This window comes from Paenibacillus sp. VTT E-133291 (assembly GCF_002264395.1).
GTDB lineage: Bacteria > Bacillota > Bacilli > Paenibacillales > Paenibacillaceae > Paenibacillus_AQ > Paenibacillus_AQ nitricinens.
This window is the reverse complement of the sequence record NZ_NFVA01000046.1, coordinates 1-54935: the sequence shown is the minus strand read 5'-3', so window position 1 is coordinate 54935 and position 54935 is coordinate 1. Positions and strand designations below refer to the sequence as shown.

General features: G+C 46.4%; 32 protein-coding genes. 28 read left to right on the top strand and 4 right to left on the bottom strand.

Translation table 11 applies throughout. The features are described 5' to 3' along the window. The first annotated feature begins 777 nt into the window (after positions 1-777). The 12 genes from CA598_RS18335 (at position 778) to CA598_RS18280 (ending at position 17488) form a co-directional block, all read left to right on the top strand. Positions 778-1722: an ArsR/SmtB family transcription factor gene (locus CA598_RS18335; protein WP_306440475.1), complete on the top strand. Its 945-nt coding sequence runs from the start codon at positions 778-780 to the stop codon at positions 1720-1722. Between the two features lie 177 nt (positions 1723-1899). Then, complete coding sequence (locus CA598_RS18330) at positions 1900-3669, top strand: glycoside hydrolase family 2 protein (protein ID WP_094869516.1); 1770 nt, start codon at positions 1900-1902, stop codon at positions 3667-3669. Positions 3670-4140: 471 nt separating this feature from the next. After that, positions 4141-5451 (top strand): 3-keto-alpha-glucoside-1,2-lyase-like domain-containing protein, encoded by a 1311-nt coding sequence (locus CA598_RS18325; protein ID WP_256990543.1) that lies wholly within the window; start codon positions 4141-4143, stop codon positions 5449-5451. A 264-nt stretch (positions 5452-5715) separates the two neighbouring features. Continuing rightward, entirely contained in the window at positions 5716-7029 is a 1314-nt protein-coding gene (locus tag CA598_RS18320) for an ABC transporter substrate-binding protein (RefSeq protein WP_094869514.1), read from the top strand. 91 nt (positions 7030-7120) lie between these two features. Further along, positions 7121-8044, top strand: coding sequence for a carbohydrate ABC transporter permease (locus CA598_RS18315; protein WP_094869513.1), 924 nt, complete (start codon positions 7121-7123; stop codon positions 8042-8044). A 13-nt stretch (positions 8045-8057) separates the two neighbouring features. Next, a complete protein-coding gene (locus tag CA598_RS18310) occupies positions 8058-8870 on the top strand; it encodes a carbohydrate ABC transporter permease (RefSeq protein WP_094877402.1) in 813 nt (270 codons plus the stop codon). Between the two features lie 116 nt (positions 8871-8986). Further along, the gene (locus tag CA598_RS18305; protein WP_179281558.1) at positions 8987-10786 is read left to right on the top strand and encodes a sensor histidine kinase; all 1800 of its coding nucleotides are present in this window, start codon (positions 8987-8989) and stop codon (positions 10784-10786) included. A 1-nt stretch (position 10787) separates the two neighbouring features. Beyond that, a complete protein-coding gene (locus CA598_RS18300; protein WP_094877401.1) occupies positions 10788-12389 on the top strand; it encodes a response regulator in 1602 nt (533 codons plus the stop codon). Positions 12390-12461: 72 nt separating this feature from the next. Continuing rightward, positions 12462-13733: an extracellular solute-binding protein gene (locus CA598_RS18295; protein WP_094877400.1), complete on the top strand. Its 1272-nt coding sequence runs from the start codon at positions 12462-12464 to the stop codon at positions 13731-13733. A 131-nt stretch (positions 13734-13864) separates the two neighbouring features. After that, the gene (locus CA598_RS18290; RefSeq protein WP_094877399.1) at positions 13865-14389 is read left to right on the top strand and encodes a hypothetical protein; all 525 of its coding nucleotides are present in this window, start codon (positions 13865-13867) and stop codon (positions 14387-14389) included. A gap of 296 nt (positions 14390-14685) precedes the next feature. Next, entirely contained in the window at positions 14686-16278 is a 1593-nt protein-coding gene (locus CA598_RS18285) for a sensor domain-containing diguanylate cyclase (RefSeq protein ID WP_094869507.1), read from the top strand. 196 nt (positions 16279-16474) lie between these two features. After that, on the top strand, positions 16475-17488 hold the full coding sequence (locus CA598_RS18280) for a LacI family DNA-binding transcriptional regulator (protein WP_256989775.1): 1014 nt from the start codon (positions 16475-16477) through the stop codon (positions 17486-17488). A gap of 213 nt (positions 17489-17701) precedes the next feature. Here CA598_RS18280 and CA598_RS18275 read toward each other — a convergent pair whose 3' ends face one another. Together CA598_RS18275 and CA598_RS18270 are read right to left on the bottom strand one after the other, a co-directional pair. Next, positions 17702-19003, bottom strand: a complete 1302-nt coding sequence (locus tag CA598_RS18275) for a Gfo/Idh/MocA family protein (RefSeq protein WP_094877398.1) — start codon at positions 19001-19003, stop codon at positions 17702-17704. A gap of 25 nt (positions 19004-19028) precedes the next feature. Next, complete coding sequence (locus tag CA598_RS18270) at positions 19029-20567, bottom strand: glycoside hydrolase family 31 protein (RefSeq protein WP_094877397.1); 1539 nt, start codon at positions 20565-20567, stop codon at positions 19029-19031. Between the two features lie 239 nt (positions 20568-20806). Between CA598_RS18270 and CA598_RS18265 the strand changes: the two genes are divergently transcribed. The 7 genes from CA598_RS18265 (at position 20807) to CA598_RS18235 (ending at position 35532) form a co-directional block, all read left to right on the top strand. Beyond that, positions 20807-22138 carry an ABC transporter substrate-binding protein gene (locus CA598_RS18265; protein ID WP_094869503.1) on the top strand — a complete coding sequence of 444 codons (1332 nt, stop codon included), beginning with the start codon at positions 20807-20809 and terminating at the stop codon, positions 22136-22138. A gap of 80 nt (positions 22139-22218) precedes the next feature. Continuing rightward, the gene (locus CA598_RS18260; RefSeq protein ID WP_094869502.1) at positions 22219-23088 is read left to right on the top strand and encodes a carbohydrate ABC transporter permease; all 870 of its coding nucleotides are present in this window, start codon (positions 22219-22221) and stop codon (positions 23086-23088) included. Between the two features lie 18 nt (positions 23089-23106). Then, the gene (locus CA598_RS18255) at positions 23107-23937 is read left to right on the top strand and encodes a carbohydrate ABC transporter permease (protein ID WP_373455836.1); all 831 of its coding nucleotides are present in this window, start codon (positions 23107-23109) and stop codon (positions 23935-23937) included. A gap of 70 nt (positions 23938-24007) precedes the next feature. Beyond that, positions 24008-30496 carry an S-layer homology domain-containing protein gene (locus tag CA598_RS18250; protein WP_094877396.1) on the top strand — a complete coding sequence of 2163 codons (6489 nt, stop codon included), beginning with the start codon at positions 24008-24010 and terminating at the stop codon, positions 30494-30496. Between the two features lie 142 nt (positions 30497-30638). Continuing rightward, on the top strand, positions 30639-32198 hold the full coding sequence (locus CA598_RS18245) for an ABC transporter substrate-binding protein (protein WP_094877395.1): 1560 nt from the start codon (positions 30639-30641) through the stop codon (positions 32196-32198). Next, entirely contained in the window at positions 32191-33903 is a 1713-nt protein-coding gene (locus tag CA598_RS18240; RefSeq protein ID WP_179281557.1) for a sensor histidine kinase, read from the top strand. The genes CA598_RS18245 and CA598_RS18240 overlap by 8 nt, the downstream gene beginning before the upstream one ends. An 18-nt stretch (positions 33904-33921) precedes the next feature. Further along, a complete protein-coding gene (locus CA598_RS18235) occupies positions 33922-35532 on the top strand; it encodes a response regulator transcription factor (protein WP_094877393.1) in 1611 nt (536 codons plus the stop codon). Between the two features lie 236 nt (positions 35533-35768). Here CA598_RS18235 and CA598_RS18230 read toward each other — a convergent pair whose 3' ends face one another. Continuing rightward, entirely contained in the window at positions 35769-36611 is an 843-nt protein-coding gene (locus CA598_RS18230) for a hypothetical protein (RefSeq protein ID WP_094877392.1), read from the bottom strand. Positions 36612-36981: 370 nt separating this feature from the next. Here CA598_RS18230 and CA598_RS18225 point away from each other — a divergent pair, with 370 nt between their 5' ends. The 3 genes from CA598_RS18225 to CA598_RS18215 all read left to right on the top strand — a co-directional run bounded on the left by CA598_RS18225 (position 36982) and on the right by CA598_RS18215 (position 44297). Further along, positions 36982-40875, top strand: coding sequence for a X2-like carbohydrate binding domain-containing protein (locus tag CA598_RS18225; RefSeq protein WP_218832610.1), 3894 nt, complete (start codon positions 36982-36984; stop codon positions 40873-40875). A gap of 84 nt (positions 40876-40959) precedes the next feature. Further along, entirely contained in the window at positions 40960-41805 is an 846-nt protein-coding gene (locus CA598_RS18220) for an NAD-dependent epimerase/dehydratase family protein (RefSeq protein WP_094877390.1), read from the top strand. Between the two features lie 281 nt (positions 41806-42086). Next, a complete protein-coding gene (locus CA598_RS18215) occupies positions 42087-44297 on the top strand; it encodes a helix-turn-helix domain-containing protein (RefSeq protein WP_094877389.1) in 2211 nt (736 codons plus the stop codon). A 145-nt stretch (positions 44298-44442) separates the two neighbouring features. Here CA598_RS18215 and CA598_RS18210 read toward each other — a convergent pair whose 3' ends face one another. Continuing rightward, the gene (locus CA598_RS18210) at positions 44443-45366 is read right to left on the bottom strand and encodes a helix-turn-helix transcriptional regulator (RefSeq protein ID WP_094877388.1); all 924 of its coding nucleotides are present in this window, start codon (positions 45364-45366) and stop codon (positions 44443-44445) included. Between the two features lie 407 nt (positions 45367-45773). Between CA598_RS18210 and CA598_RS18205 the strand changes: the two genes are divergently transcribed. The 6 genes from CA598_RS18205 (at position 45774) to CA598_RS18180 (ending at position 54861) form a co-directional block, all read left to right on the top strand. Next, a complete protein-coding gene (locus tag CA598_RS18205; RefSeq protein WP_143759569.1) occupies positions 45774-46658 on the top strand; it encodes an ABC transporter permease in 885 nt (294 codons plus the stop codon). A 15-nt stretch (positions 46659-46673) separates the two neighbouring features. Then, entirely contained in the window at positions 46674-47570 is an 897-nt protein-coding gene (locus CA598_RS18200; protein ID WP_094877387.1) for a carbohydrate ABC transporter permease, read from the top strand. A gap of 108 nt (positions 47571-47678) precedes the next feature. Next, positions 47679-49334 (top strand): extracellular solute-binding protein, encoded by a 1656-nt coding sequence (locus tag CA598_RS18195; RefSeq protein WP_094877404.1) that lies wholly within the window; start codon positions 47679-47681, stop codon positions 49332-49334. 97 nt (positions 49335-49431) lie between these two features. Continuing rightward, the gene (locus CA598_RS18190) at positions 49432-50565 is read left to right on the top strand and encodes an SGNH/GDSL hydrolase family protein (protein ID WP_179283700.1); all 1134 of its coding nucleotides are present in this window, start codon (positions 49432-49434) and stop codon (positions 50563-50565) included. A 64-nt stretch (positions 50566-50629) separates the two neighbouring features. Further along, positions 50630-52351, top strand: a complete 1722-nt coding sequence (locus tag CA598_RS18185) for an alpha-1,3-galactosidase-related protein (protein ID WP_094877385.1) — start codon at positions 50630-50632, stop codon at positions 52349-52351. A 128-nt stretch (positions 52352-52479) separates the two neighbouring features. Then, complete coding sequence (locus tag CA598_RS18180; RefSeq protein ID WP_094877384.1) at positions 52480-54861, top strand: glycoside hydrolase family 95 protein; 2382 nt, start codon at positions 52480-52482, stop codon at positions 54859-54861. Positions 54862-54935: the final 74 nt, after the last annotated feature.

The window sequence follows — 54935 nt, the reverse complement described above, 5'->3', positions numbered from 1 at the left end:
ACCGTACGGGTTCGACCCCCGTCCTCGGCATCACAGTGAAAACCTTGAGAAATCAAGGTTTTTTTGTTTTTCTTAAAGGAAAGCTTCTATAATAAGCTAGGGTTCTGTGTGTCTGGAAATAACATTCGAGTATACAGGACTCAAGGTCATAATACTCCTTTTCAGTGCTTGTATAATAACAAGTTCTAGAAGGGGGTTTTTATTATGGTTAGAATTAAACAAATTAAGAACAACAAAGCAGTGGTATAGACAGAAGCGTTGTCGCAATTTTTGTTCTGGAAGAAAGAACAGGAAGCCAGCGAACAAACAAGGATTATGAATAACATGTGCGGCTTTTCTTCAAGAGGTACAGCAACTCATTCGAGACTGTAGAACATCTGAAAAACAATCTGTTTGAATATCTTGGGCAAGAAGGCATTAAGCCATGTACCTATAACAATCGTCAAGTTACGAACCTGCCCTGCAGCGAAAGGAAATACGCCAGTGTTTGTCGAATCGGTAAGGGAAAAGCAATGGCTCGGCCGGCGTTTATTATTAGGCGGTACGCTGCTGCAGGTGACAGTTATTGTGACCGCTGTGTTATGATTACACTGCTCAAACCAGATATTTTCTGATTAAAGCCGATTTAATGAGGGGAATGTTGTATTTTGTGCAGGAATTTAAATCGAAATAGTGAATTTGCTTTCTTCCCGTTCCATCGCAGTTACATCATTGCCAAAAAGGGGAAATAAGAGTTCAAAAGTTCAATGTTATAGTTCAAATAGATAGCAAAGCGGAGTGATCGATATTCTGGAATTATCCATGGAACATCTTGATGATCTGGTGAAAGTGACACATGCGCTGTCTACGGAGCTTAGATTGAGAATGCTGGAGTTGTTGAACATCCGAAGAATGAATGTAGTGGAGCTGGCTGAAGCGCTGGAGATACCGGTATCCACCGCCGCTTCGAATGTGAAGGTGCTGGAACAAGCCAAGCTGATTGAGACCGAGCTGCTGCCTGCTTCGCGCGGAGCCATGAAGGTCTGTAGCCGCATCTATGATGATATCAAGATCGTCATAAATGTACCGGAACGTCGTGCGCAGGCGGATCAAGGCGATTATTGCTATGAAATTGAGATGCCGATCGGTAACTTCACAGCTTGTGAAGCAGCGCCAACCTGCGGCATGGTTAGTGAGACAGGGCCGATTATTGTGGAGGACTCGCCGGCGGGCTTTTTCCATCCTGACAAGGTTCATGCCCAGCTACTCTGGCTGCGCAAGGGCTATCTCGAGTACCGCTATCCGCTGGAAATTCCGCAAGGGGCTGCCATCCGCCTGATTCAGTTCTCGATGGAAATCTGTTCCGAGGCGCCGAATTATGAGAATGACTGGCCTTCGGATATTACGCTGTGGATCAATAATGTGGAGGTTGGTACCTGGACGTCGCCCGGTGATTTCGGCGGCAGACGCGGGAAGCTGAATCCTTCCTGGTGGCTCGATACGGGAACGCAATTCGGCTCGCTCAAGACCTGGAGTGTAGACAACACCCGCAGCACCATTGACCACCAAGAGATATCAACCGTCAATCTAAGCCAACTGAGGCTTACTAAGCAGAACCATGTGGATCTGCGGGTGGGTGTGAAGGAGAATGCGGTATTCAAGGGCGGAATGAATCTGTTCGGCAAAAAGTTCGGCGATTATGAACAGGATCTGGTGATGAAGATTTTTTATACCGTACAGTAATCAGGAGTAATTGATTCTGACAGCAAAGTGATGAACATGCGAAGAACCTGATGCCATAGGCAAAGGTTCTTTTTTCTATGCATTCTACGATTGACATTTCAGAAGATTCTGTAATAATTAATACATAATTATTGTAATGAAACAAAAATATTGTTCATAAGGAGCGTGTGCAGTTTAATGGCAACCCAGCACTATATCAAGGATTATCCGCGGCCGCAGTTCGTCCGTAACGACTGGCAGAGCCTTAACGGGGAATGGGATTTCCGGTTTGATGATGACAACATTGGCGAGCGGGACAAATGGAATGAGCATCTGCACGGGGATTTGAAGATACAGGTTCCTTTCACTTATGAGACGCAGGCCAGCGGAATCGGCGAGACCGCCTTCCATCCTTATGTATGGTATGAGCGGGAACTGAAGCTTCCTGCTGATTTGAACGGTAAGCGAGTGATACTCAATTTCCAGGCAGTCGATTATACCGCTAAGGTATGGGTTAATGGCTGCTTCGCCGGTGGGCATCAAGGCGGTTATGCGGCCTTTTCGCTGGATATTACCGATTATGTGAACACTGGTGCAGGAGTGTACAACCGGCTGATAGTCAAAGCGGAAGACAGCCAGAGCTGTACACAGCCGCGGGGCAAGCAGCGCTGGGTGGATGAGAACTTCGAGTGCTTCTATGTGCAGACAACGGGAATCTGGCAAAGTGCGTGGGTAGAGTATGTATCGCCCTCCTATCTCAAGGCTGTCAAAATCACGCCGGATCTTGATAACCGCTCGGTACGTTTTGAATATCAGACACAGGCAGCGGAGGATAATCTCCGCCTGGAGACCCGGATCAGCACGCAGCAGAAGACATTTAAGCAGGTCTCGCTGCATGTAGACCGGGCCTGGCTGCAGCTGGATGTGGAGCTGACCCATGAAGCGAATGGCCCGTGGAAGCTGCAGTCATGGTCACCTGCGGCACCGGCGCTGTACGAAGTGGAGTTTATTTTATATAAAGATGATCTGGTCATTGACCGGGTATATTCCTACTTCGGCCTCCGCAAAATTTCCATCGAACAAGGCAAGGTGCTGCTTAACAATACGCCTATGTATCAGCGGCTGATTCTGGATCAGGGCTATTGGCCGGAAAGCCACTTGACCCCGCCGTCAGAAGAGGCGCTGATTGCCGATATCGACGCAATTCTGGCTATGGGTTATAACGGCGTGCGTAAGCATATGAAGATCGAGGATGCCCGGTTCCTCTACTGGTGTGATGTGAAAGGCCTGTTGGTTTGGTCGGAGATGGCGGCGACTTTCGAGTTCAATGATGAGGCAGTGGAGAGCTTTACGAATGAATGGACAGAGATTGTGCGCCAGCAGTATAACCATCCTTCAATTATCACCTGGGTGCCTTTTAACGAATCCTGGGGTATTCCGCAAGTCTACACGAATAAGCAGCAGCAGAAATTTACGGAAGCCATTTATCATCTGACCAAAGCTATTGATCCTAATCGTCCGGTCATTGTGAATGACGGCTGGGAGCATACAATCAGTGACATCATCACCCTGCATGATTATGAGCAGAGCGGAGATGCCTTGCTAGAGCGTTATGCTGACTCCGGCAGCGTACTAGGCGGAGGATTATCTTTCAACAACTGGAAATATGTGATGGCAAAAGGCTATGAATACCGCAGCCAGCCGGTGATGGTCAGTGAATTCGGGGGCATTGCTTTTAATTCCGACGAAGGCTGGGGCTACGGAGAGCAGGTAAGTAATGAGGAGGCGTTCATCGGGCGGTTCAGCAAGATTACGCAGGCAATCAAGGACACGCCTTATATTTGCGGATACTGCTACACGCAGATTACGGATGTCCAGCAGGAAGTGAACGGACTGCTAACAGCGGACCGGACGCCGAAAATTCCTCTGGAAGTGATCCGGAAGATCAATTTGTCAGCAGCAGAATAATCATAACTTTGTTGCCTAAAAAACGGTCAATTATCGGTTCAATGACAAGGTGAAGCAGATTAGAATCTTGTTTGAAAGCACTTACATGTGAGTGCGTTCAACAGGTTTCATAATTGAAGATCAAGAGGAGGGGCTTATTTGTTGAAAAAATTATTCACCTCGCTGTCTGCTTCCCTGTGTCTGCTTCTGGTCCTTACAGCCATCCCGGCTTTTGCAGCGAATGGCCCGGTAGTGTGGGGCACATCATCCACGATTACCGATATTAACACCTTCACGGATGCGGGCACCGATGCCCGCGGGCTCAGACCCGGAACCTTTGGGGCTGAATATGCTCGGATGATCAAGCTGGCGAACGGGGATTGGCTGGCGGTGGCCGCCATTTACGACAACAACGGCTACACCAAAGTCTCCTGGGGCGGCACCCGGCTACAGGTCTTCCGTAGTACAGACAACTGCCGCACCTGGTCGCTGATGTCCACTCTATGGGAGGACGGGCGTGACCTGGACAACGGGCAGTTTGTACAGTTGGCAAATGGCGACCTTCTGCTGGCGATGCGTTCTGTCCGCTGGCAGGAATCGTATAAGCTCAGAGTGTATAAGAGTGTGAATGGAGGCGCGAATTGGAGCTTCTTGAGTACAATCGACGAGAATAACGGCACCGCAGGTTCTCTTGGAAACCCGGATAAGGGTGTATATGAGCCGCATATGCAGCTACTAAATGACGGCTCGGTAGCTGTCATGTATGCGAGTGAGAAGCATGTAACTGAGAATCCTTCCTACAGCCAGATCCTCTCCGAGAAAATTTCCACCAATGGCGGAGCCAGCTGGGGGAATGAGATTTATGTAGCCTGGGACCCATCTAACGCCGGAGCGCGTCCAGGTATGCCGGTTTGGAGCAAGATGACAAACGGACAGTATATTGTCGCTTTTGAAGTCTGCGGAACGCAGAACTGCAAAATTTTCACTAAGAAAAGTACGGACGGCAAGACCTGGTCCAGCGGCATCGGCACCCAGGTATCGACCAATCAGCAGGGCGGGCCTTATCTCCTCTCCTTAACTGATGGCCGTCTGCTGCTCAGCTCCAACTCCAATGTGCTGTCTTTAAGCAACGATTACGGCAATACATGGGTGGATAACGATGTACCGGCATTCGGGAATTCGTGGTGGACTGCAATGTACCAGACGGGTGCAAATGAAATTGCGATGGTTGATTCTGTGGAGCGGAGTGTCGGCGGGCATAATGTCCAGGTCCGTTTCGGTACACTCAGCGGTGCGTACAGCAATGATTTTTCTGCGAATGACAGCGGATGGGTTCGTTATGGGGGAACGTGGGCTGTGAGCGGCGGAACCTACAACCTGAGCTCGGTCAATGCGGATAAATCGGTCCTTACCCCATACCCTTCCAAAATGAACTACACGTTGGAGGGCGACATCAGGCTGAATAATGCGGGCCAGGGCAGTCTGATCTTCAATCTGACCAATCCGGGCACTGGAGCCGATTTGCAGAAAGGCTACGCCGCAGGTATTGATTCCGCAGGCCAGGTCTGGCTGGGACGCTTCAACAACGGCTGGACACCGCTGCAGACGGTAGCAACACCTATTGCAGTAAACACCTGGCATCATATGAAGGTGGTTGTGAACAGCGGGAACATTAAGTTATACGTCGGAGATATGACCACGCCTAAGATCAACATGAACGATGCAGTATATACCTCTGGTACCATCGGGGTGCGGGGCGGCTTTAACAACAGCGTCAGCTTCGACAATATTACAGTGAACTAATCTGAAAATTTTGGAGCCCTTAAGGGCTTCTTTTTTTTGATAACGCAAGTCTATCTGTGCACCGTACGATTCTCCACCTGCCATACGATCGTCTACCTTCTGGGGTTCCCCTCGTTATTAATATCTTTCGTTTGTTCACCAATGAGCGGCGGTTTGTCGGTTCAACACATGCGGTATTCCCTGTAGAGTAAGAGTCAAGAAAGCCCTTACATAAACGCAGAGGGGCTCTCGCATACAAACTTTTTTGACGAGAGGGTTGTTCAAATGAGGATGAATAAGAAGTTCACAAGTTTGCTGTCGGCCGGGCTGACGCTGGCCCTGATCCTGCCGGGATGCTCATCCGGTAACAAAGAGAACGGTGAGCAGGCCAAGGCGGTAAATGAACCGGCAAAAACAGAGAATGCAGGCGGCAGTCCGGTAGAGATATCTTTCTGGAACATGTTCGGCGGCGGGGAAGGGGATTTCGTAGACCAGATCATCAAGGGCTTCAATGACTCCCAGCAGGAAGTAACGGTCAAGCAGCTCCGTCTGGAATCCAACGAGTATTATGCGAAGCTAAGTACGGCGCTGTCTTCCTCCAAAGGCCCTGATGTTGCCATTGCCCACGTGGATCGGATCTCCCCGTTCGTGAAGGCACAGCAGATTGTGTCTGTAGATGAGCTGGCTTCCAAGGTCGGCTTTGACCTGAAGGAGATCTCTGAATCCAATATTAAGAGTGTGACCTACGATGGTAAACCTTACGCTGTCCCGCTGGATACTCACTTCCATATGTTCTACTACAACAAGGATATTCTGCAGAAGGCGGATCTGCTGAACGAAGACGGCACCCCTAAGCTGGGCGAAATGACACCGGCGGGCTTCGAGCAGACGCTGGCGGATATTCAGGCCAAAGTGCCGGATGTTCAGGCGATGGCGATTAACACTCCTTATTTTCAAGAGCCGTTCCTGAATATGTACTATGAAGCCGGCGGGGATATCCTAAATTCGGATATGACCAAAGCAAGCATCAACAATCCGCAGGCACTGGATGTCCTCAAATTCTACCTGGACATCTATAACAACAAATACTCCGATCTTAATGATAAAACGCCTTGGGATACCTTCCATAACGGCAAAGCTGCCTTCTGGTTCGGAGGGGTATGGGAAGCGGGACTGTTACTAGGAGATGAGTCACTGCATATCGGCGCTATGCCGCTTCCTCCGATCTTCGGCAGCCAGACGCATTGGGCCAGCTCCCATACGCTTGTAATCCCGTCTTATGTAACTGCTGAGAAGCAGGAGGCCGCAGCCAAGTTCATGAAGTATTTCTCTGAAGTTGGTGGAGAGATCTGGGGACAGGCAGGACATGTGCCTGCGAATAGTAAAGTAACCACCGGCGATGCTTATAAGAGCCTGCCTTACCGCAGTGAATTCATCGAAGCGCAGAAGACCGTGAAATTTGCTCCGCCGACAGATAAATACACAACAATCATTACTACTATTTCCGAAGAACTGCAGAACATTATTTTCGGCAGCGAGACTCCCGAAGACGGGTTGGCAAAACTGGAGAAACAGATTAACGAAGTGCTGGAGAACTAACTCATTCTGCCGGAAAGGGGAGGTCCCTGCCCGTAAGGCGGGGGCTGCCTCCAGGCATAAGCGCCATTTTGATTGAAGGAGAGTATGACCGATGGAGCGGACTTTAAGAGAGAATAAGGCTGCTGCGCCTCTTCGCAGGGCAGAGCCTATACACCTACTGAAGGAACTGAAAGCCATTTTGTACCTGATTCCGTTCCTGGTACCATTTGCGGTGTTCTATCTGTGGCCGGTAATCCGCGGAGCCTGGATGAGCCTGCATGTTTGGGGCATTCAAGGGATGCAGAAGTACGCCGGTTTGGCTAACTATAAGAAAATTCTGGGGAATTCGGATTTCTATTCGTATTTGTGGAACTCTTTCTACTTTGTATTGCTATGCGCACCTACCGTACTCGTACTGGGACTCATACTGGCACTGATTATCAATCAGAGAATTTGGCTGCGGACCCTGATACGCTCCGTGTTCTTCCTGCCGTATGTCCTGTCGGTCTCCGTGGTCAGCTTCATCTGGCTGAAACTGTTCGACGCGAAGAACGGTCCAGTGAACGCAGCTCTGGATGTACTGGGCATCCATGCAGATATCAACTGGCTCACCGATCACAGATTTGTGTGGTGGGCGATTACGATTGCGACAGACTGGTGGAGCGTGGGATTTGTGATGGTGCTGTTCCTTGCCGGACTGCAGGAAATCCCCACCGATCATTACGAAGCGGCGAAGATTGACGGCGCCAATGCCTGGCAGCGATTCTGGAGCATTACACTGCCGGGGCTGTCGAGCGTAATGAAGATCCAGATCTTTTATCAGATTATCAACTGCCTTAAGCTGTTCGGACAGGTGCAAATTATGACCGGCGGCGGGCCGGGAGATTCCACCAATACCATGATCCGTTATATTTACGTTACAGGGTTCAAGAAAGACATGTTCGGCCTGGCCGCAGCGCAGTCGATGATCTTCTGCTTCATCATGCTGTTGATCGCCGTGGTTCAATTTAAAATCACAGACCGGAAAGACGGATAGGAGGGAGACATTCATGAAAAAGCTCGCTTTAAATATCGCTGCTGTTCTACTTGCGCTGCTGTTTATTTTCCCGCTAATCTGGATGTTCCTCACCTCCCTGAAGCCTGATGGTGTGAACGTATATACGCTGGCTGATTGGGTGAAATGGTCAGATCTGAATACCGATAACTATGTCAAAGTCATCCGGGACTCGCAAATTCTGCACTGGACATGGAACAGTCTGGTCATTGGTGTCCTCACGACCGTAATCTCCCTTCTGCTTAGCTCGCTGGCTGCATTCTCGTTCTCCAAGCTGCCATTCCGGACACGGGGAATATTCTATGTGCTGATCGTTTCAGGTCTGCTGATTCCGACGGAAGCAATACTCATTCCGCTTTATGAAACTGCGCTGCATCTGCAGCTGATTGATAACATCTGGGCGATTGTCCTGCCTGGACTGACCAACCCTATCGGCATTCTGCTGCTGAAGCAATTCATGGACGGGGTACCCAAGGATTACATTGAAGCCGCGCAAATCGACGGTAGCCGCAGCTTCCGGTTATGGTGGAGCATCTGTCTGCCGCTTACACGCTCAGCCATGGTTTCTGTGGGAATCTTCTTCTTTATCCTCTCCTGGAATAATTTCCTGTGGCCTTATCTGGCCATTACTTCTGAGGAAAATATGATTCTTTCGGCAGGGCTGCCCACCTTTTTGTCGAATAATAACATGTCGCTCAATCTGATTATGACGGCAAGTACAATCGCGGCGGTTCCGACAATCATTGTCTTTATTCTGCTGCAGCGGCATATTGTCCAGGGCGTGGCGATGTCCGGCGTCAAGGGTTAATCTTTAAGATTTCCAGTCTCAAGACTCTACAACGAGAAAGGATATAGGGCATGCTTAAATCTCCAGAGAGTACTGCCAGGCCCTTGCGCTTCCGCTTGATATCCTGGATCAAAATAATGAAGAGCAGCATGCGCTATAAGTGGATGCTGCTTCTCGTTCTCTTCTCCTTGACACCGCTGGTGGTCATGGGGATTATTTCATTTTCGATCTCCAAATCAACGATTAATCACAAAGTAACGGAGTATTCCGAGCATCTGCTGTATCAAACCGCCGACAATCTGGATACGCGGCTGGGTGTCTACAAGGACATGATGATGCAGGTGCTGAACAACAACGAGATTGTGGGTATGCTGCGGACTCTTGATCGGACAGACGCGGCCAGCTATGATGTGGATAGTCTGTCGCTGACGACAAAGCTGTCCACGATTGTAGCGATTAATCAGGATGTGCAGTCCATTTCTTTTGTATCCGGGAAACATTATATCAAGGGAATCTACCGCTGGAACAAGCGAATCCCTGCCGAGGTGGAGCCGTTCCTGCAGACCCTTGAGGGCGGCAGTAATTTCCGCTGGTATCCGACCCGTTACGGGACCTATGTGGACAGTTTGAATTCCCAGAGTACACACGTCTTCTCGGTAGCCAAGCAATTGTATAAAATATCCGATGACAGCCCACTGGGAATTGTTGCTGTCCTGGATATTCGTGAAGATGTCATAAAGGAGCTGATCTCGAAGGCGGTGAGCAACAACCGGGATCTGCAAAGCTTTGTAATGGACGGGCGCGGTATGCTGGTCTCGTATCCGGACAGCCGGCTGATCGGCAAAAGTGTGACTGAGGTGCTGGGTCAGGCGGGTTACGAGAGGCTCATTCATTCTGGACCGGAGGAAACGAGATTCCCGCTCACTTACAACGGCGACAGCCTGATCGTGAATGCCAAGAAGCTTCACACCAATGATTGGGTAGTTGTGAATGTCATTTCTAAGGCTGCGCTGTACCAGGATTCGAACCGTCTGCTGCAGATCTTTATCTTCGTCGGGCTGCTTTGTATATTCTTCTCGGTTATTGCCGCGCTTGTGCTGGCGAATTCCATCACCAATCCGATTCTGAAGATGATCCGTTTGATGCGGCAGGTGATGTCCGGCGAACTCAGCGTCCGCTACAAAGCCAAAAGTCGGCATGACGAATTCGATATCCTTGGTGATAATTTCAACTATATGGTTGCGCGGATAGATGAACTATTGAAAGCGGTATATCTAGAGCAGGACCAGAAACGGATGGCCGAGCTCAAGGCACTGCAGGCGCAGATTAACCCGCATTTTCTCTACAACACGCTGGATATTATTAAATGGACGGCCCTGATTCAGAAAGCCAACAACGCGGCAGAGATGGTCAGCTTATTGTCACGGCTGCTGCGGATCAGTCTGGGCAAGGGTGAAGAAACCGTTACGCTGGAAGAGGAAATTGAGCATGTGCAGTGTTATCTGGGCATTCAGAGATTCCGCTTCAATTTCAATATTGAGACATTCGTTGAAATGGACGATGAAGTCCGCCACCTGCGGACGCCCAAGCTGATCTTGCAGCCGATTGTCGAGAACGCGATTATCCATGCTTTTGGGGATATGGGGTCCGGCGGCAGCATCCGCATATCCTGCCGCAAAGCGCCGGGAAACCTTGTATGGTTCGAGGTGGCAGATAACGGTAAGGGGATGGACCCCGCATTTGCCCGCAGTCTGCTGACCGAGCAAGCGCCGGATGAGGATAAATCGGGAGGCATAGGATTGGCGAATGTGGATGAACGAATTAAGCTCATTTGCGGAAAAATGTACGGTATCGAGATCCAAAGTGAGCCCGGCACAGGAACGTCAATACGGATCAAGCTGCCTTTGATGACAAATGACATAAGGGGGAATCGCTGAGATGCACCGGGTCATTATCGTAGAAGATGAATTTATCGTGAGATATGGTATCCGGTCGATGATTAATTGGGAGACCATCGGGATGGAGGTCACCGGTGAAGCGTCGAATGGCCAGGAAGCGCTGGCGTTGATGGCAACCGGACTGCCTGATATCCTGATTACCGATATTAAAATGCCGGTGATGGACGGCATTGAGCTGATAGCCGAGGTGCGGAGGCTCTCAGCGGATATTAAGATCATCATCCTCAGCAACCTCGAAGATTTCCAGTATGCGAAGGAAGCAATTAAACACAGTGTATCCGAATATATGATCAAATCGGATATGATGCCCCGTGACTTTGAGTTAGTATTGCTTAAGCTGAAGGAAAGTCTGGAGGCAGTGCAGAAGAACACGGCAGTCCATTCTCAGGGTGTTCACCCGGAGCCGGTACATAAGGAAAGTTTCCTGATGGATCTGATTGATCGGGGGCCGGTTCAGGGTCAGATAGACAGACATAAACTCACGCAGGCGGGACTCACTGATTCACGGCCGCTGTATTTGCTACATATCAGCCTGAGCAGCGGCGTTGAGCCAAGGTATGGGCAAGGACAGACCGTGATCCGCAGTATGCTGGAGCAGATTTGGAATGAAAATACCCTCGGCTACGAAATTTTCCCTGACAGGCAGGGTGAACTCAATATTATAGTTACCACAGACCTCACGGCAAAGCCTGCAGTTGCTGATCGGATAGACCTCTTGCGCAGCCGCAGTGAAGAGCTTATTCAATGCTTATCCAGACGATGCGGCTGGACGGCGACTATAGGCATTAGTGGTGTAACCAGGCAGTGGACAGAGGTGAAGAATGCCTATGCTCAGGCCGTGGATGCAGCCAAGCAAAAGCTGTTTATGGGAAACGGGCGTGTCCTGATTCACGGGAGCGATGAGCTGCTGGCGCAGGTGGCGCCGCCTCATGCGCTCCAGATCAGCAGCCACCAGATTCAATCCATGGTGTACGCTTTCCAGTCCAGAGAGCTGACGGAATATCTGGAGCAGCTGTTCGGACAGCTTGCCGTGCGCAGGGATGCAGATCTTGTGCAGATTATTTCACTTGAGTTGCTGATGATATTAACGACCCTATGGCCCGATGTATCCAGGGATGCTGAGCAGGTTCTGGAGCTCAAGAAGCAGTATTTTGACGAGCTGGCGATGCTGGAAACGCTTGAACAGAGCCGGTTATGGTTCGTGCAGGCGTTCGAAGCGCTGGTACAGCATATGAAAGATATGTATCATAGCGACCGGAACAGCATTATTAAGGCAACCCAGTATATCCAGCAGTATTACTATCAGGAAATCACGCTGCAGTCGATCAGCCGGCTTGTACATCTGAGCAAGAACTATTTCGCCAATCTGTTCAGGAAGGAGGTAGGGGAGAGCTTTCTGGAGTACCTGACCCGGATTCGGATTGAGAAAGCCAAGAACTTGCTTACTGGAGAACTGAAGGCAGGGGATGTTGGAACCTTAGTCGGGATTCAGGACCCAAAATATTTCTCCAAAGTGTTCAAAAAAATCACTGGCGTGTCCCCGTCGGAATATCGTGGGCTGGTTCGGAAGATCAGCAAATGAACTTCGTGGAAGCTTCTGTAAACGCTTACGTATATTAGCCGAATTGGATTTAAACTAAAGGGGGTGAGTGAGATGAAAAATATGGGTCGGATGGTACCGGTTCTGCTACTGTGTCTGATCCTGCTGCCGGGCTGTGCGGATCTCTCTCCCGGGAATCAAAGCCTGCGGGAAAGTCCGGTACCTGTTGAAGTGTCCTTCTGGAATCCTTTTGGAGGCGGAGAAGGTGAATTCGTAGAGAAAATCATCAAGGATTATAATTCTTCCCAGGAAGAAGTATTTGTGAAGCAGCTCAGACTGGAATCTAACGAATATTATGCCAGGCTCAGCACTGCTCTGTCCTTCGGCAAAGGGCCGGATGTAGCCGTAGTCCATGCGGACCGGTTGTCGCCGTTTATTAAAGCCAAGCAAATCGTACCACTGAATGCTCTGGCGGAACAGGGCAGGTTCCAATTCAATAAAATCGGTGAACAGAACCTTCAGAGCGTCAGTTACGGCGGACAATATTATGCGGTACCGCTGGATACCCATTTTCATATGCTCTATTACAACAAGGATATACTGGCCAAGGCCGGATTGCTAACTCCCGAAGGAACGCCGAAGCTCGAAATGAACACCCCCGAAGGGTTCATCCGCTTGCTGCGGCAGATTGCTGCGCGGGTTCCGGGAGTACAGCCTATGGCGGTCAATACCCCTTATTTTCAGGAATCTTTCCTGGATCTGTATTATGAGTCAGGCGGGGAGCTGTTCAGTCCCGACATGAAACAAGCGGTGATTTATAATGAGAAGTCGGTGCGAGTCCTGACCTTCTACCAACAGCTGTTCGAAGAGGGATTAAGCGATCTGAATGACAATACGCCATGGGATTCCTTTTATAACGGCCAGGCTGGTTTGTGGTTTGGCGGGGTATGGGAAGCCGGGCATCATCTGAGCAATAATGCGCTTGACATAGGAATTATACCTATCCCGCCGATCTTCGGCAGCTCAGCCCACTGGGGAAGCTCACATACACTGGTTATTCCGGCTTACGTCAGCGAAGAAGAGCAGGAAGGCGCCATGGACTTCGTGAAGTACTTCTCGGAGGTTGGCGGTAAAATCTGGGGGGAAGCAGGTCATGTTCCGGCGAATCTTGATATCGCAGAGAGCCGGGCTTACCGGGAGCTGCCTTATCGGGATCGGTTTATTCAATCTAGGGATCAGGTGAAGTTTGCCCCCAAAACCGATAAATACGCGACGCTGTTCACGGCAATGTCTGAGGAGCTTCAGAATATTGTCCGGAACCGGATCGAGCCGGAAGCAGGACTGAAAGTGCTGGAGAAGAGTCTGAATCTAATTTTGGCGAATTAATAGTTGGTGAATGGCGCCGTGCCTTCTTAGTCTCGATTCAGTATCTTTAGGTTTCCATTCTTTTATCTGTTTTTTCAGTATATGGTATATTGAATTAAATGAAAAAATAACTAAAGGAAGGTTCTCGAATAATGAATTCAGATATTAACAATTTGGTTATCGTAACAGAAAAATTAGAGCAATTCGGCATTAACTATTCCTTGGGTGGGAGTGGTTTATTACTAAGTTTGGGTCTAATCAATTCCGTTCATGACTGGGATATTATGACTGACGCACCTAAAGTAACTGTCATAGATGCTCTACGAAACTTCAAAGTTGAGGAACTAAAGAGTGGGGATTATCCTTTCGGAAGTGAGTATAAACTATTAATTCACAAAAGAAACCCTCCGGTTGAAATATTAGGAAACTTCTCGATTCATTCTACTAAAGGGCTTTGTAAAATGCCAACAGTTCCGACTTTGAGTTGGAATAGTGTTCAAGTGTCTGCTCCTGAAGTATGGTTTGTTGCCTATGCTCTAATGAATCGTACGGATAAGGCAAACCTGCTATTCTCATTTTTGAAAAACAACGGAGCGAGGAATGAAATACTTAACAAACTAATGAAAGAGCCACTACCTGATGAATTATTGCACAACTTAAAGTCTCTTTTACATTAAGCGAAATGAAGGATTCCAATATGGAAAAAACTATTTCTCGAAGTGAATTTACTCATATTTATATTGAGCCAAACTTTTTAAGATCTTCAATAATCACGTATGAAAATACTCTTTTTCAGTGCTTGTCAATTCTTAAGTTCTGGAGAAGAGTTTTTTAATATGTAATATTTCATGAATCATCGTATATCGAATGGGACGTACAGTGGTGTGAGAGATTGGAGATCACTGTCGAATAACATCTTAATTTGTTGTATTATTGATTGAGCTAGTTTTCAAGATTCAAGGAGGGTTATAGTTTGCTTACACTGAGAAGAGCCGAGCCGCGTCAAAGTAAAAAGCTCAGTCTCACATCGCTGCTTACGGGCTTGGTTACGCTGGTGGTTCTACTAACCTCAAGCATTCTTCTGATCGGTTCTTACGAGTCCAAGAAACAATCATTGATGGAGACTACGCTCCATTTGAATTACTACAATGCTGACCGAATGACCAAGACAATGGATTCCTTATTTCAGTCCATGCGCAGCAGTTTGGAATACAGCGCTGCCACACTTTCCGAAGACGGTGGCTCAACGCCGAAGCAAGTAGATGATAATTTGGAACTGATGCGCAATAGTAGCAATTACTTCAATTCTATCGCCGTGGTCGATGCCGACGGGCTGGTCCGCAACGTAGTACCGACTAGTTTGGGGACAACAGGCGACCATATTACTTCTAAAGTCGGTTTGGAAGCTCTGGCGTTCAAAAAACCTTACATATCCTCCCCCTATATGACCCAAACCACCAAGAGACTAATCGTTTTTATGAGTCAGCCTATCTTCAGCAACAAGGGTGCATATCGCGGTATTTTGAGCGGCACATTTTATTTGCAGGAGAACAATATTTTGTCTATGATTTTTGGCGACAACAACGTGGACGATTCTGGTTCTTATTATTATATTGTGGATGCAAGCGGGCATCTGTTGTACCACCCTGATAAACAGCTTATTGGGAAGGATGTCAGCAGTAATAAGGTTGTGCAGAAACTTATGAAAGGGGAAAGCGGAGAACAGCAAGCGCGCAACACCCGCAGCATTGAAATGCTTGCCGGGTACTCCAGCGTTCCGGCCAACGGATGGGGGATTGTGGTCGTTTCGCCGATTAGTGTCATCCATCATCAACTGATGGGCCACCTTCGGACAATTCTCGGGTATTCGTTATTTCCCTTCATTATACTCCTGATGGGCGTCATTCTCGTAGCGCGCAAGTTGGCCCGGCCTTTTGTCTACCTGGCAAACCTGGTTAGCAGGATGGGCAAGGAAAAAATTGTATTACCAGAAGCAAAGCCGCAATGGAGCCGAGAGGCAGATCTGCTGACCAAGGCTGTGTTGCTTGCCGTGACGGATATTCAGAAGCAGACGGATCAACTGACCCAAGAAGCAGTGACCGATGCTCTGACCGGTTTATTGAACCGTAGATCGTTAGAGTATACGATGAACCAGTGGATTGCCGCAGGTCAACCGTTTTCGCTCATTGTGCTGGATGTAGACAAATTTAAACTGGTGAACGATACCTACGGCCATCTCATTGGCGACGAAGTGCTGAAACATGTAGCCAAAGTTATCGTTGCCTCGTTTCGCCCAGACGATGTTTGCTACCGCTACGGCGGCGAAGAGTTCGTCATCCTACTGGCCCACACTAGACCTGAGGAAGCTTTCAACGTAGCTGAAAGAGTCCGGCGGGCACTGGAACAAAGCGGGGGTCCAATCCCGACACAGGTTACGATCTCCCAGGGAATCGCCCATTATCCTTTTCATGCATTGGAGCGGGAGGGGCTGCTGGAGAAGGCCGATCAGGCGTTATACCTGGCAAAGAGCAGGGGAAGAAACCAGACGATGGTCGCTGATGTTTGAAATAATTGCTTGGCAGCACAGTGAAAACCTTGAGAAATCAAGTTTTTTTGTTTTATATGGAGCATGTAGAAGTTGAAATCCTGTAAAAAAATATTACTCTCAAGTATAGATTGAGGAGAAATTGACGAGATACAATAATAAAAGCTATAATTTCTTTAACGCGCAAAAAATTTCCTGAAGATAGGAGGGAGAGCAAATTAAACTAAAAGAAATTGCGAAAAAGGCAAACGTGTCAATTAGCACGGTGTCCAGGATCATGAACAATCAGGGGAATTTCAGCGAAGAGACACGCAGGAAAGTACTGGAAATTGTTAATGAACACCTAAAACCAGGTGTCGCTCCCTCCAAACTGGCAAACATATCTTATAATATAGTCGTCATCGTTCCAGGGAATAATGACTTCTTCGACAATGATCCGTCTACCTCTGCCGACTTAAATCATTTAAAGGAAGAATTTGAGGATTATGGTCATCAGATTCATATTGTGAAGCATAATACGGACTTGCAGTCCTCGCCAGCGTATAAGCTGTTAAGTGAGGAAAAAGTGGATGCAGCCATCATTTTTGATCCATTTGTTAATGACAAGGTGTTTGAAGAGTTTGAGAAACTCGGCATTCCGTATTTGCTTACGAATGGAAGAACCTATAAGATCGGTCATAACTATATTGACTATGATAACCGTAAAGGCGCTTATAATGTGATTCGATATCTGCATGAATTGGGGCATCAGAAAATTGGAATCATTGCCGGGCCTAAGCAACATCTGGTGAATTTAAACCGCCTGGACGGATGCAAAGATGCATTTCGCGATTTTAAAATGCCATGGTCCGACACTAATGTCCTAATGGGTGCATTTGATCCTGCACATGGATATGAGGCGGTGAAGCAATTGATGAGTGAGGATCCGTCCATAACCGCAATATTTACGTTTAACGACATCATTGCTTTTGGTGCGATGAAAGGATTGGCTGAGATGAACATCCGTATTCCAAAGGATGTCTCGTTAGTTGGTTTTGATGATTTAAAGCTATCGGAGTTTATGGTTCCGCCATTAACTACTGTCCGACGGTTTAGATACGATATTAGCTCTATCATTGTAAAAGTGCTGACCGAGCTGATTATGAACAAGAATATAGCGGAAGTCCAAATCAGCCTGAAGACAGAACTAATTGAGCGGGAATCATGCGCAAAAGTGGCAAATAGGGGGTAGAGGCAGGCACTCTACGCTCGATCTGAACTAGCCGTTCTTTAAATGACTACAATTTGAGGACGGCTATTTGGCGTGTCTAGAGCACACGAAAGTTGCGAAGTTGTTGCGCGAAAAATTGCCTTAAATTTTTATCCGAACGGAGGGGAACAAAGTTGGCGACGTGAAAGAAGACCGGCCTGCAGTTCTGCGAGCCGGTCTTCATAATATTACTTACTAGGATGTTTGAACATGTTGTGTGCCGTTTGGAGAGGTTGTTGTAAGAGATTGGCGGAAGAGCTTCATGTCTATAACGGCGCCCTCCCTTCGTCTCGATTCCTCAGCGGCGAAGGCCATGAGATGACTTTCCAGAGAGGCTTCCGCAGAAGTCAAGGTATTCATATATCTTTCATTTCGGAGGTCGGAAAGGAATTGTTGCATGATCCCATCGTCGCCTCCTTGATGACCACCGTCACTGGTTGGGGTATGAATGATAGACTGTGTCCCTGATGAAAATTCGAATAGATCGATACAGCCGCTTAGTAAATCACCGCGAATTTCCCCTTTGGTCCCCATGATTTGAATGGTGCGATTTATATCGCGCGTAAACCCGCACATGCTGAAAATCACGGTAACTCCATTCTCGAATTCCATATTTACCGTTTGATGATCCACTACATTATTATCCGTCCGATAGACACATTTGCCATAGGGACCATTCAATATCGCGTTCATTCTATTCGTTTCGGTAGGCGGATCTGTTATGAGTGCTGCAAAGTGATTTAATGTAGGGTCTTTCATATAAAAGCGTAATGCTGAATAAGGACAAGTGGATTCCACCTCGCACCCATCCGTACATCGGTTGGTTGATCCAGCAGGCGCATTTTCGACGCGAAAGTGGCCTAAAGAACCAAAGGAACTAACTCTCTTGCAATCTGCATCGGCAATCCAACGGATTAGATCCATGTCGTGACAAGACTTGGCCAGTATCATTGGACTTGAGTGTACATCATTCCTCCAATTACCTCTGACAAAGCTATGGGCATAATGGAGGTACCCCACGTTTTCGTTATGTTGAATGGACATTAGGTTTCCGATGAAACCTTCATGAATGAGTTGCTTTATTTTTTTCCAAAAAGGGATATACCTCGAGACATGACAGATTGAAAGCAACCGCCTTTCTTCACGTGCGATCCTCTCCATTTCAATGCACTCAATCGGGTTGTTGGACATAGGTTTTTCCAGAAGAACATGATATCCCTTCCTGAGAGCGGCAACTGTGGGCAGGTAATGATTCTGATCCTGTGTGCAGATAAGGAGCGCATCACAAAGCTTAGGCCCGTTCAATAGATCTTCCCATGATGAATAAATTTGCTCCGGGGTTAGGTTGAATGCTTCCGCAAATCGCGTTCTTCTCTCGTCGTTTGGTTCGGCAACTGCGACTACCTCCGTCTCGTGGGGAAACCTCTGGACATAAGGCATGTAGGATAAAAAACCTCTTGCTCCTGCCCCTATTACAGCTAATTTGATTTTTTTCATAGAATTATCTCCTGAATGTAAGTATTTAGATTTTTCGATACCATGGCAATCGGGAAAGCGGGGCATTCACTTCGACCTGAGCCGGGCCTTCAACGATGCTTCCGTCATCACCCAGCCATTGTCCGTCCGGGAATTGTATCCTTCTAGCTGTTTGACCTTTATTCATAACTGGGGCTACCAGAATGGTCTCGCCAACCATGAATTGATCTTGAATCGTATGGAAGCCTTGATGCGGAAAGACGAATTCCAGACTACGCAGAATTGGAAGCCCATCCTCTGCAGCTTGGCTGGCAAGCTCGGATAGCAGAGGCCCTAACTCTGATCGTATCCGTACGGCGTCCATACACCAGGACAATTCATCACCATTCAAAACCCGCCAGGGCGCCATAGAAAACTGCATCACGGGAAATAAAGTGGAGCATTGAACAAAACGGATAAAAAGTTCAGCATCAAAACGGAAATCGGGTGAATTAATGTCCCCATCCATTCCTCCGCCTACCATATCAGGGCAGTTGTAGGCATATCCCATCAGGCCCTGGGCAATAGCATTAGGGATAAGTCCGCCCAGCCCGGTCGTAGCATTCCATGTGTGCGTTTTATCGCGTTGTCGCTGAATGAGCGCCTGTCCCCCGAGTTTCCAGCACATGCGCAGTTCACTAAGCGCGTATCCGATTCCTAATCTGGCATATGACTCACAATCTTCCATTGGGCGAACAGGACGTGACCAAGCGATCTCTTTTGTAATGTCATCCATTAGGTCAGGTAATAGAGGTTCTCCTGCATCGAGTTTGAATCCGTCAACTCCATAATCTTCAATCAGCCTGTCTAACTGCTGCCTGAACCATGCCGAGCCTTCTGTGCTTGTATAGTCAACGATTGCGCTGTACCCGTTCCACCATCTCCTCAGGACAGGGGCACCATCAGCATGCTTCATCAAGATGCCGAGTTCCAGTAATTGACGGAATTTAAGGCTATCGGGACTTACATACGGGCACACCCAAAGCATGATCTTAAACCCTAATTCGTGTAAGGATTTGATCATTCTAGCAGGATCGGGGAATCGGTGTTTATCAAAGTCCCATGTTCCATAGTCTTGCATCCAATTATCGTCAATGATTAACACACCAGGGGGCATGCCATTTTTAATAATGGATTTTGCGTAATTGAGGAGCTTTTCCTGTGTCGGTTCGTAAAACATTTCCACCCAGGTACAATATTGCGGTGCCGTGAAGGCTAGTTTGTCAGGTGTAACGCCGGAAGGGGGGAAATGGTTTTTAGAGGCATGCTGGTACGCACCTTGAAGGGTTTCGTGTCCATCTTCAAGGCATAGCTTCTGTTTGTGATCGATGGTAAGACTGCTCTCTTTAAACGAAAAGGCAAACGGCTCTTCGCACCAAATATACCTTCCAAGATTAGAAATTAATAAGGGAGAAGCTTGATTATCATCCGTCAAACGTAAGTCACGTGTATGTGGCCGGTCGCCAAATGGCATTAAATGCCCTTCGTTTATAACACCTCCCCACCAGAACTCTCCGGTTTTTTGAGGTAATACAGTAATTGTCATCGCAGACACTCCAATCTAAGTTATGAAATAATTTGCGCAATTATTTACTAACATTATGGATTAATCTATATTTCAATGCAAACCTTTTTTATCTTAATATTTAGGCATCAAATCTTTAAAATGAGGCATTTAAAGGGGAGGTAAAATTGAATTAAAATCAATATGTAGGGAGGCAAAGTGATTCGTAGTGAGAATTTACGCAAATATTTGCCTAAATAACTAATTAGGGGGATGTCATTATGAAGAAAAGAAACAAGTTTTCATTTCTGTTTCTAACTGTCTTAACTGTTTTTGCTCTGGTCACAGCTGCCTGCAGCAGCAATACTAACAATACAGCAGATAATAGTCCGAAAAGCAATGCTGGTAATGCTGAGAAAGCGACTGATAAGCCTCAAAAAAACGTAACGCTTACCTATTCCATATGGGATAAAATTCAGCAACCGGCAATGGAAGCCATTGCAAAGGAGTTTACGGCAGAAAATCCAAATATCAAGATCAAGGTCGAAGTTATTCCGTGGGGTGATTATTGGACAAAGATGTCCGCTGCCGCTCCTGCCGGTACACTGCCTGATGTTTTCTGGATGCATGGTGGTCAATTTGTCAAATATGCAACAGGTAAATTCATTGAACCGATCACAAGCAAGATACAGGCTGGAGAAATTGATCTAAATAATTATGCGGCAGACCTTGCTTCCATATATACACTGAAGGGTGAAAATTACGGCATACCGAAGGATTTTGATACGATCGGTTTGGCGTACAACAAAGAGCTCTTCGACCAAGCTAAGATTCCCTATCCAGACGATACTTGGGATTATGCCAAGCTTGCCGAGGTTGCCAAGCAATTAAGTCAGCCTGATAAAGGCATCTATGGCTTTGGGGCGAAAATGGACACTCAGACCGGGTATTGGAACGATATGTTGGCTAATGGCGGGAGTATTTTATCGGCTGATATGAGTAAGTCAGGCTACGATGATCCGGCTTCCATTGAAGCTTTACAGGCCCGTTATCAAATGACTCTCGACGGCGCTTCTCCAACTCATCAGCAAATGACAGATACGGAAGCCACCGAAATGTTCAAGTCCGGCAGATTAGCGATGATTTTCGACGGATCCTGGCGGATCAGCGACATTGACAGCAGCGAAATTATTAAGGGCAAATGGGATTGGGCTAAATTGCCAAAGGGTAAAGTGAAACGAGCTAATATCATTAATGGTCTGGGCAATGTCATGTCCGCAAGTGGTAAAAACAAAGATGAGGCTTGGTTATTCCTCAAGTTCCTTGGATCTGAAAGAGCAGCGCAAATTACGGCTGAAATGGGTGCGGCTATACCGGCATTCAATGGCACTCAGGATGCGTGGCTAACTTCGAGACCTCACTTGAATCTGAAAATATTCACGGAACAGGTGGCTGATGCGACTCCGTATCCGAGCGGTTCGTTAGCTTACCCGGTATGGTTCGCGAAAGAGCCTGAGATTATGTCGCAAGCGTGGGGCGGAGCAATTTCGGTTGAGGAAGCTGCGAAGAAGGTCGCTGAGATGATGAATCAAGCGATAGAAGAAACGAAATAAGCCATTTATTTAAAATAAAGTGATTCAGGGAACGTTCTTGGAGATCAGGAACGTTCCCTGATGAATAGGGAGTGGTCAGATTGAATTCCAGAAGCAGATATGTATGGGCTTATTTCATGATCGCGCCGACTCTTCTAGGCACATTGGTTTTCTGGGGCTGGCCGGTTCTTCAATCGATTCTGCTGGGATTCCAGCAGTCGGAGAATTTCGGACTCGTTAATCATTGGGTTGGATTTGATAACTATGTGAAGTTATTTAGTGATGGAGAGTTTTGGCAGAATCTGCGCAACACTTTATACTATGTAGTTCTGTTTGTACCGATAACACTTGCCCTTTCTACTTTTTTTGCTGTATTGCTAAATACGAAGATTAAAGGATTATCCGTTTACCGGGTCGTTTTTTTCTTGCCTCAAGTCACAATGCCTGCAGCAGCAGCGATGGTTTGGGTCGTCTTGTTCGCTCAGGACTTCGGGCTCATCAACCATATATTGGGAACTCGTGTAGCCTGGTTGTCTAATCCCAATTATGCCATGTTTGTGTTGGTTATCGTTGGCGTGTGGGGGGCAATTGGCTTGAATATGCTGTTGATTCTTGCAGGTTTGCAAGGGATACCTAAATCACTCTATGAAGCTGCCGAGATTGATGGTGCCAAGAGAATGGGGAAGTTTCGCTATATTACACTTCCCATGCTGACACCAACACTTTTTTTCACGAGCATCATCCTTTTGATTGGAGCAACGCAAATTTTCGACTCCATCTATCTGATTATCGGGAAGACGAATGTAGCACTTCCATCCGTTCGTTCACTTGTTTATGCCTATTACCAAAACACTTTCGTTTATTTTAATCCTAATTATGGCGCAGCAATTATCAATGTATTGTTGTTTATTAACGTCATACTGACAGGGATCCAATTTGCTCTTCAAAAAAAATGGGTCGTCTACGACTAAGAAGGGGGGAAGACAGAAGTGCAGATCACATCAGCGCGGAAGATTAACTCGATTGTTCATGTCATTCTAATGATTAGCGCTATTGCTATGCTCGTTCCATTTATATGGATGGTGCTAACTTCGCTAAAGTCAACGACGGAAGCCACGCAAATTCCGATCCGTTATTTTCCGGAGGCCCCCAACTTAAGAGGATATATAGAGGCGATCAAGCAATCGGCATTTCCGCATTATTACTTAAATACAATTTTTACGGCATTAATGAAAACCGTGTTTCCAGTTATATTTAGTTCGATGGCGGCGTATGCCTTTGCACGGATTAGATTTCCAGGAAGCTCATTTCTTTTTGCATTGATTATATCGGTCATGATGGTGCCTAATCCTGTTTTCTATACGCCGCAATACATGATGATGAGTGACTTGGGCTTAGTCAATACGGTGACTGCCCTTTGGATTACCTCGCTGATCAGTCCTTTCGCAACTTTTCTTTTAAGGCAATTTTTCCTAACTATTTCTAAGGAATTGGAAGAAGCGGCAGTATTGGACGGCTGCAATCCATTTCAAATTTATTGGCATATCATGCTTCCTTTAGTCAAGTCTGCTTTAGTTGCGATTGTTATTATTCAATTGCAATGGGCATGGAATGAACTGCAATGGCCCCTTATCATTAACAGCTCACCTGAGAAGATGACTTTGTCATCGGGTATTGCGACGTTAGTCTCCATGTTCGGAACGGATTACCCGGTATTGATGGCAGGCGCCTTCATGGCAGTAGTTCCGATGATCGTCCTCTTTTTTATATTTCAAAAGCAGTTTATCGAAGGAATTGCATTCAGTGCGCATAAAGGATAAACCGACTGTTTCCATTTGGCATTCTGAAATCGTTCACACTGATTGATAACAGCGTTAACGAGGAGGTTCTATGAATCCATTATCTGTTCAATATACTAGGAAGGCATCATTTAAAGTATTGCTCATCGTATGCTTGTTACTGAGTACGTTCTTTGGGAATGCTGCAGGCACAGTCAATGCGGACCCGGAGCAGGCGCGTGTACCCTCTAATCCATATCCAAGCCCAGCAGTAGATAGTACACTAACCAAGCATGAATTGATGTATGCCCCAAGTCCGCTCGACAACCCGTTGAAAGGGTTCGCACCATTCTATCCTTGGGAAACGGAGACCTCATTCCCCCACAGCCTGGAATGGTATTATGTCCCTCTGAAAGCAGTGATGAACGGCCCTGATTCATATACATTTGATACCGGTATAGAGCCAGCGCTGAATGCGATTGCAGCAAGAGGGAATCAGGCAGCGATCAGGGTATATCTTGAATATCCGGGCAAAGAGGACGCAATACCGGATTTCATTCATGACAGTGGAGTGACAATGCGTCATAACGATACCTTTAACCAGATCGAGCCTGATTACGATGACCCTGCTATGGTAACTTATTTGACGAACTTTATCCGGGCTTTCGGTGCAAAGTATGACGGAGATTCGCGTATCGGATTTATTCATATGGGCCTCGTTGGGCTATGGGGAGAGTGGCATACTTACCCTTATGATGAGGATGAAGCGGATGGTTTGCCGAACTATATGCCTAATGCTGAAACCATCGGAACAATCTTCAATGCCTATGATTCTGCTTTCAATCAAACCAAGCTTGAGGTCCGGTATCCCGGCTTGCCGGGGGCATCGGAATTCAATATCGGATACCATGATGACTCTTTCGGGTATAGGGAAGGTGATCCGCTGCAGAGTGTAACCCAGCCGGAGAGTATGGGCGGAACCTATTACTCGTTTTTGACCAAAATGCTGGAAGCTGGTTCGGAAAATAAATGGATCACGCAATCTGTTGGCGGAGAAGTACGTCCGGAAATTCAGAACAGCTTCTTCAGCGGCGGCACTAATGTGGATAATGCAATGGATGATATTGAACTGACGCATGCAACTTGGATGATTAACCAAGGCGGTATCAGCAACTATAATGCCAATGATCCGGTCGTAGCCGCAGGCGTGAGAAAGATGGGCTACGATCTAAATGTGACGAGTGCCTACTATAATAATGTTGCCCAAGGTGCTCCGCTTAAGGTCGGAGTAGCCATTCAGAATAATGGCGTTGCTCCCTTCGCATATCCTTGGAAAGTAGAACTGGGAGTAAAGAATTTATCCGGGAAGCTTATTAAAGAGTGGGATACCTCATGGGATATGACAAAGGTCATGCCATTGCAAATCAGGACATATCCTGAATGGAATCTTCCTGGTGATCCACAGTACGCCCCATTCGGTGAACCCTATTATTTCGATACTTCTATTTCTGCTCCGGATTTGAATGATGGCTATTATTATTTAGTGATGAAGGTCGTTAATCCGTTAGAGGCCATTAGCAATAAGGCTAAAAAGGTGAGATTTGCGAATACGGATCAAGACACAGAAGGCTGGCTCAATTTGGGCCCCGTATTAATCGGGGAGAGTCATTCAACAACACCTCCGACTTCACCACCGCTGCCGCCAAAACGTCTGCTTGTGGATGATTATGATGGTACCCGGACGTGGTCCGGAAGCACCCAAAATGATCTGAATCAATGGACAGGTTCGAGCGGTTTCGCCAACGGGAACGGCGCTGGTGTTATCGAAGATGGCGCACTGGTCCTGCAGTATAAGAATATGTCACGGCTAGAAACCAACATCGGCCGGAATCTTTCAGATACGGGGAAACTGGTCATCCGCGTGAAGGGAGCTGCTGGCGGCGAGGAGAATCAGGTTAGTATCAGTATCGGCGGCGTAACAAAGACACTCGGCCAATTCAGTGGAGATACGATAACAACCAGCTATAAAGATATCGTTATCGACTTGGCTGCCCAGGGAGTGGATTTATCGCAGACGATCTGGAGTGTGGCGATAGCACAAGCTACTTGGGATACTACAGGTACCATATATATTGATGAAATCTACTTCACTGATAAGTATGACTCAGATGATGATCCCGGTACTGGACCTGGAACTGACCCTGGTACTAATCCGGGTAATGGTACAGAAACACCAGGACTGATTGAGAATTTCGAATCTTATGGGGATAATGCTGCTCTTGGGCAAGCTTGGACAGAAGCGTGGAGCGATATGCCAGGCTCGGTTACACGGGCGCTGGGCCAAGCGAGCGGAAGCAAAGTCCTCAAGCTTTCGGTCGCAATCCCGGATTCGGATTGGTCGAATATCATTCATGCCATCCCTGCGGAGCTAAGAGATTGGTCCGCTTATGACGGATTAAGCCTCTGGGTGGACAATACAACAACGGATAACAAGAATTTCAGCTTAAACGTTGCGCTGCAGACGCCTGTAGCGAATGGAGAGTTCGGGCTGAAAGATGGCGGGGCTGCCTTGAAGATGGCTGCGGATGGAAGCTGGCATTCAGCGGCATTTAATGGAGGCTCGCTTAATGTTCCGGCCGGATTCAAAGGCGTTGTAAGAATCCCGTGGGATCAATTCGTACAATCTGCTTGGCAGTGCGATGGTGTTCAGGCCGACTGCGCTGCTGTGCTGGATCCTAGTGAAGTAACCGGGCTTCAGTTCGGATATCCGCCAGCAGGATATGTTCATAACGTGATCACGATTGATGACATCAGACTCTATCGCGCTGATAAAGTATTGGAGGATTTCGAATCGTACACAGATGATGCCGCTCTGCAGAACGTTTGGAGAATAGACTGGGAATCCGGTGAACCTTCTACACTTCGCACGCTTGATAAGGTTCATTATTCGAATGGCAGTCAGGCGATGAAATTCTCTGTTACGCCTCCACCGGGCAAAGCTGCCTCCGACTGGGTCAATATCAAACGCGCAGCGTTTACCGGAACGGATTCGGATTGGTCGGCCTTTGATGGACTTACCTTCTGGATCAACCATACATCATCAAGCAATAAAAATATGGATTTGAATATCTCGCTTGTAACAGATGCGCCGAAAGGTGAGTTCTCGTTAAAAGCAGGAGGCGTCGTCAAACTCTACAATGCAGCAGAAGGCTGGAAGGCATCCACTCTTGGTGGAGGTTCCCTGTCGATTCCCCCAGGCTACACAGGAATGGTGAGAATCCCATGGAGCGCGTTTGCCCAGTCCGAGTGGCAAGGCTGCGTTGCCTGCGATGCATCGTTTGACGCAAGCAAGGTGCTGCAAATTCAGTTTGGTTTCGGTCCTGGCAATCAGGCTGATAATGTCCTCAGCATCGACCAGATTGGATTATATGCATTAGCGGGCAGAACAGGCGGATCTGGAGAAGGGCCGGAGAACCCTCCAGTTGATCATCCAAGTCAGCCAGATTGGGTAACATCGGCCGGAACTCATATCTTAAAGTATGCGCAGGCACCGGTTGATAATCCGCTCAAGGGGTTTCTGCCATTCTACGATGCTTCGGAGGAGGCTTATTTCAAAGTAGGCGATGATTGGAGAGATCGTCCTACACAGCTGCCTTACAGCTTGGAGTTCTTCTATTTGCCGCTTAGCAAGCTGATGAACAATCTGAATGACTTTGATTGGTCTGAGCTGGATAAACGGCTAGCAGCGGTAGCCTCCAGAGGTAATCAATCCGTGTTCAGGGTGTATTTGGACTACCCGAACAAACCTTCAGGTATACCGAAATTCCTGCTGGACGAAGGGCTGAAGACTTATGCTTATGATGAATTCGACAATGGCAAAGATGCCGCGAGCTTAGCGCCTGACTATAATGATGAGCGTTTACTGGGCGCTTTGGATAATTTCATTAACGCGCTTGGAAATCGTTATGACGGCGACCCGCGGATCGGATCGGTGATGATCGGATTAATTGGCTTCTGGGGCGAATGGCATACGTATCCGTATGACGGGAATCTGAAATCGCCTAACCTGATGCCAACCGATGCTAACCTGAAGCGTGTTCTTACCGCTATGGACAATGCCTTTGACCAAACACAGCTCGTCCTAAGATATCCGATGGACAACAGCACACTTAAGACCAGAAATTTCGATGTCGGTTATCATGATGATTCTTTTGCCTTCCAGACACTCCCGCCAAGCCTGGGCGGACAGGGCTGGCATTTCTGGGGCAGAGTGAATGACGCAGGAGTGACTGAGTTCTGGAAGAACAACGTTATGGGCGGCGAGATGAGACCGGAAATTCAGGTGAAGATGTGGAATAATGATCCGCCAAAATACAATGAACCGTCAACTCCGATCGAAGGGGCGCAGGGAGAGGATTATTACACCAGCCTGGGCTTGACCCATGCATCCTGGCTGATTGCCCAGGGGATATTCCAGACTCCGTTGGATGCTGCATCTTTGGCGAGAGCCACTGAAGGTTCACGCAGGATGGGATATGAATATTATGTGCCCACCGCTTATCTGGACGCTTCAGATGGAAAGCTGAAAGTGGGAGTAGAGCTTGAGAACAAAGGAATAGCGCCGTTCTACTACAACTGGAAGGTAGAGCTTGCAGCCAAATCAGGAAATGACATCATTAAAATCTGGAATCCGGATTGGGATCTGAAAGACATTCTTCCGAATACGAATGGATTTGATAACAACAAGCTGTTTGTATCGGCTGATAATCCGCAATTAGGTAATGGAAGCTATGAAATATTGTTACGCTATGTGAATCCACTTGAGGAAATTAATGCTGATGCCAAAACATTCCGCTTCGCAAATGCTGAGATGGGTGAAAGCGGCTGGCTGAGCTTGGGCAGCGTAGATGTAGCGAATAGTTCTGCCCAAACCGCAGTAAGGGTTACAGGCTTAACGGCGAATACGCCGGAGCAGTTGCAATTGGCTCCAGGTGCAAGCAAGAAGCTTGAGCTCAGTGTAGTTCCGGCAGAAGCTAGTAATTCAAGGGTCGTATGGTCATCGGCAGATCCTAAAGTTGCTTATGTATCCGCCGCAGGCCTGGTCACAGCAGTAGGTGTCGGCCAAACCGTTATTACGGCGAAGTCTTCCGACGGCAATTTAGAAAAGCAATTTAAGCTGACGGTTACAGCGGATACGAACCCGCCTGCTGGAGGCGAACCGACGCCGACACCTGAACCGACTTCGACACCAGCCACATCAACACCGCCGCCAGCAGCGACATCAGCAGTACCTGTATCTGCGACGCCAGTTCCTGCAACACCAGCACCCGTAATCCAGAATAATGGAATCATTCTGGAGCTGGATGGGGCAACGTTTAAACGGACAACGAATAAGGATGGTGTAAGCGAAACAATAGCAGCCATTGATGTGAAGAAGCTACAGGATGCCTTCCAAGCCCTTCAGAACAATCCGGCTGCAGCCAAATCAGGATCAGTAATCATTAAACTGAAGAGTGACGGCGGAAGTGTGAAGGTTAACATTCCATCCTCTGCGTTTGCAGGTGTGGTGGATGAATTGCCGGAAGCATCCGTTGTGATTCAGACGGATTTCGGAAGCTACAAGGTTCCGGTCAAAGTTCTGGGAGTAGCGGCATTAGCGGCGAAGCTTGGCGTTAGCCCTGCAGATATGACCATAAGTATAGTTATAGACCGGGTTTCAGGCAGCACAGCAGAGCTATTGTCTGAGCAGGCCGGCAAAGAAGGTCTGACCTTGCTCACTCCAGCATTCGATTACAAAATCATTGCGCAAGTAAACGGTCTGTCGATTGAGCTGGACAGCTTCGGCAGCACCTATGTCGAACGCACCCTTACTCTTCCGGGCTCAATTGATCCGAAGAAAACCACTGCACTCCTGTTCAGTCCGGATACAACGGCATTCAGCTTTGTTCCAGCCCTACTGCTGGATAATGGCGGGATTACCGAAGCTGTAATCAAACGGAACGGGAATAGTATTTATACGGTAGCTTCGAGCACTAAGACGTTCGCTGATCTACAAAGCCACTGGGCAAAAGCGGACATCGAACTAATGGCCTCTAAGCGGATTATAAACGGTGTTGGAGTTAACAGCTTTTCACCAGATAATCCGGTAACCCGCGCAGAGTTCGCGGCCATTCTCGTCCGTTCCTTGGGACTTAATTCTCTAGGTAAGGTAGCCGGCTTTAAGGACGTATCTACAGGAGACTGGTATGCGGGGGCACTTGCAGCCTCGGCTGAGGCAGGAATCATTGAAGGCTTCAGTGATGGTTCATTTAGACCGGGTGAAGAAATCACCCGTGAACAAATGGCTGTTATGCTGTCCAGAGCGCTGGATTATGTGAACAAATCCGTCCCGGCGAGTGATGGGATTGACACTATTCTCAGGAAATATACAGATAACGGTTCAGTCAGTTCTTGGGCAAAACATCCGGTAGCCGCCTTGCTCACAGCTCAAATCATCCAGGGGAAATCTGCAACAATAATCGATCCAACTGCCCATGCAAGCCGGGCAGAAGCTGCTGTCATGATTAAACGGCTGCTGCAGTATGTCCAATTTTTAAACTGAATAGTTGAGTGAAATACAGGAGCACATGATATGAAATTCATGTGCTCCTGTTCCAACTCAGAGGTATATACATATTGTATCCGCTTTCATATATTTAGTGTAGACTAGCAATGAGGCTCTATGGTGAAGGAGGTAGCGGTTCATGAAGAAGCCCGCTGTCACTATTATAATTGCGATCTTTTTTCTATCCATAATCTATATGTTGTACAGCGAATACTTCCGCCCGGACGTATCCGGTCCGCAAGGTTTACAGAATGCTATTGAAGTAAATGAGCTGACGTCAGATGCGCCGGCACCCTTCGTCACCTTAAAGGTGATTATGCCTGGCGATTTGTCGGCACGTATGGGTGATTTCGTTGAAAATGAATTGAATGAGAGGCTTAAAAAAGATTTAAATATGAAGCTTGAGTTGACTTATATTCCATGGTCTAATTATCAGCAAAAACTGGAGCTGGCCTTATCTACTGGAGAAAAATATGATCTGTTCTGGTATGGCGCACCCTTCGTCACTGTCTATAAAGGTTATATTCAACCTTTAGATGAGCTTCTGAATCGATATGGACAGGATCTTATTGAACATATTCCCGAAGAAAACTTCAAGCAGAACGTGATTGATGGCAAGCTTTGGGCGATACCGTCTCAGGCATTTACCTCTGCGGGGAAATTCTCTTCAGTCATGGTCCGCCAGGATTTACTGGAGAAGGTCGGTATGTCAGAAATTAAGACAATTGCTGATTTAGAACTGTTTTATGAAAGAATGCAGCTGATAGATCCAAGCTATTATGGCTATCTGGAAACAGACCGAGGACATGAAATGTTGTGGCGTGAATTGACAGATCGAAACTACTCTTCATTGGATGAGCGGCTGTTATTTATGGTTGATGAGGATTCTGGAGAAATTTTGAGTTATGTAGAGTCTGATTTATACAAAAAAGTAGTTCATTTACGAGAATCATGGGTGAAGATGGGGATCATTGATAAGAATTTGGTGGGTAATCCGGCAGCGAAGATCGATCAGGAGAATGCTGGTAAGCTTCTTTTCCGGGTAGGTGCAGTCTCGAGGGCGATGGAGAACCTGCAAACGGTACGGAATGCCGATCCAAATGCGAGGCTCCGTGAGTATTATCTTGCTAAGGAGAAACCAAAGTTTATCACTACCCCAAGTAACGAAGCCTTTATGATTACGGCCGCAGCGGAAAATCCTGAACGCGCAATGATGTTTATGAATTGGATTCTGCAAACCCAAGAGAATTATAATTTTATTATTTATGGAGTAGAGGGAAAGGATTATGAACTGGAAAAAGGTAAAATCAAGCAATTAACCAACGACCAACTGATGTACGAATGGATGTGGCGAAATAAGGATTATTTTATCGCACCTGCCAGTGTAGAGGACGATATTATTCATGACATGCTCAAGAATGACGAGAACTCCCGCATTTCCAAACTATTCGGATTTCATTTCAATGAGGCGTCTGTCAAGAATGAGATAGCGCAGGTAATGGCTGTTTATAAGGAAAAATTCGAGCCAATTAATTTTGGATTAGCCAATTATGAAGAATATTATCAAGATGCAATTACAGATCTTAAGAAGGCAGGTTTTGACATTGTCTTTACCGAACTGAAGAAGCAGTTCTCGGAATTTGAGCGAGGGCATTTAGATGCTGAACGCGGATTTGAGAGGACGATTGACCATGAGTAGATTCAGCATATTCACAAAACTAATTGCCACTTTGTTGATTTTACTTATCCCGATCCTGCTCCTGTTTGCAGTGTCGAATCGAACAAGCAAGGATGTACTGACGGAGGAAATTATTAAGGTAAAGCAATATCAGATTGAAACGTTCGCTAATCAGTTGGATCAGTTGTTTTTCCGGCTGGATACCTATAAGAAAATGCTGTATGAAAGTACAGATGTACGAAATTTGGCATATCCTGATTTGCTTGATGATGTTCTGGATAAATACAGAACCAACCGAACTGTCTCTGAAGAGATAAACCGTCTTGCCGGTTATGGAGACTGGAAAGCAGTGATCGCAGTCCTCTATCCTCGTACCGGAATTGTCATCAAAAGTAACTCCAGCTTGAATGCACTCCCAAAAGTACTTCCTGCGCAGGATACATTTTGGCAATACTATTCCGATTCTAATGAGGATTATTTCCTAGGGATATTGTCTTATCCCGAAAAATCAGCGGAGTCAGGCGAGGCGCATATGAGAGTCGTGCTTAAATTTGGTGTAGCAGAATTGCGGAGAGCTCTATCTGAATTTAAAACGAATGGTTCGGGAGATCCGTTTCTGTACCATCCAGGAATGGATCCTATTTATAATTATTCCGTAAATGTTAATCAAATTGATGAATTTCTTCCCCGGCTTGGAGAGATCGACCACTCGTTGGAAAGTGGATACATGCTGCTAAAATCCGATAAGACGAGGTTTCAGGTTCATTATCAAAAACTGGAATCATTAGGGTGGTATCTTGTTGATTATGTACCTATCAGTGATATTATGGCACCTATCAGCCGGAACCAGACTATGTTTTATGTGATAAGCGGTATGCTTCTGTTTATGGGGGCATATCTTGCCTTTGTGATGTACCGGAATATTCAAATTCCATTCCGAAAACTGTTCAAGAACATGAACTTGATCGAGAAGGGCATCTATTCCGTAAGAATGTCGGACAAACCTGAAGGGGAATATCGGTTGTTGTATGAAAAATTCAACTCCATGGCGTCAAAAATAGAGGAACTGATCGAGGATGTGTACAAAGAGCAACTCCGGTCAAAGGATGCGACGCTTAAGCAGCTGCAATCGCAGATCAATCCGCACTTTCTATACAATACCCTTGCTTATATCAAAAGTATGATTGAGTTAAATGAAGACAAGGCAGCGGTTTCGATGACTATGAATTTGAGCAAGTACTATCGTTACACGACTAAAACGGGGAATAAGATGGTACGGCTGAAAGAAGAGCTGGATTTGATTCATTTTTATCTGGAAATACATTGTATGTTAAGAGATGATTTTGAATTTCATATTGAGGTTGAGCCGCAGATGGAAGACTTGGAAGTTCCACGGTTAATTGTTCAGCCGCTTGTCGAAAATGTAATCCTTCATTCGTTCAATAATCATTCCGACTATGGAATGATTCATATCCGCGTGTGGAGAGAGGAAGGCATGAATCATGTATCCGTTGAGGATACGGGCACAGGAATTGATTATTTAGTGATCGAATCTATCAGAATGAAGATTCAGTCCACTAACGAAGAAATAGAATCCGGACTCAAAAATGTCCATCAACGCCTGCGTTTGATGTATGGCGGTGACTCAGGCGTGCTGCTCAGTCAATCGAAGCTAGGTGGACTTTGCGTAGAATTATGTTGGAGCAGTAGGGAAGGTGAGTCTTAACCTAAGGAGGGGGAAGGGATGTACCAAATATTAATCGTAGACGATCATACCCATTTGGTTGACAGCCTGGCGATAGGACTTCCGTGGGAGCAAATGGGGATCACCAATGTCTATAAGGCATATTCCGGCGAGGAGGCCCTGGAGCTGCTGAATTACCATTCCGTTGATATTGTGGTCACGGATATTCATATGAACGGAATGACAGGGCTCGAATTGATCGCTCGAATAAATCAGAAATGGAAAAATACGAAGGCCGTTATTATAACCGGCTATGATGAATTTCAATATGCGAAGGAAGCTATCCAACAGCAAGTAGCTGAATATCTGCTCAAACCAGTCTCGAACGAGGAACTGGAGCAAACTCTTCGCAATATTATCGTTAAAATTACAGAAGAAGGAAATGAATTATTAAATCAGCAAAAATTTGTTTACCGTTTCCGGGAGAGTTTGCCCAAATTAAGAGAAATGTTATTGTTTGATTTGATCTCCGGTAAAAATTATCCCTTATCTGTTTTGAAGGACAAGATTCAACTATACGGACTTCCCTTTTCTGTTGAAAGGGAGACCATTCTCTTATGTATGAGGGTGGAGGAGGATTACTCAAATACGGATCTTTATAGCCTCTCATTGATTGAATATGCTATGTATAACATCGTGGAAGAAGTTTTTTCGGAGAAATTTAATATCATGCACTGTAAAGATTCACATGATTATTTGATTTTTCTGGTTCAAACCAATCTGGAGCAACCAGACAAAGCGGACTCTGCGATCATAGAAGACTTGGCCAGACTCTCCCAACATCAGATCAAATTGTATTTAAAATCGAAGGTTTCCCTGGTCATAAGCGATTGGGGAGGTTTCCCAAAAGATATTCTATCCATGTACCATTCTGCTTTATCGATATATACCGATTATATTGGCTATCAAACGGAAAGCTTTTTTCATGTGACGCAAAAGAAAGAAATGTTTGAAATCCAGCCGCTGGCAGAGCTTTATCGCCCCCAGACTTTAATTGAATTAATCGATATCGAGCAATGGACGGCATTTGAGAGTAAGCTGAAACTGATATTCAGTGAACTTGAAGGGGCGGGAAGTGGAGCCCGTGAATACGGGATTGAAATATACGTTACCCTGCTGCAAGCATATGCTTATTATTTGCATAAGAAAGGTAAACGAATCTTTGAGGTGTTTGGAAGAGATATCGAAAAGATGCTGAAAATGGATGCCAGCTGGAGTGATGAACCGTTAAAAGAATGGGCCTTCAGCAGCTATGTCCAAATCAAAGCCTACAGTGACAGACGCTCGGACAATATACGCTCTGATCTGATGGAGCGAATCCGCCGGTTCATCCAAGGAAATATAAAAGATATAACTCTTCAAGCGGTAGCCGATAATGTTAATCTTCATCCCGTATACGTATCTAACCTGTTTAAACAGGAAACCGGAGAGAACTTTTCGAACTATGTGCTCCGCTTGCGAATGGAGAAGGCGGTTCAATTGTTGAAGTACAAGGATTTGAGAATCAGTCAAATTGCGCATGAAATCGGCTATCAGAAACCGCAGTATTTTATTAAGTTGTTTAAATCCCAATACGGGAAGACGCCGCAAGAGTACAAGAATAGTTTATAAAGAGGATTTATAGCGAGAAAATTCTGCATGATTCTGAGGAATTTGAATTTTAGCTAATCTATCATGTTCATTTACAAAAAAAAGGAGCGATCATCCGGTTATTGGATGATCGCTCCTTTGTACAAATCCACTTATTAAGTTTCAATTAATGACCCATTCCGTGATTGTTAACGGTGTAAATGGTGGAGCCCGAATCGACAGCAGAAGCACTTGCAGAGGCGATCATTAAGCTGGAACTAATCAAGACTACGACTGTAAGAAAGAACATTTTCTTTTTCATTAGTAAACTCTTTTACTATTATTTTTTCCATTATGTTGTGATACATTTGAAGTTGTGATTGATGAGCATGTTCTCTTAGGAGCTCAAAGAGTGCTACTGATTTCTTGAGGTTTGTATCGTTTTCAATTTTGATACTAAAAATCAGAGTTTCTAGAATAGTGTTGATTGCTTCGTACATATTCTCTTGTTCGTAGTAATACATTACCAGCAAATAAATGTATTCCTCGTAATATCTTATATCCACATTAGTCACATACTCTTCTATGTCATTTACGTTGTTTTTATGATCACTCAGAATCCAATCTACGGAATAGTTATATTTTATCGAGGATTCCAAGATGGTAATTAGTCCTGGCAGTAACTCTTCCTCAGCACTGTTTCTAATAAATTCAACATACTCCTTTAGGACTCCAGTCTTGCCTTCTAAAAGGTCGAGCACGTAGGTATTGGCTTTTGCAATATTACAGTAGTATTTGACTTCATTAATTCCTTCTTCATCTAACCCTTTGATCCATCCTAATTCAGCATATTTTTGAATACACATTCTAGCTTCAGGATACTTACCGAGCTTTTGCAGTGCGATTCCTTTTGAACATAAGCTAAATCCAAAATAATAGGGAATACTCCGCTTCAGGTTTTGTTCTCTCAATGTGTCACTGCTTGTCTCATATATAATTGCAATCTGTGTGATCAGCTTGTCCGCAACTTCAATCATAGCATCCCAATTTTCCAATGAAAAAGATGCCTTAAGCATACACGTTAAGGAATCGGCATTTAATCCATCCAAATCCAACTTCAATGCGATCTTCCTTTCTTCAGCATATCATTCATCGGTTATTACTGTGACGTTTGTATCTTTAAATTATTCTTTATTTTACCAATATAGTAAGTAATTTTAATCACTGGAACAAGGAAACAAGAGTTTATTTTAGGATTGTCCAAATATAACCAGGGTACAGTTACAGTGTTTTTACTAAGTTCCTTCGAATCGCAGGAATTATGTCTGTTATGCTGTTTATTTGCCCCTCTATTTTGGGGTTATTTGTACGTAAAATTCCGAAATGTACCTATCTTGGAAATCCATATTCAATTATGATCTTCCCGAAAGAAAGCGCTATCAAAGTAATTTTGACCACATTTCATGAGGGGGTAAGGATGATTTGAAGCGAATGGGAAAAAGATTGGGTATGAGTCTGCTAGTATTCATTATTGCAGCAGCACAGTTCGGATTTACAGGAATAAAAGGTAACGTGGCGCAAGCGGCGGAGAAGAGTATGGCTCAGAAGCCGTATATGGGCTGGAGCAGTTACAGTATGCAGGTGTATGATGGGGCAGGAAACTGGACATCGGCGGAGAGCGTTAAGAAGCAATCGGACGCGATGCATGAGAAGCTGCAGGCCCATGGATATGAATACATTAATATTGATGCAGGCTGGAATGGTGATATGGATGAATACGGTAGGCCTATTCCTAGTGACGTCCTTTATCCGAACGGATTTCAGGAGGTCATTGACTATGTTCATCATAATGGGCAAAAGATTGGGATCTATCTGATCCCGGGGGTATCTATCGATGCATATAACCGAAATCTTGAGGTGTATGGGACAGGCGGCGAATGTCGTATTCAGGATATTACAGCCAAGCCGCTTACCATTATGGATTATTGGAATTCCTACACCTATAAAATTGATTTCACGAATCCCTGTGCCCAGAAGTATGTGGATTCCATTGCAGACATGCTTGGCGAGTGGGGAATCGATTTCGTCAAATTCGACAGCGTAACCCCTGGGTCGGGGATTGACAACTTGAGCCGGGATGCACGCGGTGACGTAGAAGCTTGGTCCAAAGCCTTGGATAGAAATAACATCTGGTTTGAGCTGTCCTGGGCACTCGACCACAATTACGTAGAGTTCTGGAAAAAATATGCTAACGGTTGGCGAATTGACTGGGATGTTGAATCTTATGACGGCAGTGGGTTGACAGCATGGCCGAGTATTTCCCGATTATTTCCCAAAGCAGCACTTTGGTGGCGGGATGCAGGCCCTGGCGGCTGGAATGACTTTGATTCCTTGAATGTTGGTAACGGCTCCATGGATGGTCTGACCAAGGATGAGCGGAAGACTGCAATGACGTTTTGGTCCATTTCTTCCGTACCGCTCTATACAGGGAATGACATGACACGGCTGGATAGTTATGGACTAGAACTGCTTACCAATGATGAGGTAATTGCCGTCAATCAGGCCGGACGTCCTGGACATCCAGTGTCGATGGATACCCAACAGCAGGTCTGGTACGCCAATAATGGAGATGGGACTTACAGCGTTGCTTTGTTCAATCTGGGTAGTCGGGGTGGGGAGGTTAAAGTCAAATGGAGTGATCTTGGCCTTGAGGGTCCGGCTTCAGTGCGCGACCTATGGAGCCATTCCGAGCTGGGAACCTTTGAGAAGGAATTCAGCGGTGGCATCCTTGAACCCCATGCCTCTCGTATGCTTAAAGTAACCGCATTAAGCGGCACATCAGCTGTCAATAACGATGATACAGGGATGAGCTACAGCGGCGATTGGAAGCGAAATGGAGGCAAGGAGCTGCTTGAAGGGAAGCAGGATCTAAGCATTACGATAAAGGATTCCTCGGCTACTGCTACCAGTACTCCTCAAGAGGATGCTCTCAACTCTGTGGCTGACCCTGCTACGGATTCAGCTTCGGCTTCGGCAAGCAATACCACCGTTACGGATGTGGTTTACATTAATGATAATGACAACGGCATTAAATACAACGGCACATGGCAGGTAAGCTCTGCCCGAGAACATGGAGATTATAATGGCGATGTGCATTATACCGAGAAAGACGGTGATTCTTTCGAGTACACCTTTACGGGAACGGGCATTGAGCTGCTGACGGAAAGGCATGAATCGCAAGGAGAAATGGTTGTTACATTAGATGAGGAGACAGCACAGACTGTAAATGCGTATACAAGTGGACCGAGAGAGGTACAACAATCTCTTTATAGTGTATCAGGGCTTTCTAACGGTCCTCACACGCTTAAGGTGAGCAAGGGATCGGGAAATTATATGCTGCTCGACGCGCTGAAAGTGACAACAGAAAGTCCGACTGGGGGTCAGAACAGTTCTATCACTCCGACTTCCGCTGGGTTTGATAAAGCAACGGAACAACAGAAGGATGTCACAGTCACGCTTAATCTGCAGGGTAATACGCTGAGTGCTATTGAAAATAATGGAGTGGCACTGCGCGAAGAAGATTATACGGTGACTAATGATAAATTGACCATCAAGAAGGAATATCTTGCGCAGCAACCTGCTGGCCTGGCAAGTCTAAACATCATCTTTAACGCCGGTGATCCACAGACGCTAGCGGTACACATTAGCGATTCCACAGGCATCCGTTATGTGATGGTTAATAACGACGATCCGGGAATCAAATATAACGGTACTTGGTCCCGCAGTAGTGGAAGAGGAATGGGCGACTACAATGACGATGTGCAGTATACGGAGCAGAACGGCGATTCTTTCGAATACACCTTCAGAGGAACAGGGATTCAACTGTTCACTGAGGTAGACGAATCGCAAGGGGATATGAATATCTATGTAGACGATCAATTCAAGGGAACGGTAAGCGCTTATCGAAACGGACGATTGTCACAGCAGATTCTGTACAGTATCTCTGGGCTTACAGATGGGCAGCACACACTTAAGGCTGTGAAAAAATCGGGCAGATTCATGCTGCTTGACATGCTCAAGGTAGAGATTCCGAATATGATCAATCCGATCGCAGCGAGCTTTGATAAATCATCATCTTCTGCTCAGCAGGACATTGAGATTACACTTCTACAACAGCCGGAAAGCTTCATTGGCATTACGAACGGATCAAATCATCTGGTTCCAGGGACCGATTATACGGTAGCTAGTGAGCATGTTACATTGAACAAATCTTATCTCGCATCACAGCCAGTCGGAAAGTTGACCCTCAGCTTTATTATTGGTGGCGATTATCTTAATGATGTGCATTCAACGACAGTAGATGGCGATTCCTTTGAATATATCTTCAAGGGCACTGGAATCCGTCTGATTACACCTACGGGTCCAGATCAAGGTGAAGTAGATATTTATGTGGACGGCCAAAGGATTCAGACCGTGAATACTTATAGTCAGAGCCGACTGACACAACAGGAGATTTATAGTATTTCTGGATTGGTAAGCGGCTTACACACACTTAAAGCTGTGAAGAAATCAGGTAATCTCATGCTGACAGATCAATTGAAATTCACAGTCCCAACCAGTGATGGCGGAACAACGAACCCTACAGAACCTCCAACACCGACAGCAACACCCACACCGACTGATGCAGGGGGGCCGTCTATACCCGCTCAGCCTTCATCCGCACCTACCCTGACGCCAACGCCAACTCCGGCATCTGGAACTGATGGGAAGGAGGATGCCGAGACAATGCGACATTCGGCGTATATCAACGGATATCCGGGCGGCTTCTTTAAACCCGATGCTCCCATTACCCGTGCTGAGATGGCAACCATCCTAGCGAAGGTTGCTGAGAAAGAGGCCACTGGATCAGGCGTAATATTCAGTGATGTATCCTCCAGCTATTGGGGGGCAGATGCCATTGCCAAAGTAGCTAAGATGGGACTAATGAACGGTTACATCGATGGTACTTTTAAACCTAATCAACCATTGACGCGTGCAGAAATGGCTAGTTTAACAGCCATGCTGAGCCCGAATTCTGCAACATCGGGCCGTGGCTTCTCTGACATTACCGGCCACTGGGCACAGGCGGCGATAAAGAAAGCCCAAGATATAGGCATAATGAAGGGCTACAGTGACGGAACTTTCCGCCCGAATTCCAAGCTTACTCGTGCGGAAGCCGTTACAGCTATCAACAGAGTTTTGGGCAGAGGCCCGCTTATGGGTGTCACACAGCCAGGGTGGAACGATGTTCCAGTCTCCCACTGGGCATTCGGTGATATTGAGGAGGCTTCGACCGACCATATCTCGAAGCCTAGTACACAAGGCGGAGAACAGTGGACAGAATAAGTTGAGCGATGAATGAACGGAGGGGCCTTCTTTGGCCCCTTTTTTCTGAATGATATGAGATGAGAAAAAGAAGGGTAGAAGAGCATGAATCTTCTAATTACCGGAGCAAGTGGATTTATCGGAACGGCTCTAGTCAAGCATTTGGCGGATAAACATACAGTGATTTGTCTGTCACGCCAAGCTCCGGAAGGGGCTTTTGCCTATGTTCAGGGTTCATTTGATTCAGCGGAGGATTTGAGCAGGCTGGACTCGTATGATATTCAGGCGGTGATTCATCTTGCTGCTGTTACTGGCGGCTCTACTGAGGAGGACAGCCTTGCTGTTAATGTATTGGGAACAAGGAGATTGTACCGTTATCTGCTGGACCGCGGTTGCCAAAAGTTCATCACAGCGAGCTCCATTGCCGTGGTGGGTGGACTCACTGAGGATTTTATACCGCTTGAGCTGCCTATCCCAGATGATCATCCCTGCTTAGCGGCGGATGCCTATGGGCTAAGCAAGGCTATGGTCGAGGAGTTGACCCGGTATTTTCATCGTAATCATAAAGATACCGACTTTATCAATCTTCGCTTTGGAGCTGTAGCCTCCCAGGGCTGGATTTCTCCTGTCTTGGAAACTGGATCCAAGCCGACGCTCCCGTTCATCACACTGGGGCATGTCCACGCAGAGGATGTGGTGAAGGGAATTACTGCGGCACTGGAATCTCCACTTAAGCCGGGGGTAAGAACTCTTAATCTGGTTGGGCCGGATGCTAGCAGCAACTTGCCAGTGGCTGAGCTCCTTACCCCGTTGGTGGGGAATGATTATAATTTGGATTATTATCATTTTTCGGGTCAAGAATATATGCCTTTATATGCCATGGATCGTTTCAAAGAGGAATTCGGTTTTGTGCCTTCACATTCTACCCGCCATACGAGGGGTAAAGCGTAGAAGGGTTTACATGCTGGAAAGATAAAAAAATTCGGATGGTGAATAAAAAGCAGTGATAACGGCGTATATCGCTGCTTTTTATCCAGTTCTGAAAGGTTTAACATCTGCAAAATTGGGTTTGCACACTTGACTATTAAGTAAAATGTTTTAATCTATGGTAATGATAGCGCTATCGAAATGATATTAGGGGAGGGGTCACTACGCTTAAATATTCCAATATCTTTCGTAAATTCTTAATCTCCTATGTAGTCATTTTGGTCATTCCCAGCATTGGCGGATATATGTCCTATCTGACTTCGATTTCTGTGACAGAGTCTATCTCTATTGAGAACGGGGTCACCCAGCTCCAGAAAAGTCAGGAAATATTGGAGCGCCGCATGGCGGAAGTAGAAGGGTTTACCAGGCAATTGGCAGTCAACCAGGAGCTAAATGTTCTGATGAATGAAAGAGACAATGAGACGAACGTGTATGGCATTTGGAGAACGATGCGGAATGTCTTGACTTTCGGTCAGACGAATGATTTTTTGCAAAACTATTATATTTACCTCGCCAATTATAATCTTATTCTAACCCCAGGTTCTTCTTACCGACCGGAACATTACTACTCTAATTTCAACTATAAGGATCTTCCGCTACAGGATTGGACCAAAGACGTGCTTGAGAAAACCCATCGCAGTGAAATCAAGCCACTCAGTGACTATGTTAGCAGGGGCATGCAAACCTCCGTTATTACCTATATGCAGTCACTCCCTCTGGATAGTTTCAACGATTCCTCACCAGCTGTCGCGGTAGTGATCATAGACGAGAAAATCATTTCTAGTCTGTTATCTGGTTTAACTGAGCGATACGGAGGCTGGGTTCATATCAGCGATGCTGAAGGAAATACGATTGTCCTGCAGGGAAGTGATGAGCAGAAAATGGCCCATATGACCGCTGATTCGGATTTTGATAAAACCAAGGTTAGTCAGTTCTATGAAGACGATCTAGTGATCACGACTCGTTCTGATTCGAACGGATGGGTATACCAGACAGGGATTCCCCGGCCTATTTTGATGGATAATGCTAACAAGATCAAGCAAATGTCCATACAAATTACGGGAGGAACATTACTCATCGGCTTGATAGTCGGACTAATATTAGCTTACCGTAACAGCGCTCCAATCAACCGTATGCTTAGCGTCATGAAGGAGCAATTTGGCAAGGAAGAGGCCTCCGCCAAGAATGAATTTGACTTTTTAAGCGGAAATATTGCCAATATGATCACTAAGAACAAGTTGCTGGAAACCGAACTTAATCGTCAGCTTCCGTTGGTCAGGGATGCATTTCTGAAGCGGCTATTAGCAGGTGAATTCAAAACGCATGATGAGATTCTCACAGCCGCTGAGCAGGTGGGGATTAATTTGAAACAGAACACTGGGTATGTAGGAATTGTTCAGATTAACGGCTATGCCGGTATGGACAGCGTTGAGATTCTCAATGAGCTGAATGCTTCCCGGTTGCTGCTGAAGCAGTCCCTATCGGATCTCGGAGTGGAAGTACTAATGACGGATATGGGCTCCGACAAAGTGGTAACTCTGTTTTTCTCCAAGGAAGAAGAGACTGACAAAGCGTATGAGGCAGAGAATATCACCAGCATTCTGGAGAATTTGGCGCAGTACGTTTTTAATGAGTATCGTATTACTACTCAGGCGGGCTTCGGAGATCTTTTTACAGAAATAACGGAAATCGGCCTTTCCTTTGACCAAGCCAAGCAAGCTCTGGAATATGCCGTCTACATGAATAAAAAAGGAATTGTATGGAGTAGCGAAGCCCAAAATGAGAATACGACCTACTATTATCCACTGGATACAGAGCAACGTCTGATCAGTACCATTCGGGCTGGAGAGCTAGAAGAGGCTAAACGGATTGTCCGTGCAATTGTTGCCCAGAACATGGAACAGCGTGAATTATCCATGGAAATGAAGCAACAGCTTGTTGGAGAAATAAAAGGGACGTTTCTTAAGCTTCTGGATCAAAAGGCTTTTACAGAATACCCGGACATCGAGAGTGTGAAGCGGAGGGTCATAGACATTGGTTCATCGGAACGACTCGAAATGATTCAGACCGAATTTTTTGTTATTATGGAAGAACTGTGCGGACTTATTGCAAATAAAAAGAAGGATGTTCATATTCAGATTATTAAGCAGATCAAGGAATATACAGCAGAGAATTATTCGGATACAGAGCTGAGTCTGTACCGGGTAGCCGAACAGGTCGAACGGCCTGAAAAATATATTTCTCAATTGTTTAAAGAGGTTACAGGTGTCAATTTCTCCGATCATCTGATAAAAGTGAGAATGGATCAGGCTGTGATTTTGCTCAAAGATAGTCGGTATACGGTTGATGAGATTGCTATTCGGGTGGGCTACAATAGTTCACATTCTTTCAGACGGGCCTTCAAGCGGTTAATCGGCGTTTCACCGAGCGCTTATAGACAGTCTATTGATGAGTAAACAGTTGTTTGGCAAAAATTAAGTATTAGACTGATCCAGTAAAAGAAGCAGCGGCGGACCAAGACTTGATAAATAAAGTCTTAGACTGCCGCTGTTGTCGTTCAAATAACGTTCCCGTTAGCTTGTCACCGACGGTCTATGCATCCTACTTTACTTTATTTAATAAGTTTGTCACCATTCTGCTCAATGTCCCTTGATCGACGAAAGGAGCAAGACTTGCCAGCAGATCTGGGCTAAGATGTTCAGCTTCCACTCCACTAATCAACTTCTCGAGATTTTTACTGTCCAGAAAAGGTGCAAGGCCTATGATCTGATCCGCATCGATAGTGCCGTCTTCAACCCGGTCTACCAAACGGTTTAATGTTTCTCTGCTAATAAAGGGTGCCAGCCCTTGAATGGAATGCCAGCTCAAGTTGCCCTCTTCTGCTTGTTGTACTAACCGATCTACATGTTCTCTTCCAAGAAACGGGGCAATCCCAACAAGATTGTGCACTTCTAAGGAACCGTCAATCGATTTATCTACCAGTCGGCTTAATGTGTCGCTGCTGACGAACGGAGCGAGTCCAGTAATGGTATTCCACACAATTTCGCCCTCTTCTGCCTGACGAACCAGTTCATCCAATGTGCCTGTTCCAAGGAACGGAGCCAGCCGCATGATCACGTCTAACTTAAGGACGCTGCTGTCTAATCGTTCTGTAACCTTATGCAGAGCGCTTGCTTTTACAAACGGCGCTACTTCTACAAGCTCCTCCACCTCCGCCTCTCCGGTATTGACCATCTCTGCAACTTGTTCCGGCCTGTTCTCTGCGATCTCCTCAACGATCGTTCCTAGGTGCGGGTGCTCCCGATTTTCTGTATTGTCTCCTGCATTTAAAATGTCGTCTACCGTTTTGCCGAATAACCTTGCAAACTGCGGAAGCGTTCCGATATCCGGTAGCGATTCGCCCCGTTCCCATTTCGATACCGCTTGATGACTTACATTCAGTTGATCGGCAAGTTCCAATTGGGTAAGATCCTGGTCTTTGCGAAGCTTCGAAATATAAGCTCCAATTTTACGCAAGTCGAGCATTGTATACCTCCAATAAAACAAAATGTACAGTGCGCACTGTCAAAAACAGCATAGCATTTCTGCAAACGCAATCCTATCAAGAGTTGGTTGAATTGTCTCATGGGCTTTATTCAACTGCCGGTAGAATTGTCCAGATTGAAAATCTCCAGTGAGGGTCCTGTTTCCGGAAAAATGGCCGTTCTACAGCTATTTTGTTCTCCCAGAACAGGGTTATTTGTACGCTGAAATGCCCAAGTGTACCTTTTCTTTGGGGATAAAAGTCAATTATGATCAACTCGTAGAAAGCGCTATCATAAACTACTGGCGGTTGCTTAGGGGGGATTGTTCTGGAGAAAGAAATAGTATTACACCACAAGTCGTTACCGAAGCGTAGGGGCTCTGTATTTTTACAAAATGCTCGCAGAAGTATGAAAAAGCACTGGCAGCTACATTTGCTCGTGATTCCACCTCTGTTATTTTTCCTCATTTTTAAGTATTATCCAATGCTGAATGCAGTTCTAGCCTTCAAGGACTACAACGTGATTAAAGGAATATGGGGAAGTCCATGGGTTGGATTTCATAATTTTCGATTATTTTTTGATAATCCGCAGTTTTGGACGCTGCTCAAGAACACCATCATGCTTAGTGGTTACCTGCTGCTGGCGGGATTTCCAATTCCGATTATCCTTGCGCTCATGATTAATGAATTGCGCGGGGGAAGGTTCAAAAAGTTCGTCCAGCTGGTCTCTTTTGCGCCTTATTTCATCTCGACGGTTGTCATGGTGTCCATTATTATGCTATTTATGGCACCTCGTCTTGGATTTGCGAACATCGCTCTCAACTTTTTCGGTTTGGAGTCGATCAATTTCCTTGGAGAACCGGGAATGTTTCGTTCGATTTATGTCTGGTCTGATATTTGGCAGACTGCGGGCTACAGTGCCGTTATCTATTTAGCAGCGCTTGCCGGTATAGATCCTACGCTTTATGAGGCAGCCAAAGTCGATGGCGCTTCACGCTTTCAAAAAATTCGTTATATTGATCTGCCAGGTATTGTGCCTACCATCGTCATCATCCTGATTTTGAATGTTGGGAATGTCATGGCTATTGGCTTTGAAAAGGTCTATCTTCTGCAGAACCCGCTCAATCTGGCGAATTCCGAGATCATTGCCACTTATGTCTACCGGGTCGGTTTGCTGAACGCCAATTATAGCTTTGCAACTGCGGTTGGTCTATTCAACTCGGTAATCAACCTTATTTTGTTGCTTACGGTGAATGGCTTGGCTAAACGCATCACAAACAACAGCATCTGGTAGGAAAGGAGCAACCACATGGCAGCAGTTCAACAAAAAATTAAAGAATCAACTGGCGATAAGCTATTTCTGACCACTATTTATATCCTACTCAGCCTCGTGGTCATCGCGGTGATTTATCCGCTAATTTTTATCATCAGTAGCTCGATTAGCAGTCCGGCAGCCGTTACCTCCGGCCGAGTCTGGTTATGGCCTGTAGATATTTCCTTCAAAGGTTTCAAGGTTCTGCTAAATACACCTGAGATCATTACAGGCTACGGCAACTCCATTTTTTATACAGCCGCAGGGACGTTCATCAGTGTTGTGCTTACGATCATGATCGCGTACCCTTTATCACGCAGAGGTTTCTTCGGACGCAACACTTTGATGATGATCATCACCTTTACGATGATATTCAGCGGCGGGCTGATTCCGACCTATATGGTCGTGAAGGAACTCCATTTGATTGATACCCGCTGGGCACTGCTGATACCAAACGCGATTTGGGTATGGCAGGTCATTATTGCCCGGTCATTCTTTCAATCCTCCATTCCGGAGGAACTGCTGGAAGCCAGCGAAATCGACGGTTGCAGTGATATGCGGTTTGTCTGGAGTGTTGTTATTCCGTTATCGAAGCCCATTCTTGCGGTGTTAGTCCTTATGTATGCGGTAGGACAGTGGAATGCCTACTTTGACGCTTTGATTTATTTGAAATCAGCGAATTTGTTTCCACTTCAGCTTGTCTTACGAAGCATCATCATCCAGAACAACAGTGCAGGTACAATGGATGCGATGAAAATGGTGGAGCGGCAGCAGCTTGCTGAGCTACTCAAATATGCACTTATAGTTATCGCTACGCTGCCTGTACTTGTTATCTATCCGTTTGTTCAGCGTTATTTTGTCCAAGGCATGCTGGTCGGTTCAGTTAAAGGTTAATTCACAGCTTTCAGAATCTGGAGAGGGGGAGAGGCACGCAGTAAAATGACAGAAAGATATCGTACCTGCCTAAATTATAAAAGGGAGTGATCGGATTTGAAGAAAAGTATGATGACCTTGTCATTGGTGCTGGTATTAATTCTTACGGTGGTGTTAAGCGGATGTGCTAATAAAAATACAGATAACACATCCTCCGCACCTGCTGACTCAGGTAACTCGGAATCAGCAAGCAAACCGGTGGAAATCAGCGTGTTCTCGGTTCAGGAATCCGGGATCGATGTTCCTACCAATAAATTTTCGAAATTTGTGGAAGACAAATTCAATATTAAATTCAAATGGGAAATCAACCCTTCAGACGGAGCCAAGGAAAAGCGCCAAATCTCACTTGCTAGTGGCGATTACCCTGATGCTTACCTGCTCACTCACTATATCGATCAGTTCTCACAGGCAGATCTTCTGAAGTATGGCAAACAGGGCGTACTGATTCCTCTGAACGATCTAATTGATAAATATGCTCCGAATATTAAAGCGGCTATGGAAAAGAACGATAATTTGAGAACGCTTAACACAGCGCCTGATGGTAATATCTACGGGCTTGTCGCTTACACAGAATGCTTTCACTGCTCTTATCCGAGCAAAATGTGGCTCAATACCGAGTGGCTGAAGAAGCTGAATCTGGAAATGCCGAAGACAACCGAAGAATTCAAAAAAGTGCTGGAAGCTTTCAAAACACAAGATCCGAACGGGAATGGAAAAGCAGATGAAGTGCCGCTGAGTGGCTCCATTGAGGAGTTTGGTGTACGCATTGTACCATTCCTCATGAATGCATTTGTATACGATGATGACCGCAATTATCTGAACATGATGGATGGAAAAGTTCAATCGGCGGCTGTCACACCGGAGTGGAAGGAAGGCCTGACTTATATCAAATCTCTGTTTGACGCAGGTTTGATTGATCCAGGGGCATTCACACAGAATGCGGAAGCCTTTAAGAAAATCGGTGAAAATGCCGATGCGGAAATTCTGGGCGCTGGTGCGGGCATGCACCCTGCGATTTTCGTCAATATTGATCCGGGCAATAGAAGCTCGGCACACTACAATCCTGTACCACCGATTAGCGGACCGGAAGGTATCTCCTATGCGACTCATGATGCAGGTGGCGTATCCCCGGGAGCGAAGTTTGTCATCACAAACAAAGCTAGCGAGGAAGCACAGGTCGCTTTAATTAAAATGGTAGACTATATGTTTACTTCTGAGGGACAGACCAATGCTGGCAGCGGTATGAAGGGCATTGACTGGACGGATCCAGAAGAAGGCGATGTAGCGCTGGATAAAGACGTTAAACCAGTCGTCAAGAGCATTCCTATGGCGGAAGGCGAAGCGCCGCGCAATGCGGGCTGGAGCGGCATGGGTCACTTCTATATGCCAAAAGAGTACCGTGATACTTTCGTTCAAGCTACTGACATCTACGCTTCCAGCGGTTATGAACGCAGATTGTATGATGCGACTCTGCTGTATGAAGGACATGAGCCTAAAGAATTATTCCCAATCTGGTCGATTTGGATTGATCCAAGCGAAATCGATGAAGCGAGCTTACTGCAAACCAACATTAAGAATTATATTGAGCAAAATCAGCTTCAATTCATCACGGGCAACAAGGATCTTACTAAAGATTGGGATGCTTATATAAAAGGTCTGAAAGACTTGAAGCTAGATCGTTATCTCGAAATCTTGCAAAAGGCTTATGAAACTTCTAAAAAATAAAATATTGAAATCAGAATCAGGTGCTGTAAGATATACCCCAGCACCTGATTTCTTGATTTCAAGGAAAAATATACATTTTTATTACGGAGGATCAGTCATGACAGAAGAGAAACATTGCAATCATCAATTTGTAGCTCCAAGACGAGGACTACCGAATACAAGTGTAAGACTTGCAGGAAAGGAGCGGGTGACGGTCGCCTTTTTGGGTGGTTCCATTACGGAGGGGGCGGGTGCTTCCGATGCGGACATATTTAGCTGGAGAGTGCTGACTGGTAAGTATCTGCAGGAGCGATTTGCGAATCATGAATTCCGCTTCATCAATGCGGGAGTGGGTGGAACGAATTCCACGCTGGGCGCTCACCGATTACAGTCACATGTCCTGCAATACGGCAAGATTGATCTACTATTCGTTGAATTTAGCGTCAATGACGGCAACGACCGGGAAGAATCCATTAGAGGTATGGAAGGCATTGTACGCCAGTGCAGACGGTTGTCGCCCGGCACTGACATTTGCTTCTTGTATACGGCAGCAGAGAAGAATCTGTCGGGGAGCAACCCCTTTAACATTGCCGTCCACGAAGAAGTAGCTGAGCATTACGATCTTCCATCAGTTAATTTTGCAGCTAGAGTTTATGCACAGACCCAGGCCGGACAAATGGAGTGGACTGAGCTGGCTCCGGATGGTTATCATCCCAATGATGATGGACATGCGCTGTATGCTTCTTTTTTACAGGAATATTTGGATGCAGCTCTTGTTCCTGACAACACACATTCAAATACTGGAAGCGCGTTAAGTATTGCTCCTCTGGGGGAGCGAAATTATGAATACGGTAAATTACTGGATTTCAGAAGCGCTGATCATGCAGATGGGTTCGAGCTACGCGAGCTTACCCCTGATGATCCACTGATGAACTGGCGATTTGGAACGGAGCATTTATATACAGACAGCAAAGAGGCATCTTTTTCTTACACAGTAACCGGACAGAGTGTGGGGATGCTGCTGCTTTACGGCCCGGATAGTGGAATATTCGAATATTCACTCAATGACGGTCCCTTTCATGCGGTTCACTTATTCGATGAATGGTGTCCGCTTGCGTTTCGGCCTATGATTGCTATGTTCGGAATCGAGGAACAACGTCAGGAATTGCAAGTAACCGTGCGAATTACAGGGGAAAAGGATGAACAGAGTAAAGGCACCAGTCTGCGTATTTTGAAGCTAATGTACAATTAATTATTTTAACCGAAAGGATTATACTGCCTCTTATTAAGCGTTTACAATACTAAGAAAGTTGGTGTTGATCATTTCTTTTACAGAACACAGCGTCGATTCTTCTCCTATTGTAATCCGCCTGACTGATTATGGTGTTCTGCCGGATTCCGGGTTGGATGCTCAGCCAGCCATGACAAGAGCTATTGAGGCAGCCGCCGAAATAACTGGGCCGGTCCTGCTGGATTGTCCAAAAGGCTGTTATCATTTCTATTCGGAAAAGGCCATCCGGAAACCCTACTACATCTCCAACACTACCAGTGAAGAAGAGAATCCTGATGTCACCAAGACTATAGGAATTCTCTTAAAGGGGCTGCACAATTTAATATTTGAGGGAAATGGCTCTCTATTTATCTTCCATGGCAAGCAGACGATGTTCTTGCTGGATGGCTGCAAAAATGTAGAGATTCGTAATTTGCATACCGACTACGCCCGGCCGACTGTGTCAGAGATGACGATTATTGAAAGCGGTACTCATTATTTCGATGTCCAGGTTCACCCCGATTCGCATTATGAGATCAGGGACGGCAAGCTGGTCTGGATCGGTGAGGGCTGGAGCTTCTCGGAAGGACCGATGCAGACCTATGATCCACTCAGCAATACGACTTGGCGGGTGGACAACTGGTCGGAGCTGGCTGATTCGGTTGAAGAGCTGGAGCCGATGAAGCTCCGCTTGCATTTTGATCATCAGCCTGAGGTTGTCCCCGGGCAAGTCCTGCAAAGCCGTGATGGTATTCGCGATCAGGTAGGTGTCTTCCTTGTGGAAAGCTCTAACATCACCTTCAGCGATGTGGGGCTGCATTTTTTACACGGACTTGGTGTTGTAGGGCAGTTCAGCGACAATCTCACCTTTCAACGCATGGATATTTCGCCGCGCCTGGAGACAGGCCGAACGGTTACTGGCTTTGCGGATTTCATCCACATGTCCAGCTGCCGAGGTAAAATAACTGTTGCAGACAGCCGTTTTGCCGGTTCTCATGATGACGTCGTCAATGTCCATGGTACCTATCTACGGATCGTTGAGCAGCTGTCTGCGAATACGGTGAAGGTTCGCTTCATGCATCCGCAGACCTACGGTTTCCTGGCCTTTCATCCGGGAGACGAAATTGAATTTGTTCGTTCTGGCTCTCTGACTACCTATGCGGCTAATGAAGTGATAGAGGTTACGCGTCTCAATCCACGCGAGCTAAAACTGACTTTAGCACATCCTATTCCTGAGGGGATTGGCAGCCATGATGTGATCGAGAATGTAACCTGGACACCGGAGGTTGAAGTCGTAAATAATTACCTCGCGCGGGTACCGACCCGCGGTATCCTTGTGACAACCCGGCGTAAAGTAGAGATTAAGGGGAATGTTTTTGATCGGATGCAAATGAGTGCAATTCTGGTTGCCCTGGATGCGGAGTCTTGGTATGAGTCTGGCAAGGTGGAGGATGTAACCATCGCCGAGAATCATTTTATTGAATGCGGGGGCATCGAGCATCCGGTTATTTTCATTTCGCCAGAGAACACAGAGGTTGGTGAGAGCACTCCTGTTCATCAGGGCATAGTTATTAAGAACAACAGGTTCGAGACTGGTGAAACGTTAGTCCTTAGTGCCAAGAGTACCCGCAGACTGGCCTTCAGTGCTAACGAAATTGTCATGGGTGGGGAAAGTATGAACTGTCTTTCCAGTGTTGAGGCTGCGATATGTTTAACCGCTTGTAGCGAGGTCGGCATTCAGGATAATTTGTTCAATGAGTTAGGGTAGGTTGTGTTAGATCGCGATATGGATCGGTAGATCGATGTATAGAAAACGCTTTATCTGATCTTTATAATGAGGGCAGACTTGGGGGAATACATTATTTGATTCATGACAGATCGTGAGGGAGAGAACCAATGAAACTTCAATATGACAAGCCAGCAAATGTATGGACCGAAGGGCTTCCGATTGGGAATGGCCGTCTGGGTGGTATGATCTTCGGCGGTGTGGAACAGGAGAAAGTCAGTCTAAACGAGGATACTTTATGGTCAGGGTTCCCGAAGGATGGGAACAATCCCGGTGCTAAGGAAGCTCTGCCAAAGGTTCGAAAGCTGATTCAGGAGGGCCGGTATTCAGAAGCGGACACCCTGACTAGAGAGATGCTAGGTCCGTACACCCAATCGTATCTGCCTTTTGGAGATTTACTACTTCGTTTTGAGCATGGTGGTGTTTATCAATCTTATCGGCGGACATTAGATATTGAACATGCGGTTCACCGCATTGAATACAAGATTGGTAATGTTACTTATACCCGTGAGATGTTCGCTTCACATCCTGATCAGTTGCTTGTGCTGCGTCTGACTGCAAGTGCACCGGGAGCGCTGAATGTGCATGCTACGCTAGATAGTTCGCTTCGGCATAGCCTTCACGCTCTGGGTGATAACTTTGTACTCTGGGGAACTGCACCGGAGCATGTTGATCCAAGCTATTTTTGGAGTGACAATCCGATCCAATACGGAGAACCTAGCAAAAGCAAGGGCATGGCCTTTGAAGGACAACTCTCCGTAGTAGCAGAGGATGGGGAAGTTACCGTTGACGGTAGTGGAATTCATCTGTTGGGAGGAACGGCTGCAACCTTCTATTTCAGCGCGGCTACAGGCTTTAATGGTTTTGACAAAAGCCCGGGAGCTGAGGGGAAAGATGCTTCTGCTATTGCAGCTTCTTACTTGGCAGATGTGAATGGGAAGTCTTACGACAGCTTGCTTCAAGCGCATGCCGAGGATTACCGATCGCTTTTTGACCGAGTGAAGCTCCAATTAGGTAAGACACTAGCCCCGGATTCGATGTCCACGGAGCAACGGATTACGACATACGCGGCACAAGACCCTGGACTTGTCGAGTTGCTGTTTCATTACGGGCGCTATTTGATGATCGCAAGCTCGCGCCCCGGAACGCAGGCTACTAATCTGCAGGGAATATGGAATGCGGTTACCCGTCCGCCGTGGAGCAGCAACTATACGCTGAACATCAATACAGAGATGAATTATTGGCCAGCTGAAATTTGTAATCTGGCGGAATGTCATGAGCCGCTGCTGGATATGATCGGCAACTTGGCGAAGATGGGTGCGGAGACTGCTCAAGTCAACTATGGTGCCCGAGGTTGGGTGGCTCATCATAATACGGATATTTGGGCACAAACAGCACCGGTGGGAGATTATGGTGATGGAGATCCAAGCTGGGCTTACTGGACGATGAGTGGTGTTTGGCTGACACAGCATCTTTGGGAGCATTATGCTTTTGGCGGAGACGAGGAATATTTGCGGACTTCAGCGTATCCTGTAATGAAGGAGGCGGCCCTGTTCGCACTGGACTGGCTTATTGACGATGGTAACGGAAGGCTTGTGACCTCTCCATCCACTTCACCAGAGCATAAATTCCAGACAGCGGAGGGCTTAGCTGCTGTCAGCGCAGGTGCTACTATGGATATTTCGCTCATCTGGGAACTGTTTACGAATTGTATCGAAGCTTCGGTAACACTTGGAACAGATGAAGATTTACGTGCAGAATTGGTGAGTGCTCGTGAGCGTCTATTGCCACTACAGGTTGGTAAGTACGGACAGTTGCAGGAATGGTCCTTGGACTTTGGGGATGAGGATATGTATCACAGACATACCTCACATTTGGTCGGCATCTATCCGGGCCGGCAGCTGACAGAAGCAGAGACCCCTGAGCTGTTCGCTGCAGCCAGAACCTCACTTGAACGGCGCGGGGATGAGAGCACAGGCTGGAGTCTGGGCTGGAGAGTTGCGCTTTGGAGCCGCTTCCGGGATGGCAACCGCTCACTACACCTTCTCTCAAACATGCTGCGGCTGGTGAAGGACGGGGAGTCTGAACAATATAGTCACGGCGGCGTTTATGCCAATCTGCTTGGTGCACATCCACCATTCCAAATTGATGGTAACTTCGCCGCTTCTGCCGGAATTGCTGAGATGCTACTACAATCTCACCTCGGGTATCTGGATCTGCTGCCTGCACTGCCAGATGAATGGCAGGAGGGAAGCGTGGCGGGGCTGCGTGCCCGCGGTGGCTTTGAAGTTAGTATTCAGTGGGATAAAGGGCATCTAGTGGAAGCGCAGATTATCTCCCAACTAGGTAATGAATGTGTGATCCTCACAGATGCTTCGATCATAGTGAGTAATGGCGGTAATGAAATGAAGTGTGACCGTTCCGAAGATGGAATGGTGAGCTTTCCAACGACCGCAGGCCAAACCTACAAGCTTATAACTGGTAAGCAATAATAGTTAGTTTCATACGAATATGGACAGCAGCAGGGACCTGAAATACAGGCCCTGCTGCTGTTTTTTTTTTTTTT

Coding starts and splice junctions, on each gene's coding strand:
- CA598_RS18300 (WP_094877401.1), top strand. CDS start 10,788: ATGCACCGGGTCATTATCGTAGAAGATGAATTTATCGTGAGATATGGT.
- CA598_RS18290 (WP_094877399.1), top strand. CDS start 13,865: ATGAATTCAGATATTAACAATTTGGTTATCGTAACAGAAAAATTAGAG.
- CA598_RS18190 (WP_179283700.1), top strand. CDS start 49,432: ATGACAGAAGAGAAACATTGCAATCATCAATTTGTAGCTCCAAGACGA.
- CA598_RS18310 (WP_094877402.1), top strand. CDS start 8,058: ATGAAAAAGCTCGCTTTAAATATCGCTGCTGTTCTACTTGCGCTGCTG.
- CA598_RS18275 (WP_094877398.1), bottom strand. CDS start 19,003: ATGAAAAAAATCAAATTAGCTGTAATAGGGGCAGGAGCAAGAGGTTTT.
- CA598_RS18240 (WP_179281557.1), top strand. CDS start 32,191: ATGAGTAGATTCAGCATATTCACAAAACTAATTGCCACTTTGTTGATT.
- CA598_RS18235 (WP_094877393.1), top strand. CDS start 33,922: ATGTACCAAATATTAATCGTAGACGATCATACCCATTTGGTTGACAGC.
- CA598_RS18320 (WP_094869514.1), top strand. CDS start 5,716: ATGAGGATGAATAAGAAGTTCACAAGTTTGCTGTCGGCCGGGCTGACG.
- CA598_RS18200 (WP_094877387.1), top strand. CDS start 46,674: ATGGCAGCAGTTCAACAAAAAATTAAAGAATCAACTGGCGATAAGCTA.
- CA598_RS18225 (WP_218832610.1), top strand. CDS start 36,982: ATGGGAAAAAGATTGGGTATGAGTCTGCTAGTATTCATTATTGCAGCA.
- CA598_RS18220 (WP_094877390.1), top strand. CDS start 40,960: ATGAATCTTCTAATTACCGGAGCAAGTGGATTTATCGGAACGGCTCTA.
- CA598_RS18195 (WP_094877404.1), top strand. CDS start 47,679: ATGATGACCTTGTCATTGGTGCTGGTATTAATTCTTACGGTGGTGTTA.
- CA598_RS18180 (WP_094877384.1), top strand. CDS start 52,480: ATGAAACTTCAATATGACAAGCCAGCAAATGTATGGACCGAAGGGCTT.
- CA598_RS18250 (WP_094877396.1), top strand. CDS start 24,008: ATGAATCCATTATCTGTTCAATATACTAGGAAGGCATCATTTAAAGTA.
- CA598_RS18295 (WP_094877400.1), top strand. CDS start 12,462: ATGAAAAATATGGGTCGGATGGTACCGGTTCTGCTACTGTGTCTGATC.
- CA598_RS18315 (WP_094869513.1), top strand. CDS start 7,121: ATGGAGCGGACTTTAAGAGAGAATAAGGCTGCTGCGCCTCTTCGCAGG.
- CA598_RS18205 (WP_143759569.1), top strand. CDS start 45,774: ATGAAAAAGCACTGGCAGCTACATTTGCTCGTGATTCCACCTCTGTTA.
- CA598_RS18325 (WP_256990543.1), top strand. CDS start 4,141: ATGTCCACTCTATGGGAGGACGGGCGTGACCTGGACAACGGGCAGTTT.
- CA598_RS18265 (WP_094869503.1), top strand. CDS start 20,807: ATGAAGAAAAGAAACAAGTTTTCATTTCTGTTTCTAACTGTCTTAACT.
- CA598_RS18305 (WP_179281558.1), top strand. CDS start 8,987: ATGAAGAGCAGCATGCGCTATAAGTGGATGCTGCTTCTCGTTCTCTTC.
- CA598_RS18330 (WP_094869516.1), top strand. CDS start 1,900: ATGGCAACCCAGCACTATATCAAGGATTATCCGCGGCCGCAGTTCGTC.
- CA598_RS18215 (WP_094877389.1), top strand. CDS start 42,087: ATGTCCTATCTGACTTCGATTTCTGTGACAGAGTCTATCTCTATTGAG.
- CA598_RS18270 (WP_094877397.1), bottom strand. CDS start 20,567: ATGACAATTACTGTATTACCTCAAAAAACCGGAGAGTTCTGGTGGGGA.
- CA598_RS18245 (WP_094877395.1), top strand. CDS start 30,639: ATGAAGAAGCCCGCTGTCACTATTATAATTGCGATCTTTTTTCTATCC.
- CA598_RS18210 (WP_094877388.1), bottom strand. CDS start 45,366: ATGCTCGACTTGCGTAAAATTGGAGCTTATATTTCGAAGCTTCGCAAA.